This window comes from Pseudarthrobacter sp. RHLT3-21 (assembly GCF_059383495.1).
This window is the reverse complement of record NZ_JBWZCI010000006.1, coordinates 56,827-113,025: the sequence shown is the minus strand read 5'-3', so window position 1 is coordinate 113,025 and position 56,199 is coordinate 56,827. Positions and strand designations below refer to the sequence as shown.

Below are 56,199 nucleotides of genomic sequence, written 5' to 3'. Positions count from 1 at the left end.
CGTTCGGATCCGCCTCGGCGAGATCCACCTCCAGGACGCCGTCCTTCTCGCCGCGCAACAGCGCAAGCACGCGGTGCGAGGGCATCCCGGTGGGCGCCTGGGCGAACTCAAAGTAGTCGGCGAACTTCTGCCCGTCGGCCTCCTTGCCCTTCTTGACCCGCGACACCATCCGCCCCTGCGTCCACAGCCGCTCGCGCAGGGTTGCTGCGAGGTCCGGATCCTGCGCAACCCGCTCGACCAGGATGGAACGGGCGCCGGCGAGCGCCGCGGCCGCGTCCTCAATGGAGTGTTCGGCGTTCAGGTACTTGGCAGCCTCGCGTTCCGGATCCAGGTCGGGCCGCTTCAGCAGCGAGTCGGCGAGCGGCTCCAGCCCGGCTTCCCGGGCGATCTGGGCCTTGGTGCGGCGCTTGGACTTGAACGGAAGGTAGATGTCCTCCAGCCGGGACTTGGTGTCCGCGGCCAGGATCGCAGCCTGCAGTTCGGGGGTCAGCTGTCCCTGCGCGGCAATCGCTTCGAGGACGGCACGACGGCGGTCCTCGAGTTCGCGGAGGTAGCGCAGGCGCTCGTCGAGCTCGCGCAGCTGCGTGTCATCCAGCGTCCCGGTGGCTTCCTTGCGGTACCGGGCGATGAACGGAACGGTTGACCCGCCGTCGAGCAGGTCCACTGCGGCCTTGACCTGCCAGGTCTTCACGCCAAGCTCGGCGGCGATCTGGGCGTGGATGGCGCTGTCCGGAGTTGGGGCAGACGTGGGGGCAGACGGGACGTGCGGGAGTTGGGTCACCTGAACATTTTGCCCTACGGGCCTGATGGTCTCCAGCGACGCACTGCCGGGCAGCCGGCCGGGGTATTCCGCTCCGGGCCGCGAAGTGCTGTAGTTGATATGCCGTCACAGGTAATCACTTCGAGGAAGAGGCCACCATGCGGGAACTGCTCATCGTCTTTCAGGAAGGGTTCGACGAGGCCAACATCACCGTCATGGTCAACGGCAAGGAGGTCCGCCGAGACATGGGGGTGTCCACCAACCCTCTGCTGGGCGAAGCCTACGAAGCGTCCGTAGAGCTGCCCGCGAAAGGGGCTCAGGTGGGTGTGGAAGTCACCAACCGGGGCCTGAAAGCCATTGCCAAAGTCAGCGGAAAGCCCAAAAGCCTGCTCGTCTCGATTCAGGACGACAAGCTGGTGATGCGCGAAGGGACGGGCCGGGAGGCATACCTGTAGTTATTTCCCTGGCAATAATCCATTCGCTGGAGTATTCTGGGGTTACCGCTCAGCGCTTGTGAACCTGGGCGGGCCAACTTTTGAAAATGAGCCAAAACAGCCGTCGGATGGCTAATTGGCGCGAGCTGCCGGGACAGCACACCGAGCAGCCAACGACGGCGGCACCCAAGCCGGGTGCCGCCGTCGTCGTTAATCTCTGGCCAAGCCGAGCGTTGACGGCTAAGCGGAATACGCGGGGTAATCCGTGTAGCCTACGGAGCCGTCCGCGTAGAACGTGGACGCGTCCGGTTCGTTCAGTGGAAGGCTTTCCTTCCAGCGCCGCGCGAGGTCCGGGTTGGCAATGGCCGGGCGTCCCACCACCACAGCGTCTGCATGGCCGTCGGCCACCAGCGCGGTTGCTTCCTCCAGCGTGGTGATGGTGCCGAAGCCGGAGTTCACCAGGAACGTGCCGTTGAAGCGTGCCCGGAGATCCTGGACCAGTTCACTGGTGGGCTCGTGGTGCAGGATGCTGACATAGGCGAGGTTCAGCGGCGCTATGCTGTCCACCAACACCTCGTAGGTGGCGCGGACATCGGCCGCATCCGTCTCGGCGATGCCCTGGACGCTGTGTTCCGGCGAGATGCGGATACCCACGCGGTTCGAACCCACCGCGGCCACCACGGCGTTGACCGTTTCGATCACAAAGCGGGCCCGCTTTTCCGGCGAACCGCCGTAGCTGTCGTCGCGGACATTGGAGTTCGGGGCCAGGAATTCGTGGAGAAGGTAGCCGTTGGCCGAGTGCAGCTCCACGCCGTCGAATCCCGCTTCAATGGCGTTGATCGAGCCGGTGACGATTTCCTGCATCACTACGGGCAGCTCACCGATGGTCAGTGCGTGCGGGACGGGGTACGCCTGCTTGCCGGACGGGGTGCGGACCTCACCCTCGATGGCGACGGCACTCGGACCCACGATGGTGTGGCCACCCGTGATGTCCGCATGGGAAACCCGTCCGCCGTGCATGATCTGGGCGAATATCCGGCCGCCTTCAGCGTGCACCGCGTCGGTGACCTTTTTCCAGGCGGCAATCTGCTCCGCGGTGACGAGACCGGGCTGCCCCGGGTAAGAGCGTCCGGCGGGGCTCGGGTAGGTCCCTTCGCTGACGATGAGTCCCAGGGATGCGCGCTGTCGGTAGTGCTCCACGACCAAGGGACCCGGGACACCGTCCTCGCCTGAGCGGAGACGGGTAAGGGGTGCCATCACGAGGCGGTTGGGCAGTTCAAGCTCGCCAAGAGTTAAGGGGGAAAACAGCATGCGCAGTTCCTTTCGAGGTGAATTGGTACTGCTGTGCCCAACTGCGCGGCGCGTGCAAGTATTCCGATGGAGGCGCGGATCACTCTCGGCTGGGGTGGCTTGGCGCGTCTGCGGGCGCTGTTGCCGGCCGTCTCATCCGCGTCATCCGACGCTTCCTATCGGGGCGATGGGACGCCCGGGCATCCTTGCCCCTGCGGGTTCTGGTTGCAGTCGTCGGCGTAGTTCCGGGTGATGGACCGCCAGACGCTGATGGTCCGCGGTGGTGCGCTGAACTGGCCTTGGCCGGGTATTGGCAGCGGCGGTCCGTTGTTCACGGAATACGTGCCTTGGAAAGACGTAGTGAGGACGACCTGGAAGTCGCCCGTGTCCGCGTAGACGTGGCTCGTTCGGGTCTTTTCGCCCCAACGGTCCTGTGGCAGCGGCCCACCCATGGAAGGCTGGGGACCGATAACGGCACCGTCGCCGTAATTCCAGGTGTACTGAACCGGCGTAGCGACAACATGCACGTTCTGCCCGAGCATCGTCACGTCAAACTGTTGCTCTATCGGGTCGGCGTAGAAGTTCGTTTCCGCGCCGCGGAGTGTATTGGGACTGGGCTGGGCTACGACGGCTCCTGCGTTGATAGGGAGGCTCTCGAACTGCTGCTGGATCTGGGCGGCAATTTGCTCCAGGACGTCGACAGGTTTTTCGTCGTAGATGCAGGTCGGTCCCGCGAAAAAACTCCAAACACGGGGAGTAAACTCTGCGAGCGATCTGTACCAGTTGACGCTCCGCCCATCGTCGCCTGCTGCGCAGGCGATATCCGGTCCCGCGCAATTTGAGCCATCCAGAGTCGGATCCGTCCGGCAAACATGCTTGTACATGTACACGTAAGGATCGTCGTCTACCCCCATGGGTGTTTCAGTCCACGCTCCTGAGCCCGGATGCTGATACCAACCACCAACATTCGCTCCTGCCCCTCCCCAGTCACCTTTGACAGAAGTCTCAGCGCGAGCAGGGGAAACCGTCGGAACGATTAGCAGGATGACGAAGAGCATCAAGAACCCGCAGCGGGCAATTGTTTTCATTATTCATTGACCAGGTGCTCAACAGTTTTGGCAGTCCAGACACCATTCTCATATCCGGCGATCATGATGTCGCCGATCGCAGGCTTGCTCTCCGTTGTCTCGTCCAGGGACTTGTCGGCGCGGTAGTAGGAAAGCGGCTCTTGCCGCACCTGAATCAAGACTTGATATTCACCCGGCGCAACCTCGAGAAACTTCGTTTGCGCACCCTCAACGACCATGCGCCCGCCTGCGATCCACTGGCCGCCCGAGTGCCAGCCCTCGACGACTTCTTTCACTCGAGCGCAACTAACGCATGTTGGGCTTGAAATACTCTCCAGGGGCTTCATATCGCCGGTCTCGTAGGCGTAAGTCAGAGTGGCATACCAGTGTCGAGCGAACGCTTCGAGCCCGTCCTTACTTCTGACCGACGCCTCGGCAGGAAGTACGGGCACTGGGACATTCTGGGCACGGCCCGTCGCGTCAGCCGGCTTATAGACGGCAGACGCCGTCGGGGTGGCGCTGGGGCTGGCCGTCGAACTCGCGGACGGCGAAGCGGAGGATGTGCCACCGCTGTTGGGGTCGCTACCCGAGTTACAGCCAGTCAAGAGCAAAGCAGAGGCGGCAACAGCAGCAACAAAGTGCAAGCGCGAACGCCTGGCCGCAAAAGTTATGTGCGATGTCATGGGCAGCTAATCCCCCGATAGTTTCAAGACGCTTCGCTCCGAACAATGACCTTAAGGGTAGCCCAGGACACATTTGAGCGATGAAAGTTATCCACAGCCACCCGCCATCGGTTCTACCACCGCCAGGGGCCAATAAAAAGTCACAAGGACAAACACCCTTCCAGCCCCGGGCGCACGGAATTCCCAGGCCCAACCCCTAGAATTCTTCTACCGATCGTAGAAGAATAGGCTGCATGATGTTTACCCACGCAGATGGCCACCCCGTTCTGGAGCTCGACGACGAGCAGTCCTGGAAACTCCTGGAAGCTACCCGGCACGGCCGGCTGGTGGTCTCCGTTGCCGGCGAACCGGACATTTTTCCCGTCAACTACCTCGCCTCAGACCGGAAGATCTACCTCCGCACCGCGCCGGGCAACAAGCTGGCCCAACTCACCATCAACTCCAGGGTGCTGCTTGAAACGGACGGCATCCTCTCGGATGAAGCCTGGTCCGTAGTGCTCCGTGGAACGGCGCGCGTCCTGACCAACTCAACGGAACTCGCCGCCGTCGAAGAGCTGGGCCTGAATTCCTGGGTGCCGACGCTGAAGGATTTCTACGTGGAGATCGTGCCAACGTCGGTCAGCGGCCGCCATTTCGAGCTGGGCGACCAGCCGGAGCGCGAAATCTAGGAGCGCCTGGACCGGAATCATGGCGGACAGGCTCACTCCCGAGCAGCGCAGCTGGAACATGTCCCGCATCAGGGGCAAGAACACCAAGCCGGAACTGCTCGTGCGCCGCCTCCTCCATGCCAAGGGCTACCGCTACCGCCTGCACGGCAGGGCGGGCAACAGCCGCCTGCCAGGCCGCCCGGACCTGGTCTTCGCAGGCCGGCGAAAGGTCATCTTCATCAACGGCTGCTTCTGGCACTTCCACGACTGCCGGGTAGGCCAGCACGCCCCCAAAACGAACGCCACCTTTTGGGAGGCCAAGCGCACCCGCACCAAAAACCGCGACGCCGACCAGCGCCAACAGTTGATAGCCGCCGGCTGGGAGGTGCTCACCGTGTGGGAGTGCGAATTGAAGGACGGCTCGGCCCTCGAAGCCCACCTGGTGAAGTTCCTCGACGCCTCACAGACAGGCGCTCGGTAACCGGGCAGCAGGCAACACGCGGCAGGCAAGAAACGCCCGGCAGACTTGAGTCAATCTTGAGCGTTTGCCCCCTCGTGAATTGATCGGCGCCCGCAAAGATGAACTCCTATGAAAAACCCGCAGTCTCCTCAGGAATCCCGCAATCCTTGTCCCGAACGGCTGCATCTCCAGGGAACAGAATTACTCTGAAAGTGGACAAAAACACAAGTAACCGCCCCCTACCGGGGCGGCAGCCGCGAGCGGAAGGGACGGAAATGGCTCCATCCGATGACGCGGGGCGCCCCCTGGTAGATCCCTCCGTTCTTGACCGGCTGCGCGTGGAACTCGACGAGGATGAAGGCTACTGCAACGTCTTCGTGGGAAATTTCATCGACTGCCTGCCGTTGCGGATCGGCAGGCTGCGGCTCGCTCTGACCACCGGAGACCTGGACGGTGCCGTGGATGCGATCCTGAGCCTCAAAACTTCGAGCCAGATGGTGGGGGCAGAACGGCTGGCGGGGCTGGCCATGGACCTTGAACGTTCCATCCGGGAAGAGTCCCCGCGTGCAGAACCATCCGTGGCACTGCCGCAGTTGGCCGTCAGATACCTCAGGCCGATCAACCAGTGCAGCCGCCAAACCCTGCACAGGCTCGAGGCTCAGCGCCCGCCTGGTGCCAACCGGTAACCCACGCCGCGGACAGTCTGCAGCCAGCGGGGTTGCTGCGGTGAATCGCCGAGTTTCTTCCGGAGGTTGCCCATATGCACCTCCACCGAACGTTCATCCGCTTCGCTGATGTAACTTCCGACGTCGTAATCCTCGTCCCGGAGCCGACGCACCAAATCCGATTTGGTCCGAACAGTCCGTCCCGCCTCGAGCAGGGCATACAGGAGTTCGAACTCGGTCCGGGTCAGGTTGAGCTCCTGGCCGTCCACACTGACCGAGCGTGAGGCGTAACTCAGATCCAATCCATTGTGGCTGTACTGACCGTTTCCGCTGGCACTAACGGCGTCGGCAGGGCGATCAGGAACGGGAGCGGTCTCCCCCGCGTCCGGAACCGACCGGGGCCGGCGCATCATCGCAGCGATCCGCGCGCGGAGTTCGCGGGGGCGGAAGGGCTTGGTGAGGTAGTCGTCAGCCCCGGACTCGAGACCGATTAACGTATCAAGTTCTTCAGCCCGCGCCGTGAGCATCACGATGTAGGCATCCGAGAACTCGCGGATCTGGCGGGAGACCTCGAAACCGTCGATGTCCGGCAACCCCAAATCGAGCGTTATGACGTCAGGATTCAAGGTTCTGGCCGCCTTAACGCCCTCCGCCCCGCTGCCGGCAACGGTGACGTCAAAACCTGCCTGGGTCAGGACCGTTCGGACCAACTCCCGGATATCCCGATCATCCTCGATGACCAGGCCCACTCGCGCTTCACTCATACCAGCCCCCTCAGCCAGCTTGACAACGTCAGAAGTATAGCCCGCTGCCGATATCCTGCTGGTATGCATTCCCCTATCCTCCCACCTCAGGCCGACGTTCATGAGTGAACCCGTAACGTGGGCCACGGGTCGCGTCAGGTTTTTTCGGCGACCCTTCCACGAATACCGGCTGACGGACCGGGTCGTCCTCAGCCAGACACCCCTGTTCGTCACCACGCTCCTTACGGCGTTCCTGATGTGGGCGTTTTTTCCGGGGACCATGGACAACCCGCTCTTCGTGGCCTTCCTCGTTTCCCAGCTGGCCATCATGGCCCTGTGCTACCTGGCGCCCTGGGACCGCCTGCCCTACACCAGCTTCCTCATCATCCCGCTCCTGGACTTTGTCTCCATCGCCCTGGGCAGGGAGGGCGGGCAGGAGAGCCTGACCGGCATCAGCCTGTTGGCGGTTTTCCCCGTCACCTGGCTGTGCGCCTCAGGCTATTATCCGCGGGCCTCCCTGTGGTTGTCGTTCTTCGGGCCCTTGGCCATCATCTGGGTTCCGCTGCTGATTCGCGGGGATGTATCGGGCCCCAGCTTGGCCAAATCCCTGCTCGTCCCCGTCATGATGCTCGGAATCGGCGTGTCGGTCAGCGTCCTGACCCTGAGCATGATGCGGCAGCAGCGGATCCTGGAAGAGAAGGACGTGCAGCTTCAAGCCAGCCTGCGCAGCACAAAGCGGCAGGAGGCCTTGCTCAACTCCGTTCTGGACACCGTGCATCTGGGCGTCCTCGCCGTCGACGCAGACGGCCACGACATCCTGATGAACCGGAAACAGCGCGCCAACCACGAACTGGCCACGCCGAAGGACATCGACGATCCGAACGAGTCCCAGCTGCTGGTCTTCGGCGCAGACCGTACCACCCCTGTCCCGGTGGCAGACCGCCCGGTGCGCAGGGCCGTCCTGGGCGAGACCTTCACGGACTACCTGGTCTGGCTGGGCGAGGGCAAAGAGCAGCGGGCCATCACCACCAGCGCCCGGGCCATGACGGACCCGGACGGGAAGTTCGCGGGCTCGGTGATCGTCTTCAGTGACGTGACAGACTTAGTGGACGCCCTGGCCGCCAAGGATGATTTCGTCTCCAGCGTGTCCCACGAATTCAGGACTCCCCTGACCTCCATTCTGGGCTACGTGGAACTCCTCCTGGAGGACGATCCCGGGGACGACCAACTGGAACCGCTGAACATCATCAAGCGCAATTCAGAACGCCTGCTCACCTTGGTATCGGACCTCCTCGCCAGCCGGAACGGGCAACTGATCGTGACGCCGCACGCCGTCGACGTCGCTGAACTGGTACGCGCCAGCGTGTCCGCCGCGATGCCCAGGGCTGAGGCCTCCCGCGTTGCGTTGAAAGCGGAAACACCAGCAAAGCTGGAGGCCCACGTGGACGGCGCCCGCATCTCCCAGGTGCTGGACAATCTGGTCTCCAACGCGATCAAATACTCGCCCGACGGCGGCAATGTGGTGGTGTCGTTGGAGAACGACGACGGCCTCCTCGCCTGCCGCGTCAGCGATACCGGCATGGGCATGAACGCCGACGACCAGGCCCAGGTGTTCGCCAAGTTCTTCCGGACCAGCAACGTTCGCCGGACTGCCATTCCCGGCGTGGGCCTGGGCCTGCCCATCAGCAAGGCCATCGTGGAGGCTCACGGCGGAACCATCCAGGTGGAGAGCAAACTGGGTCAGGGCACCACGTTCACGTTCCGGGTGCCGGTCTAGGTTCCCGCGCGGGCAGCTGGGCCCACGCCCGCCGGGTTCCCTGGCCGAGCTTGCGAGGTTAGGGGGCGGGCGGGGACCACTTCACCCCAGGACTGCCGTGCCAGGTCCGCCACCGCTGCCAGGATGTCCGACGGCGGCATCGACAGATCCAGCGGAAACTCCACAATGTCGATGTCAGTGTTCAGGATCCGCCGCAGTTTCATCTCGCCCGCCCCTGCATAGACCAGCCAGGCGGTGGGCACACCCAGGGCGGTGCAGTGCGCCAGCATCTGGTAGTGGTCGGCGGTCAGGGATGCGCCCAGGTCGGCGGCGGCCTTGTACTTGGCGTTGTAGACCACCACCGGCCGGCCGGCCAGGAGGTGTACGGCGTCCGGGCGCACGGAGAGCCGGTCGGCATCATGGACGGCTTCGCTGAGGAGCGCGTTATACTGCAGCCGCATCTCCCCTGGATACGCCGCCATGGCCTCGCGGAGCGCAGTGCCCACAAAATCCTCAAACACCTGGCCCATGTCCACCACAAACGACGCCGTCTGCTGCTTCCCCTCCCCCGCCTCCGCGGAGGCATTCTTCAGGATCAGCTCCGCAAGGCGCAGCACTGACTGGTAGCGGACGTTCATCCGGCTCGGCGTCCACGGTGGCAGCGGCGCACCGGCGGGAAGGCGGGTGACGGCGTCGAGCTTTCCCTTCAACTGCCGCAGACGGCTCAGCACTTCGGGGCGGACCCGCGGCACCTGGCCCATCCGCTCCAGCGCGGCGCGCAGGATCCGGTTCTCGGCGATGTCCTCGGTGAACTCGTCGTAGGACACTTCCAGCGGCACCAGCATGCCGGGGCGCCGGGAGATCTGGTCGGAAATCCGGATGCGGCCCTTGACCGTGCGGAGGGACTCATCAACGGTCAGGTAACCCTGCAGCACCCCTCGTCCCAAGGCACGCTCTGCCAGTTGGGCGAGGGATTCGGCCAGGGCGCTCCAGAGTTCGCGGTCCTCGGTGGCGGCCACGGAATCCGGCCGGAAGCCCTGATTTCCGGCGTACCCGAGGAGGAAGAGGAGACGGCTCAACCCCAGCCGGTCCTTGGGGCGCACATCCAGCTGCAGGGTGGACGTGCGGACGGACCCCACCTTGCCCACAGGCTCGATCCGGTACAAACCCATGCCCATCGGGGAGGCTTTGGCCAGTCCGCTGGCGTTCATAAAGGCCGCGCTGGCCGCATCGAGGCGTTCCACGGTGCCTTTGGACAGCTCGTCGAGGACCAGGTGGCGCACTGCGGGGCCGCCACCACGCTGCAGGGCGCCGCCCAACGCTGCGCCACCTGACGCCGCGCCACCTGATGCTGCGCGACCCTCCACGGCCCCTCCTGACGCGGCGCCGCCGTGCACCGGAGTGTGGGTTGGCTTAGCTGGTAACAAGGCGTCCCAGCAGCTGCTCCAGCCCGAACCGCTCCTCCAGCTGGGCCCGGGTCAGCTGGCCGTGGTAATGCTCCTCAAGAAGCGGCATCAGTTCGTATTTCCAGATCCGGCGCAGCCCGGTCGGCGTCTGCGCGGCCGTCTTCATAAAGTATGAAGGGCCGATCATCAGGTCCCGGTCCCACTCGTCAATGGCGGCGTTGAGCGCATCAAGCAGCAGCGCCGGCGTGGTGTCCAGGTCCCGCGCCTGCAGGAACCGCAGCAGCGACCCCTTCACCGGCTCCGTCTGCGGGTGCAGCTCGATGAACGCGAACCGGCGGCGGATGGCGGCATCCATCATGGCGATGGACCGGTCCGCGGTGTTCATGGTGCCGATGATGTACAGGTTGTCGGGCAGCGTAAACGGCTCGTTGGGGCTGTACTGCAGGTAGATCCGGTCGTCACGGTATTCCAGCAGGAAGTACAGCTCGCCGAACACCTTGGCCAGGTTGGCGCGGTTCATCTCATCAATGATGAGGAAATAGGGCTTCTTCTCGTTTCCGGGCTTGGCGGCTTCCTCGGCCAGCCGGCGCAGCGGTCCCGCCACGAGTTTGAAGGACACCTGGCCCTCGTCAGTCTTGTCCGGCCGGTAGCCCTCGAAAAAGTCTTCATACGCGTACGACGGGTGGAACTGCACCAGCTTCACCCGCTCGTCCGTGCTGTCCTGGGCCAGCTCCGCCGCGAGGTGCTTGGCCAGGTACGTCTTGCCCGTCCCGGGCGGCCCGTACAGGACCAGCTGGCGGTTCTCCTCCAGCAGTTCCGCGATCTCCTGCAGCGGCTCCAGGTCCATGTGCAGCGAATCCGCGAAGTCGCGGCTCAGCGGGCGGAAGCCCTCCTGCACGGGGGGCACGACGGCGGCAGGTGCGGCGGCGTCGTCGTCCTCCGGTTCCGCTTCGGCCGGCACGAGCGCCTGCAGCGCCTGCACCACTCTGGTGACGTCAACAACGATCCCGGAGGTGGCGAGCTGCCGCTGGACGTGACGGGGCAGGTCGGCGGTGGCGTGGCCGTCGTCGTCCAGCCAGCGCACCTTGCGCCGGAGGCGGCGGTTGTCGTCGTTGTGCTCGGGCTCGCCCAGCACCACGCCCAGCCGCACGGTTCCGGCGTGCTGGTACAGGACCAGGTCGCCGGGCTTCATGACGGTGAGGAAGGCGAATACCGCCGTTTTGGTGTCCTCCCGCTCCACGTAGCCCAGGTGCTTGTAATCCTCATCCACCGCGTGCTGCACCAGCCCCGCGGTCACGCCGGGGTCCAGGTGGCGGAGATGTTCGACGTCGAGCGTCACCTTCTCCTCGTCCTGCCACGCGGTGAGAAGCTCGGCGTTGTCGCTGTGGGTACGCAGCAGCCAGGCGCGGCGCCCGGGGTCCCCCACTTTGCGCCACTGGCTGACCAGCTGGCGGGCGTACCAGTCGATGCGCTGGCCGGCCTGTTCGTCCAGGTGCAGGCGGATGCGATGGATGTCCGCGGTGATGTCTTCGTCGCTGTCGCCCTTGGCCCCACCCACCAGGGAGGCGAAGGCGTCCCGGATTTCCTGCCGTTCCACGTCCGCCACAACGGGTTCGAAGTAGCTGGGCCAAGCAAGGTATTCGATGCTGCGGCGGATGGCGGGTTGGTCCCCCGGGGTGCCCGCGGCAAGCTCGTGGAAATTGAGCGGGTCCTTCAACGCCTTGGCGATGGCGGCCGGAATCTGCTGGTCCACATGCTGCACAAACCGGCAGAGCCATTTGAGGTGGTCCCAGATGGTCCAGTTGAATTCGGCGGTGCGGTCCCTGATCACGCCGTGGTCCGTCATGCCCTTGTAGAGTTCCTCGGGCAGCTCCAGCGGCGGCTCCGGGGGTGTCTCCAGCCACGACGCGGCCTCGGCCACACGGGCGCGCTTAACCTTCAGCGACTTGACCTCGTGGGCCAACGGCAGCGACTGCAGGAAGAGCAGCTCCACGGCCAGCTGCTTGGCCTCCCTGGAGGCGTCCTGGAGGTTCTGCCGGAGGTTGGTCATCATGGGCGCCTTGGCATCCGCGGCTCCCCGCTCCAGGCGTTCCAGCAGCTCGGCCGCGGCCTCCGCTGTCCAGGTCAGGGTGATTCCGTCCAGGGCCGACTGCTTGCCCTGCAAGCCCGGTCCCAGCACAAACCAGGCCGCGTCCTCGATCTCCTTTGAGACACCGAGGGCGCGGTGCATGGCAGTCTTGGGATTTGGGGTCATGGGTTCAAATTTACAGGCTCAAGCTGGGTGCCTGCTCCGAAGTCCCTGGTTGGGTGCAGTTCGGCGGGGGTTGCTATTTGACTGCTCCGGCCCCGGATCCGGGCCGCTTGCGCCCCAGAATGAAGTAGCCCATCGGGCCGATGAAATTGATCAGGGCAGCCACGCGCCAGGCCGCTTTTGGCCCGTTAATCTGGTCAGCCGGACGCTTGGAAATGTCCCGCTGGGCGGCAAGCATCAGCGACACCTGCGCGATTCCGATGGCCACAAATCCCACCCGTGCCGCCGGTGGCATTTCTTTCCAGGTCTTTTTGGTCTTCTTGGCCATGTCAACGCTCCTTAGTGGATATTCACAGTTTCCGGTGTTCGCCGTGCCTGCGCAACGGGTGCGCAGGCACGAACGGACACGGTTCAAATCGATTACGGCTCAGAACGTAAACGGCGCGAGCCGCTCCTTCTGCTCCGGCGTCAGGCGCAGGACGCGGCCGGAGGCCTCGTCCACAAACGCCAGGTGGCTGCTGGCCCGGACGCATTCCACCCGGGTGACCGGGTCCTGGACCACGTAGTGTATGTCGAAACTGGCGCCCTTCACCGCGCCGATCCACACCTGGACCACTGCCGGGACGTTGCGGTATTCCAACGTCCTGACGTAGCGGATTTTGTGGTCCACCACCAGCGCCAGGGTCCCCTCCGGAACGTCGTTGAAGAGTGACACTTCCGGCTCGATGCCGGGCAGGCCGGTACCCCGGGGAGGCCCGAACGCTGAAATCCGGGCTTCCTCGAGCATCCGGACAATCTGGACATTGTTGATGTGCCCGTAGGCGTCCATGTCCCCCCAGCGCATCGGGACCAGGACCTCGATGCGCCGGGGATCGGAGTTGCTTTGACCGGGGGCGACCGGGCTCCCGGCCGGCGTGCCGGGGATCCCGGCTCCGGTTTCCAGCGCGCTCAGCTGTGGACCGCCGTCGAATCGTCCACAACGCTTTCTTCAACGTCGGAGCCGGCGAACTGCGACATGTACAGCCGGTAGTAGGCACCTTCAGCCGCCAGCAGCGCCTTGTGGTAGCCCTGCTCCACAATCTTGCCGTTTTCCATCACCAGGATGGTGTCGGCGTCGCGGATGGTGGAGAGCCGGTGGGCGATCACAAAGCTGGTGCGCTCCGTCCGCAGCGCTGCCATGGCCTTCTGGACCAGCAGCTCGGTGCGCGTATCCACGGAGCTGGTGGCCTCATCCAGGATGAGCAGCGACGGGTTGGCCACAAATGCCCGGGCGATGGTGATCAGCTGCTTCTCACCGGCGCTGACGTTGTTTCCTTCCTCATCGATCACAGTGTCGTAGCCATCCGGCAGGGCGCGCACAAAGCGGTCCACGAAGGTGGCCTTGGCGGCTGCCATGACCTGTTCCTCGGTGGCGTCCAGATTGCCGTAGCGGATGTTGTCGTAAATGGACCCGCCAAACAGCCACGCATCCTGGAGTACCATGCCCACCTTCGACCGGAGCTCGGAACGGCTCAGGTGCGTGACATCCACGCCGTCCAAGGTGATGGACCCTGAATTGAGCTCGTAGAAGCGCATCACCAGGTTCACCAGGGTGGTTTTGCCGGCCCCCGTGGGACCAACAATCGCCACGGTGTGCCCGGGCTCTGCCGTGAAGGACAGGTTTTCGATCAGCGGCTTGTCCTCGGTGTAGCTGAACGTGACGTCCTTGAACTCCACATGCCCGTCGGTTTTGGCCGGCAGGTGCTCGGTGGCCGTCTCGGAGTCCTGCTCATCGGCGTCGAGGAATTCAAAAACCCGCTCCGAGGACGCCACACCGGACTGCAGCATGTTGGCCATGCCGGCCATCTGGCCCAGCGGCTGGGTGAACTCGCGCGAGTACTGGATGAACGCCGTGGCGTCGCCCAGGGACATCGAGCCTGACGCCACCCGGAGGCCACCCACAACGGCGATGCCCACATAGCTGAGGTAGGAAACGAACTGCATAACCGGGAAGATCATGCCGGAGACGAACTGGGCTCCGAAGCTGGCCTTGTAGAGGGCCTCGTTCCGCTCTTCGAAGCGTTCCAACATGTCAGCGTCACGGCCGAAGACCCGCACAAGGTCGTGCCCGGAGAAGGACTCCTCGATCTGGCCGTTCAGCTCGCCCGTGTTCTTCCACTGGGCTGCAAAGAGCTTCTGGCTGCGCGAGCCGATCAGGCCGGCAGCCACACCGGACAGCGGCAGTGCCACGAGGGCGATCAGAGCGAGCTGCCAGGAGACGATGAACATCATGATGACGATGCCGATCACAGTCAGCAGCGAGCTGATCAGCTGCGCAAAGGCCTGCTGCAGCGCCTGCTGGACGTTGTCGACGTCGTTCGTCACCCGGGAGAGGACGTCGCCGCGCTGGCGGGTGTCGAAGTAGTTCAGCGGGAGCCGGTTCAGCTTCTTTTCGGTGTCGTCCCGGAGCCTGCGGATCACCTTCATAACGATGCGGTTCAGCACGTAGCCCTGCAGCCAGAGGAAGATGTTGGCCACAAAGTACATCACCAGCACGATGGCGATCAGGACTGAGAGTTTCTGGAAGTTGATCCCGGTGCCGGGAACCAGCTCCATCCGGGAGACCATGTCCGCGAAGTTGTCCTGCCCCTGCTGGCGCAGGCCTTCCACGAACTCGTCCTTGCTGGCGCCGGCGGGCAGTTGCTTGCCAACCACGCCGCCGAAGATGACGTCCATTGCCTGGCCCAGGATCTTGGGGGCGATGACATTCAGGACCACCGAGACCACCACCAGGGCCACCACGGCGTAGATTCCCACAGCTTCAGGCTTCAGGAGCCCCAGCAGACGCTTCGCCGAGGGCCAGAAGTGCTCGGCCTTTTTGGCGGGCATGCCGCCGAACATGTCGCCGTCGGCCTCCGAGGGCTTGTACTCCTCCTCGAAGAACTCGTCGTCCTCCAGGAGGTCTTCGGGGGTGGTGGAATCCGGGTGCGTTCCGGTGGTCGAGCTTGTTACGGTGGTCGAGCCTGTTACGGTGGTCGAGCCTGTCGAGACCTTCTTGGCGGCGCTCATGCCATTTCCTCCACGCTCAGCTGGGATTCAACAATTTCCTGGTAGGTGGGTGAGGTTTCCAGGAGTTCCTCATGCGTTCCGCGGTCCACGATCCGGCCGTTGTCCAGGACCAGGATCTGGTCTGCATCGGTGATGGTGGAGATCCGCTGGGCCACGATGATCACGGTGGCGTCGGCAGTGGTCTGTTTCAGAGCTGCGCGGAGCCTGGCGTCGGTTGCCACGTCCAGCGCCGAGAACGAATCGTCAAAGAGGTACACCTTGGGTTTGGTGATCAACGCGCGGGCGATGCAGAGCCGCTGCCGCTGCCCGCCGGAGACGTTGGTGCCGCCCTGGGCGATGCGCACGTTCAGTCCGTTCTTCTTCTCGCGGACAAAGTCTCCGCCTTGGGCGATCTGCAGCGCGTCCCAGATCTCCTGGTCCGTGGCTTCGGTCTTGCCGAAGCGCAGGTTGTGCTCGATGGTGCCCGAGAAGAGGTACGGCCGCTGCGGGACCAGGGCCACGCGCTTGGTGATCTCGGCCCGGTCCAGGTTGCTGACGGAAACGCCGTCCAGGAGGACTTCACCCTCAGCGATGTCATAGAGGCGGGGCAGCAGGGATAGCAGCGAGGTCTTCCCCGCACCGGTGGAACCGATGATGGCAACGGTCTCGCCCGGCTTCGCGGTGAAGCTGATGTTACTCAGCACCGGCGACTCGGCACCGGGGTAGGCAAAGGTGACGTTCCGGTACTCCACTACCCCGGCCAGAGTGGCGGGAGTTTCGGGACGTTCGGGATCGTGGATGGAGGGTTCGACGTCGAGCACCTCACCGATGCGGTCCGCGCAGACGGAGGCGCGCGGGATCATCATGGCCATAAACGTGCCCATCATGACGGCCATGAGGATCTGCAACAGGTACTGCAGGAATGCGGTCAGGGAGCCCACCTGCATGTCGCCCGAGTCCACGCGCTGGCCGCCGAACCACAGCACGGCGGCGGTGGACAGGTGCAGGATCATGCCGATGGCCGGGAACATCAGGACAAACAGCGCACCGATCTTCAGCGAAACATCCGTCAGGTCCTTGTTGGCGACGCCGAAACGCTCGGTTTCATAGGGCTCTCGGACAAAGGCCCGGACCACCCGGATGCCGATGATCTGCTCGCGAAGGACAGCGTTGATGCGGTCGATCTTCTTCTGCATGGAACGGAAGAGGGGCATCAGCCGGACCACCAGGTATCCCACCACCACGATCAGCACGGGCACGGAGACCCAGACCAGCCAGGACAGGCTGATGTCCTCACGCAGCGCCATGATGATGCCGCCGATGCACATGATGGGGGTGGCCACCATGAAGTTCAGGCCCATCAGCACCAGCATCTGGACCTGCTGGACGTCGTTCGTGCCGCGGGTGATGAGGGTGGGGGCGCCGAACGTGTTCACGTCCTTGGCGGAGAAACTGGTGACCTTGCGGAACACGCCTCGGCGCAGGTCGCGGCCCACGGCCATGGCAGTTTTTGAGCCGTAGTAGACGCCGGCGATGGCGGTGCCTACCTGAACAATGGCCACCAGCAGCATCACGGACCCGGTCCGCCAAATGAAATCCGTGTCCCCGCGGGAAACGCCTTCATCGATGATCTGGGCGTTGAGGCTGGGCAGGTAAAGCGCCGCGATGGTGGACGCGAGCTGGAACACAACGACGGCCACGATGTATGGCATATACGGCTTGGAGTAGCGCCGTATGAGGGTGAGGAGCATGCCCGTGAATCCTTAGGAAGAGAGCGCGAAATGATGAGGATAAGTAGTAACAGACGGGGCTGACATTTCTCAGCCTACCTACTCTACGAAATCCGTTGCCCGGGCGAAACATCTACGGCAAATATCATCCGATCGGCGTACTCAACCACACGTTCCACGGCCACCCACCTGCGCGAACGGACACTTGCGGCCCTGGATCCAGGGCCCCAAGTGTCCGTTCGCGCGCCTGTCAGCGGGTCGCGCGTCTGTCAGCCCGTTCGCGCTTAGGTCAGCGGTTGGCGGAGGCGAGTTCCGGCGTCGTGCTTTCAGCGTCGGTTCTTTCCTTGGCGCTTTCCTCTGCGCCTGTCCCCGCCCCTGGCTCGGCGTCCGGCTGGATGTCAACGGTGCGCCGCAGCGGGCGTTCCTTGATGAACAGGACCGAGACCAGGGCTATCACCGCAACGCCGGCGGAGATCAGGAAGACCTCGGCGGTGGCGTCGCCGTATGCAGCGCGCATGATCTCCCGGACCGGTGCGGGCATATCAACGAGGTCCATGCTGGCTCCCGCCGACCCGCCGTCCACCGGGATGCCAGCCGCAGCCAGGCCCTGCGTGGCGAGTTCGCTGACCCGGCTGCTGAGGACGGCGCCGAGCACGGACACACCGATCGCGCCGCCCACCGAGCGGAAGAATGCCACGGACGCGCTGGCCGAACCGATGTCGGACGCCCGGACCGTGTTCTGTACCGCCAAGACCAGGTTCTGCATCAGCATGCCGAGGCCCACGCCCAGGATTGCTGTGAAGATACCGGCCTGCCACAGTTCGGTGGTGTGGTCCATGGTGCCGGACAAGCCGAGGCCGCCGATCAGCAGGATGGACCCGCCGATCAGGTAGCCCTTCCACTTGCCGGTGCGGCTGATGAGCAGACCGGAAACGACCGAGCCGGTCAGGTTGCCGGCGATCATCGGAAGCGTCAGGAGTCCGGCTTCGGTAGGCGTGGCGCCGCGGGCCACCTGGAAGTACTGGCCCAGGAAGGTGGTTGAACCGAACATCGCGATGCCCACGGCCACTGAAGCGATGATGGCCAGAGCGGTGGTGCGTTCGGAGATGATCTTCAGCGGGATGATGGGCTGCTCCACCTTGGACTCCACCAGCACCAGCAGGGCCAGCAGCACAACGCCGCCACCAACCATGGCGGCCGACTGCCAGGAAACCCAGTCGTAGTAGGCGGGGTTGCCGGCGAAGGAAACCCAGATCAGGAGCAGGCTGACGCCGGAGGTCAGCAGGATGGAACCAAGCCAGTCGATCTTGACGTGGCGCTTGATGTGCTCGATTTTCAGGGTGATCTGGAGCAGGATAAGCGCGACGACGGCGAGCGGCACGCAGACGAAGAAGGTCCAGCGCCAGCCCAGCGGGCTGTCCACGATAAATCCGCCCAGCAGCGGGCCGCCGGCAGTGCCTACCGCCATCACGGCGCCCATGTAGCCGGAGTATTTGCCGCGGTCCCGGGGCGGGATCATGGTGCCGATGATGGACTGCGCCAACGCGGTGAGTCCGCCCATGGCCACGCCCTGGATAACGCGTGCGGTGAGCAGCAGCGGGATGGTCTCGGAGAGTCCGGCCATGACGGAGCCGGCCACGAAGATGACGATGCTCAGCTGGACCAGGATCTTCTTGTTGAAGAGGTCGGACAGCTTGCCCCAGATGGGGGTGGTGACGGCGTTGGCCAGCAGGGCGGCCGTGATCACCCAGGCGAAGTCGGTCTGGGTGCCGTGCAGATCGGACATGATGGTGGGCAGCGCGTTGGCCACGATGGTGCTGCTGAGGATTGCGGTGAAGAACGCCGCGAGGAGCCCGGTCAGGGCTTCCATGATCTGGCGGTGGGTCATCGCCAATGGTGGTGCGGCGGGTTGGCTCGACATATCAGTGCTCCTGGAGGGTCTGGGTTGCGGCGGATGTTGCCGCGGTTGAAAGTGCCGGGACAGCATGTGCCCGGGCTGAATGCTTGAGGGACTCCGAGAGTCTCGTCAGGATCCGTGCCGTGTCTTCGGCATCCTCCTGGCTCCAATCGCTGAGGTAATCCTGCAGCGTGGCCGTGCGATGCTCCTCGATCTTCCGGAGCTTGTCCACGCCCGCCGGCGACAGGGCAACCAACTGGGCACGGCCGTCGTCGGGATCCTGCCGCCGGATGACGTAACCCTGCTCTTCAAGGTCCGCGATATGGCGGCTGAGGACGGGGGCGCTGACGCCGAGCCGTTCCGCAAGGTGGGTGGCGCGGGATTCCCCCTCCCCGACGAACCTGAGCACGCCTTGCAGCGCAACCCCGGTGTCCTGTCCGCGGAAGCTCGCCGCGGCCACACATCGGACCACCCTTTGGAGGTCGAAGATGCGGTAGACAAGGTCCGCTGCGGTGTCCGGGGCGACTGCCATGATTGAGCTCTCCTCTTTTGTGTGCCTTAGGCAACTATATCTTAAATGGTTGCTTTGGGAAACTAAAGAAGATGGCAGGAGTCAACGTCCCCTTAAACGCCAAGCGCGAACTGGCAGCTAACGCCCTCAAATTCGCTTGGGGAGGGTATTAGCTGCCAGTTCGCGCGTGGTTGGTGCTTGGGTGTTCAGCCGTCCAGGTGGGTGGGGCCGAACATCTTGAGCAGGGTTTCGACGACGACGACGTTGGGTCCGTCCGCCGCGAAGCCCGCCTTGAGCGCGTCCCCGACGTCCTCGGGGGCCACTCGCGTGGCCGGCACCCCGAATGCTTCGGCGAGCTTGACGAAGTCGGGGCGCGCGAGCTCGGTGGCCGTGGCCTTGCCGAAGGCGCCAACCATGTATTCGCGCAGGATGCCGTAGCCGCCGTCGTCCACGATCAGCCAGGTGACCGGGATGTTGTGCTGCTTGGCAGTGGCGAGTTCGGAAATGGAGTACATGGATGAACCGTCACCGGACACGGCGAGTACGCGGCCGGGCTTGCCCAGCGTTTCCAGCCCAACGGCTCCGCCGATGGCTGCCGGGAAGCCGTAGCCCAGGCCGCCTGCACCCTGGGCGGAATGGAACTGGCCCTGCCGCGCATCCCAGCAGCTCCAGCCCCAGTACGCCGAGATGGTCATGTCCCAGAAGGTCTGCATGTCCGCGGGGACGGCTTCGCGGATGTCGGACATGAATTTCAGCTCTTTGCCCAGGTCCTGGGATTCCAGCCTTGCCTTGACCGTGGCGAGGGATTCCTTCACCAGGTCCTCGGGGGTGGTCCCACGCCAGCTGCGGGTGGTGTCGACGGGCGCTGCCAGGGCCTCGTCGAGGGCGGCGAGCGCCTGGCCGGCGTCGGCGCGGATGCCCAGGCCGGGGCTGTTCGATTCGAGGACGCGCGGTTCGGCGTCGATCTGGATGATGCGGCCGCGCGGCGCGAACGTGAAGTAGTTGGACGTGACTTCACCGAGGGACGAACCGATGACAATCAGGACATCGGCATCTTCCAGGAGGTCCGTCATGTGGCGGTCCTCGATCCAGGACTGCAGCGAAAGCTCATGGGTCCACGGGAAGGCGCCGTTGCCGCCAGGCGTGCAGATGACCGGTGCCCGCAGCTTTTCGGCGATCGAAAGCAGGGATTTTTCGGCCCGGCCGCGCCGGGTACCGCCACCGGCGATGATGGCGGGACGTGACGCCGTCGACAGCCATTTCACCGCTTCCCGGACCAGCTCCACGCGGGGCGGGTTGTCCGCTGCTTCGGCGAGCGCGTCCTCCACCGGGGGGACCATGATGGGATCCAGCAGCACGTTCTGCGGGATTTCCAGCCAGACCGGGCCCTGCGGCGAGGAGATGGCTTCAGTCCAGGCATCCTGGATGGCCGACGGAATGCCCGAGGCGTGCTGGATCAGGCGCTGGCTCTTGGTGACGTTCGCGGCCGAGGCCTTCTGGTCATCGAGCTGGTGCAGCATGCCCTTGCGGCGGGCGCCGAGTCCTTCGAGCGGGATCTGGCTGGCCACCACCACCATGGGCACACCCGTGGCGTAGGCCTCCTGCAGGCCGGCGAGGGACGTCAGCGCGCCGGGTCCGGTGGACAGGAACAGCACGCCCACTTCACCGGTGGCGCGGGAATACCCGTCCGCGGCGAAGGCGCTGTTGTTCTCCACGCGGGAGGACACAAAGTGCAGGTTGCCGCGGCCCATGGCGTCAAACAGGCCGAGCGCGTGCTGGCCCGGGATGCCGAAGACGGTCTTGGCGCCGAGCGCTTCAAGGGTTTCGACGACGAGGTCCCCGCCGTTGCGCTGGCTGGTCCGTCCGCTGTCCCCTGCGGGCGCAGCTGCCGTACCCGGATCGAAATCAATCATGGTGGCTACTCCTTGGTTCCGGCGGCGAAACCGGCAGGTTGGCGGGCTTCTTGGCCGAGGGCTTGGGCGGCGTAGCCGTTGGCTGCCCCGAACCGGTCACCTTCAACAGCATTGTCCGCCATCAGGGTGATCAGTTCATAGGCCACATGGCTGGCAGCCACGCCGGTGATTTCGGCGTGGTCGTAGGCGGGAGCAATCTCTACGACGTCGGCGCCCACCAGGTTCAGGCCGCGGAAGCCGCGGATGATCTCCAGGAGTTCGCGGCTGGTGATGCCGCCGGCCTCCGGGGTTCCGGTACCGGGCGCATGCGCGGGGTCCAGGACGTCGATGTCCACGGAAATGTAGAGCGGGCGGTTGCCGATCCGGTCGCGGACCTTGGCCACCGTCTCCAGGACGCCCTGGTAGTAGACGTCAGCGGAGGTGACGATGCCGAACCCGAAGCGGTGATCGTCGTCGAGGTCCTTCTTGCCGTAGAGCGGACCGCGGGTGCCGATGTGGCTGATCGCTTCCGTGTCCAGGATGCCTTCTTCAACGGCCCGGCGGAACGGGGTGCCGTGGGTGTACTCAGCGCCGAAGTAGGTGTCCCAGGTGTCGAGGTGGGCGTCAAAGTGCAGCATGGCAATGGGTCCACCGGCCCGCTCGGCAGCCGCGCGGAGCAACGGCAGGGCGATGGTGTGGTCCCCGCCGAGCGTCACCAGCTTGCTGCCGGCCGCGGTGAGGTCCAGGGCATTCTGCTGGATGGTTTCGATGGCTTCGTTGATGTTGAACGGGTTGACCGCCATGTCGCCGGCGTCGGCCACCTGCACGTTTTCGAACGGGCTGACGTCCCAGGCCGGGTTGTAGGGCCGGAGCAGCCGGCTGGCCTCGCGGACGTGGTTGGCGCCGAACCGTGCACCCGGGCGGTACGAAACCCCCGAGTCGAAGGGCACTCCCACCACAGTCACGTCAGCCTTGGCCACCTGGTCCAGGCGCGGCAGGCGGGCGTAGGTTGCGGCGCCGGCATAGCGCGGGATACGGGATGAATCGATGGGGCCAAGGTTGCCGTTGGCTTCGATGCGCAGCTCTTCCATGGGGAAGCTCTCCTTCGAGGATTGATCGGCTGGTGTGACACCCATCATAGCCTGAAGTTTTCTTATGCGCATCAGTTGTTTACAAGCAGCCGAAGAGACCACGCACGCGGCGCAAGTAAGTCCGCGTGCCGCTCTTGACCGGCAAAAATGTTAGAGACTAACATTTTCGTTATGCGAAAGGCTGCTGCCACCAGGGCGCTCCTGCAGGACCATGCCATGGCATTATTCGTTCAACAAGGTTTCGACGAGACAACCGTCGCGCAGATCGCCAGGGCGGCCGGCGTCTCGCAGATGACCTTCTTCCGGTATTTTCCGACGAAAGACGCCGCGGTCTTTGATGACCCCTACGATCCGGTGATCGCGGACCTCGTTGCCGCCCAGGACGCCGGGCTGTCCGCGCTGGAGCGTGTCCGGCTGGGCCTGATGGCCGCGTGGAGCTCGGTGCCCGACCCCGCGGACGGTGCGACCAGAGAGAGGATCAGACTGATAGCAGGCCATACGCGGCTTGCAGCCGGCATCTGGGAGAACAACCGCAGGACCGAGGACCTGATCGTTGAAGCCCTGACGGGGACCGGCGTAGGCCGCGTTGAAGCGCGGGTTGCCGCAGGAGCCTGCCTGGGCGGATTGACGGCCGCACTGCTGGATTGGGCATCGGCACCGGACGGGCACGAACTGCGGGACCGGATGAATACGGCCTTGGACCTGATGGGCGATTCAGGCAGGACAGTGCGGCGTACCCAATGAAAACGTCAGCGGCCATTAAGGCGGAGCGGGTATCGAAAGCCCTGGCCGGACTCCCCGTCCTGGACGACGTGTCCCTGGACGTGGGGCCGTCGGAAATCCACGCCCTGGTAGGGCTGAACGGAGCAGGAAAAACGACGTTGATGCGGGTTCTGCTGGGCATGCTCAAACCGGACCTGGGCTCGGCTCACCTGACGGGGCTCCCGGTATCCGGTGCAGGAGCGCAGGTATGGTCAAGGGTCGGGCAGATGCTGGAGACCCCCTTCGCATACCCGGAGCTGACCGCGCGCGAGAACGTCTACTGCTCCGCCCGGTTGCACGGGATGGACCGGGACGCCGCCAGGTCCGCCGCGGGACGGGCATTATCTGATCTGGGCCTGGAGCAATATGCCACCCGGCGCGCCGGGACGCTGTCACTGGGAAACCGGCAGCGCGTAGGCCTGGCCGCCGCCCTGGTCCATGGACCGGACGTGCTCGTCCTTGACGAACCGACCAACGCACTGGACCCCCGCGGTGCCATCATTCTCCGCCGGTTACTCCAGGAGGCGTGCCGGGACAGGGGCGCGGCCATCCTGGTCTCCAGCCACCACCTTGATGAGGTCGCACGGATGGCAGACAGGATCAGCGTGCTTCACCGGGGAAGGATCATCGGTTCGCTGCAGCCCGGGACCACGGACCTTGAACGCCAGTTCTTTGACCTTGTGCTGCAGTCCGACATGCGCGAACAGGAGCAAGGGCAATGATGAGCACTTCGGGGCAGGCACGGGAATTCGAGGTCCTGAAATTCCGCCGGGCGCCCGTGGTGCGGACGGTGTCCGTCCTGATCGGTGTCGCCCTGCCGGTCCTCGCAGCGGCCTTTATGGTCGCCGCGACCTCCGACGGGTCCAGCCAGATCGGCCTCAAAGCCGCGGCCATGCTGACAAGTGCAGGCTGGGCCGGGTATTTGGCGATGGTGGGAATGCTTCTGTCCGTCGGTGCACTGATGGGGATCGGTTTCGTGGTGTGTTGGTGCTTCGGTCGCGAGTTCACCGAAAAAACCCAAGCCTGCCTGTTTGCCTTGCCGGTAAGCCGGCGACAACTTGCCTACGCGAAGTTTACGGTGATCCTGCTCTGGGCCCTGCTGCTCTGCCTGGTCAGCGTAGCGGTCGCCCTTCTTGCCGGTGCCGTCATCGGTCTGGGCGCGCCCGGCCCGGAGGACCTGGTGGCCGCAGGCAAGGCATGGTGCGGCGGTGCCCTGGCAGCCCTGCTGGCTTGTCCGCTCGCCGTCGTGGCCAGCGTTGCCCGCGGCTATCTTCCCGGCGTGGGCGGACTGGTTCTGCTTGTGGTCGTCACCCAGGTGGTGACGGCATTCGGAGCCGGGGCGTGGTTTCCCTATGCAGCACCCGGGCTATGGATGGGCATGGGCGGCGCGGCGGCCGCCGAAACAGTTAACCCACTACAGCTCTTCCTTTGCATCCCGGTCTCCGTAATCGGCATCGTCATGACCGGTCACTGGTGGAAGAACATGCAAATCGGCACTGGTTGAGAAAGGCCGCAGCCAGATGCGTACCGTTCGGACCGTCCTGGTGGGCTTCAATCAGATTGACATGGTCAGCGCCCCGGAAACCCGCCTACCGGCTGGCGGCGGGGACCAGAACCCAGAGAACCTCGACGGCCTCGTCGGTGGGATTGACCCACGTATGCGGTTCGCGGCCCGGGAACGTCACGGTGTCGCCGGTGTTGAGCTCGTATTCCTCGTTGGTCAGGATCAGCCGGATACTTCCCTTGATCACGTGGAGCACATCCACGTCGCAGTCCACGGCGTAGAGCTCGGTCTCGCCGCGGCCATGCGGCTCGATGACGGCCTGGATGATCTGGATGCGCCGTTCGGAACGGGCCGTCAGCAGCCGCTCCACGATACCTTCGCCACCCAGGGAGATCCGGGGCCCGTCGTTCCGCTTGGTCAGGTGCGTCTCCGGGGCCACAAACAAATCGCCGATGGAGATGGACAGGACCTGGCACAGGGTCACCAGGGACGCGACCGACGGCGATGTAAGGTCACGTTCCACGCGGCTGAGAAAACCCTTGGTCAGGCCCGTGGCGTCGGCAACCTGCTCGATGGTCAGCCGCTGGGACTGCCGGGCGGCACGGATTCGGGAACCGATGGCAACGGGAACATTGCTCGGCTCAACTGGCAGTGCCTTCATGTGCGGACCTTTCATGGCCGGGCCGTGCGGCCCCATCTCTGGAGCAATACTAGTGGTCAGCGGCAGACGTGACACGGCGAGCGCCGCGGCGAACAACAGATAGTGCGGCCGACCTTGACTGTTGCGTCGGTCACGGCATAGCCTTTTTAGGCAACAAGTGTTGTCCCTGAGGCAATATTTGAGGAACTCTTCCTCCCAATTCCACAAGAGCAGCGGAAAACCGGCCTCCCCAGCAGCGCCGCCGGGATACCAGCCAAGCTGCAGATCAGCTCCAAGGAGCCCCAAATGGACGCTAACTTCGTCAACATCGCCATCGTGGTGGTGTACCTCATTGCCATGCTGGCCTTCGGCTGGTGGGGCAAGTCCCGCACCAAGAACAACAGCGACTTCCTGGTGGCCGGCCGCCGCCTCGGCCCCTTGCTCTACACCGGCACCATGGCCGCCGTCGTCCTGGGCGGTGCCTCCACTGTCGGCGGCGTCGGCCTGGGCTACAAGTTCGGCATTTCCGGCATGTGGCTCGTGGTGGCCATCGGCGCGGGTGTGCTCCTCCTGAGCCTGCTATTCGCCGGCACCATCCAGCGGCTGAAGATCTACACGGTCTCCCAGATGCTCAGCCTGCGCTACGGCCAGCGCGCCACCCAAACTTCCGGCATCGTGATGCTGGCCTACACCCTGATGCTCTGCGCCACCTCCACGGGCGCTTACGCCACCATCTTTGTGGTCCTCTTCGGCTGGGAGCGTTGGCTGGCCATCGCCGTCGGCGGCGCCATCGTCCTGGTCTACTCCACCATCGGCGGCATGTGGTCCATCACCCTGGCAGACCAGGTGCAGTTCATCATCAAGACGGTCGGCATCTTCTTCCTGATGCTCCCGTTCGTCCTCAACGCCGCCGGCGGGTTCGACGGGATCCGTGCCCGCGTTGACGCCAGCTTCTTCCAGCTCGATGGCATCGGGCTGCAGACCATCATCACGTACTTCGTGGTGTACACCCTGGGCCTGCTGATCGGCCAGGACATCTGGCAGCGCGTTTTCACCGCCAAGACCCCCACCGTGGCCCGCTGGGGCGGCGCAACGGCCGGCGTCTACTGCATCCTGTACGGCGTCGCCGGTGCCCTGATCGGCCTGGCCGCCCGCGTGGCCCTGCCCGACATCGACGTCGCCAACCTCGGCAAGGACGTTGTCTACGCCGAAGTCGCCACCCAGATCCTGCCGATCGGCATCGGCGGCCTGGTCATGGCCGCCGCAGTCGCAGCCATGATGTCCACCGCCTCCGGCGCCCTGATCGCAGCCGCCACCGTGGCCCGTGCCGACGTGGTGCCGTTCGTGGCCAGCTGGTTCGGCAAGACGATCAACACCGACGACACCGAAAACCCCGAGCACGACGTCAGGGCCAACCGTTACTGGGTCCTGGGCCTGGGCATCGTGGCGGTGCTGATCTCCATGGCGGCGCAGGACGTCGTGGTGGCACTGACCATCGCCTACGACATCCTGGTGGGCGGCCTGCTGGTGGCCATCCTCGGCGGCCTGGTCTGGAAACGCGGCACCGGCATCGCAGCCGCCTGGTCCATGGCCGTCGGCTCGGTGCTGACCCTTGCACTGCTTATCGGATACGCCACGGGAATCATTCCCAGCGAAGACGGCGTCTACGCCAACGATCCCATCTACTGGGGCCTGGGCGCGTCACTGGTTTCCTACATCGTGATCTCGCTGCTCACGCCTCCCACGGACCCCGAGGTCCGCGCGGCCTGGGACAAGCGGGTCGCGGGAGCGGTCACCGAAGAACTGCCCATGGAGGCCCACCCGGTCGCCAGCCACCGGACCCACTAGGGATCTCGACAGGCTCGATCACCGGAGATAGCGGCTCGAGCACCGGAGACAATGACTCGTTCACCGCAGAGTACGACGGCGGCACTCCCCATCGCTTCCCCGGCGAACCGGAGTGCCGCCGTCGTTCGTTCTATTCCGTTCCGCGGAACTCGTCCTCATCGAGTGGAACCACGCGCTCCTCGGCGTCGACTGCTACCGGGGGTGTGGGAACCACCGCTTTTTCGGCGTCCAGGAATTCGTCTTCGGCGTCCCAGTCGTCCACGCTGGTGGGGACGTCCTCGGCGTAGTCGTAGGCGGGATCCGATTCAACAGAATCCAGGTGCGGCATGTCCGGGTGCTGTCCGGTGGTGCTCATGATTCGACCTCCGTTTGTTCGCCTGGCGTGCATTGTGGGTGGGCGCGGGCGGACGCCACTCCTTCATCACAGCACCGCCGGGTGAGCCCGGTCAAGACCCGCAGCAACCCGTCCGGGCACACCCGGCGGACATGCTGATTTTGAGGGAAACCTAAACTCCGCAGTGAGGGCAGCCAGCCGAAAATCCGCGTAATTCCGCGGTAAGCTGGGCGGTGCAATGGGGCCGAACCTTCCCCATCCAGCACAGGAGCCTTGCGTGTCTCAGCACCCCAATCCCCACCCAGCCCCGCCCGCGGAACCCAACCCGTCCGCGCCGCAGCCCACCCCGGCCGACCTCCGCCGGTGGCGCCAGTACCTGGCGGACGAACGGGCAGAGGCCGCCGTCTACCGCGATCTCGCCCAGAACCGCGACGGCGAAGAGCGCGCCATCCTGCTGGCACTCGCCGAAGCCGAAGGACGGCATGAGGCCCACTGGCTGCAGCTCCTCGGCGATCACGCCCAGAAGTCCCGGCCGGCGTCCCTCCGCAGCCATTTCCTGGGCTTCCTGGCCCGCCACTTCGGCTCTGTTTTTGTCCTGGCCCTCGCCCAGCGCGCTGAAGGCCGCTCCCCTTACGCCCTGGATCCCAACGCCACGGACGCCATGGCAGCGGATGAACAGATCCATGAGGAAGTGGTCCGCGGCCTGGCAACCCGTGGCCGCAACCGGCTCGCCGGGACCTTCCGTGCCGCCGTTTTTGGTGCCAACGATGGCCTGGTCAGCAACCTCTCGCTCGTGGTGGGCATGGCCGCTTCCGGAGTGGCGAGCGGTGTGGTGCTGCTCAGCGGTGTGGCCGGGCTCCTCGCCGGTGCCATGTCCATGGCCGCGGGCGAGTTTGTCTCCGTGCGGTCCCAGCGCGAGCTCCTGGCCGCCACCCGCCCCACCCAGATCACCCTCGCCGCCGCCCCGAAACTGGACATCGAACACAACGAACTGATGCTCGTCTACCTGGCGCGCGGGATGTCCCACGAAGCGGCCGAACACCGCGTGGCCGAACGCATGGGGCTGCTGAGCTGCGACTGCGATCCAAGCCTGTCCCTCCAGCCCGAGCTGCCGGAGACCGAAGACCAGCATGAGGCCGTGGGCACCGCGTGGGGGGCGGCGCTGTCCAGCTTCTGCTTCTTCGCGTCCGGCGCCGTGGTCCCCATCCTGCCGTTCCTGTTCGGCCTGACCGGGGTCACCGCGCTGGTGGTGGCCGCGGTTCTGGTGGGGCTGGCGCTGCTGGCCACCGGCGGAATCGTGGGCCTGCTGTCCGGGACATCGCCTCTGACGCGCGGGCTGCGCCAGCTGGGCATCGGGCTGGGCGCCGCCGCCGTGACCTACGTGCTGGGGTTCGCCTTCGGCACCGTGGTGGGCTAGCCGCCCAGCACCGCGAGCGCCTCGTCCACGCTGTCCACGAGGAAGATCCGGTCCTCCATGGCCCGTCCGGCAGCCAGCCGCTGGAGCACGGGCCACGCAGGATACTCCTGCTCCCAGTGCTGCCTGCCAATAAGCACCATCGGCGTCACGGCTTCGGGAGCGCTGTAGTAGTTCTCGCAGGCGTCCTGGAAGATTTCCTGCACGGTGCCGGCCGCTCCCGGCAGGAAAATGATGCCGCCGTCGCACAGTTCCAGCAGGATCGCCTCACGGATGGCGTTGGCGAAGTACTTGGCGATGTGGGTGGCAAAGTAGTTGGGCGGTTCATGCCCGTAGAACCAAGTGGGGATGCCCAGCGACGGGGTTCCGCCCGGATAGCGTTCGACGACGGCGGCCGCCTCGCGTGCCCACGCGGACACCGAAGGGCGGAAGCCGGGGACGGATCCAAGCCCGGCGAGGGCTGCCGTGAACTCCGCGTGCGGAACGTGGCTGAGATATGCACCGAGGTTGGCCGCTTCCATGGCACCAGGGCCGCCGCCGGTTGCCACCATCCGCCCGCTCAGCGCCAGACGCCTGCCCAGCTCGGCTGCCTGGACGAACTCCGGGGTCCCACGCTGGGCGGCATGTCCGCCCATCACGCCCACGGTGGTGCGGCCGGCGTGGAGGTCCGAGTGCGTGAACTCGTCCAGGGCGTCGCCGATGGCGTGGTCATGCAGCGCCGAGGCCAGGGTAGCGTCGAGCCGGTTGCGCTGTCCCGGGCTGATGCTCCACTGATACACCAGGGCGTCCGGCAGCTCCTCATAAGGCGAAGTGCCCAGGCCGGCGTACAGTTCCTGCGGCGTGTAGAGCCGGGCCCGGTAAGGATCGAACGGCACACCCTGCAACTTGGGGAAGATCAGCGCGCCGCGGCGGCGAAGCCCGCCTTCGATGCCCTGATCGAAGGTACACCCCAGGAAAATGGCTCCTTCCACGTCCAGGGTTTCCAGCGCCGCGTTCCGGCCACGCAGATCCAGCGACTGGGCATGCCAGCCGTGCATGGCCACCGCGCCTGCAGCGACCAGCCGGTCGAAGGCGTCCAGGCTCTCAACCTCTAAGGTCCGCGGGCTGGGGACCAGGCCGCCGGAGGGGTTCACGCCGCGGACCTAGCCTGCCACACCGGCCGCGCCGGTTACGTGCGCTTCCAGCCGGGCCAGCGTCCTTTCGATGCTGACGGGGTGGCGGCGCAGATATCCGGCCAGCCGGAGGAAGACCTTGCCGCGGACCGCCCTGGCATCCCATTGTTCGGTGACACGGGTGCCGGCAGTACCGTCGGCGCCGGTGGCCGGTTCCAGGATGTAACGCCACAGGTGGCCGTAGAAATGGCGCCAGGCGATGCGCCGGCCCTCCTCGAACTCGGAAACCGTGTTCAGGATCTTGTAATCCACGGCCATGTTCATTTCCATGCCGAACCGGGCTCCGAGGCTCAGCCGTTCCGGGCCGCGCGGCTGGGCACCCTTGACGGTGCCGGAGCCGTCAATCAGGCTGTGCAGCGCCGGTGTGGCCAGTACTTCAAAGATCACTTCGGGCGGGGCTGCGATGAAACGTTCGCGGGACACGAGGTATCGGCTATTCATCACCCCAGCCTAGGACCACGCGCACCAAGGGCAGCGAGCCGGCCAGAGCAGCGGCGGTGGCCCGGTTCCGTACCGGACGCATTGTGCAACAGCATGGCCGTAGCCTTGACCGCCAAAATTCGGCTGATATTATCAACTAAGGCAGTATGTCCTATCAAGCGAACATGGTAGGACATGGATGCCCTCCCGAGCCTCGGGCGGGCACCAGCTTCCGGCATGGAACGAGGAATATTTAGTGGCGAATCAACTTGGTCTCATCATCGACCGTTCCTCGCCCGTGCCCCTGTACCACCAGGTGGTACAGGGCATCGAGGCCGCCATCCACAGCGGAATCCTGGAACCCGGCAGCAAGCTGGAGAACGAAATCGATCTCGCGGCCCAGCTGAACCTGTCCCGGCCCACTATGCGCAAAGCCATGGATGAACTGGTCCGCTCGGGCCTGCTGGTCCGCAAGCGCGGCGTGGGCACCCAGGTGGTCTCCAGCCAGGTCCGCCGCCCCCTGGAGCTCTCCAGCCTGTTCGATGACCTCTCCAATAACGGCAAGAAGCCCACCACCCAGGTGTTGACCTTCTCCCACGTGGAGGCCGACGCAGCGACGCTCGCCACCCTCGAACTGCCTGCCGGCTCCAAGGTCTACCACTTCACCCGCCTGCGGAAAGTGGGCGGCAAGCCCCTTGCCCTGATGGAGAACTGGGTCCGGGACGACATCGCCAGCATGGACGAAGCCATGCTCGCCGCTGAGGGCCTCTACGCCATTCTCCGCCGCGGCGGCGTCAACTTCCGCCTGGCCTCGCAAAGAATCGGCGCGATGATCGCCAACGACTACCAGGCGCGCCTGCTGGAGGCCGAGGTCAGTTCCGCCCTGGTCACCATGGAGCGCACCGCAACAGACGACGCCGGCCGACGGGTGGAAACCGGACACCACGTCTACCGGGCGGACTCGTACAGCTTTGAAATGACACTCGTACAGCGATAGCGCAAGGAATACATCAATGACTAACTGGGTCTACCCCCTGGGCAGCGCCGCCGACGGCGGTTGGGACATCTCGCTCGGAACCTCCGATTCAACCCTGGCCGTGGACGGCTGGGCCCATACGGGCCTGAAGGTGGCCACGCTCGCCGCGGGCGCCGCCGTCGGGCTTCCCGCAGCAGGCGAAGAGCGGATAGTGGTTCCACTCAACGGCTCCTTCACTGTCTCCGTGGACGGTGAAGATTATGTCCTGAAAGGGCGGGCGTCCGTGTTCCACGGCCCCAGCGATGTCCTGTATTCGGGCACCGGCAAGTCCGTCACCATCAGCTCGACCGACGGCGGGCGGGTGGCGGTCGCCACCGCACCGGCAAAGGCCTCGTACCCCACGCGCCTCGTGACCGCCGCCGAGACGCCTGTGGAGCTGCGCGGGGCCGGCAATTGCTCCCGCCAGGTCCATAACTTCGGCACGCCGGCGGCCCTCGAGGCTGACCGTTTCATCGTGTGTGAAGTCCTCACCCCCGCCGGAAACTGGTCCTCCTACCCTCCGCACAAGCACGATGAGGAAAAGGACGGCGAAACGAACCTCGAGGAGATCTATTACTTCGAGACGCAGGTTGCTGCGGGCTCCGGGGCACCCGCCGACGCCGACGCCATCGGCTACCAGCGCGTGTACGCCTCGGATGAGCGTCCCATCGACGTGGCAGCCGAGGTCCGCACGGGCGACGTTGTGCTGGTCCCCTACGGTTGGCACGGCCCCGCCATGGCGGCCCCGGGCTACGACCTGTACTACCTCAACGTGATGGCCGGCCCCGGACCGGTCCGTGAATGGCTCATCAGCGACGACCCGCACCACGGCTGGGTCCGCCAAAGCTGGGACGGCCAGGACATCGATCCCCGGCTGCCGTTCACCGCGTAGAGATCAAGAAAAATGCCCCTCCGGAACGGATTCCGGAGGGGCATTTTGCATGGCAGCCGTACGCTCGCCTAGCCAGCTTTGGCCGCGGCCAGCACCACCCTGACCGGGACGCCGGTGGCGAGTGATTCCTGGGCGGCATCAGCCACGCGGGAAGCGGCCACGGCGTCCTCCGGGGTGCAGGGATTCTCCCGCCGGCCCAGGATCAGCTCCACAAACGCGGCCATTTCAGATCGGTACGCCTGGTCGAAGCGCTCGGCAAAGGTCCGGTGGGGTTCCCCGGCCGGGAAGGCGATTCCGGCTTCGGCCGACGCCATGGCCGTTTGCTCATCGAGCCCAACCATCAGCGAACGGCTGGAGCCCTGGATTTCCAGGCGGACGTCGTGGCCGGCACCGTTGTAGCGGGTGGCTGACACGGTGCCGACTGTGCCGTCGTCGAACGTGACCAGCGCCAACGCCGTGTCCACGTCGCCCACTGCGCCGATGGCCGGATCGCCGTTGTTGGAGCCCTTTGCGTAGACCTCCACGATCTCGCGGCCGGTCAGCCAGCGCAGGATGTCGAAGTCGTGGACGGAGCAGTCGCGGAACAGTCCGCCGGAGCTGGCGAGGAACTCCACGGGCGGTGGTGCCATATCGCAGGTGACGGCGCGCAGGGAGTGGATCCAACCCAGCTCGCCCGCCTGGTAGGCACGCTTGGCCTCAAGGTAGCCGTGGTCAAAGCGGCGCTGGTGGCCGATCTGCACCACGCCGTTGTTGTCGCGGATATAGTCCAGCACCGGCAGGGCGTCCGCCACGTTCATGGCCACGGGCTTTTCGCAGAAGACCGGGATTCCGGCGTCCACGCCCGCCTTGATCAGTTCGGGGTGGGTTCCGGTTCCCGTGGCGATGACCAGGCCGTCCACGCCGGAGGCGATGAGTTCCTCCACCGAGGGCAGGAAGCCGGCACCGAGGCCGGCAGCGATCCCCCTGGCGTGGTCCTCGGCGACGTCGGTCAGCAGGAGGCTGACGTTGATACCCTCCGGGTTAAGAACTCCGTTGAGCGCGGCGATGTTCTGGGCGTGCATGACGCCGATGCGCCCCACTCCGACCAGACCGAGAATGACATCCTTCATAGTGTTCCTTCCGTTGAAAAAGTTGTAGTGCCCGGCACCGTGAACGCCGCTCGGAAGGCCGCAAGGGCTACCTCGTCGTCACCGCTGGCCCAGGCTTCCATGCCCACGATTCCCTCATAGCCTGCGTCCGCGAGGGCCCTGGCCACGGCCGGGTAGTGGATTTCCCCGGTGCCCGGTTCGCAACGGCCCGGTACGTCCGCCACCTGGACTTCGCCGATGTGCGGCAGGGCGGTCCGCACGAGCTCGATGAGGTTCCCCTCCCCCAGTTGTGCGTGGTACAGGTCCAGCATGAGCTTCACGTTGGGGTGCCCGGCTGCTTCCACGAGCGCCAGGGTGTCCTTGGCCCGGGCGAGCGGGATGCCGGGGTGGTCCAGGATCGTGTTGAGGTTCTCCAGGCAGAACGTCACGCCGTATTTCTCCCCCAGCTTGCCGAGGCGCTCCAGCGTCCGCGCCCCGGTGCTCCACATGCGGCCGGTGGACCGGTAGAGGGGGCGGGCCGCCTGGCCATCGATGAGCTCCGCGGAGTGCACCACCATGCGGCTGACGCCGAGCTCCAGGGCCGTGGGAATCAGCGACTCGGCCGTCCGCACCACGTCGTCGGCCGTGTCGGGGTCCACGAGGCTTCCGGAGGCGTACCCGGTCATGGAGGAGAACACCGCGCCGGTGGCCTTGAGCGCGGCCAGGTCCTTGCCCCTGGAGTCCCACATCTCGACGTCGAATCCGGCGTCGTGGATCCGCTGCACCCGTTCCACAAACGGCAGGTCCGTGAAGACCATTTCCGCGCAGACGGCCAGCCGCATCAGACGCCTGCCCGGGCGTCGTCACGGAACGCCGATACCGGGGCAGCAGCCACAGCCACCGGACCGCCCTGTTTGACCGATTCGATGCACGCCAGCGCCATGGCCAGCGCGCGGCGGGCGTCTGCGGCCCCGGGAGTGAGGGTGAAAGCGCCCGACGGCGGCGGTGTGCCGTCCCGCTGCGCACGAACCGTGGCGGCGAAATCGGCGAGTTCGTCCGTGTAGGCCTGCCGGAACAGTTCAACATTGAGCCGCGGGGTATCCGCGGACAGTCCCTCCACGGTGTAACGCCGGGCCGCCGTCTCCGTGGCACGGCCGGCCTGGACCATGCCCTTGGAACCGAAGACCTCCCCGCGGATGTCGTAGCCATAGAGGGCACTGAAGTTTGCTTCCGCCACGGCGATTGCTCCGTTGCTGTAGCGGATGGTCACCACCGCGGTGTCCAGGAAACCCTGATCGCGCAGCTCCGGTTCCACGAGGGCGTCGGCCACGGCATAGACCTCCACCGGCTCGGCGCCTTCGTTGAACCAGTTGAGGGTATCGAAATCGTGGATGAGGGTCTCCAGGAAGATGGTCCAGGCCGGGACCCTGGCCGCGTTCGGGATGCTGCCGGTCCCGGGGTCGCGTGTCAGCGAGCGCAGGAGCTGCGGCTGGCCGGCGATGCCCGCGGCGAGGTCCCTCTTGGCGGCCTGGAAGTCTCCCGCGTAGCGGCGGTTGAAGCCAATCTGGAAATGCACCCCGGCGGCATCCACTGCGGCCAGCGCGGCGTCGAGCTCGTCCAAGCCCTGGCCCGCGGGCTTCTCGCAGAAGACGTGCTTCCCCGCGGCGGCAGCCTGGGTGATCAGGGCGGAGTGGAAGCGGGCCGGGCTCGCGATGACCACGGCGTTGATCTCCGGATCGGCCAGGATGTCCGCGGCGTCGGCCGTGACCTTTCCGGTGCCCAGCGTGCGTGCCAGCGCCTCCGCGGACTCCACATTGGGGTCGGCAATGGCAGCGAGGACCGCGCCGGGGACGCGGCGGGCGATGCTCTCAGCATGGAACGCCCCCATCCAGCCCGAGCCGATGAGCCCCAGTTTCACGGGTGCGGATAGTCCGGCGGAGTGCTGTTCGATGTAGGCCATGGGCCCGTCCTTTCGATGGTCAAAACAAAAAATGAATCAGAACTGTGCGGTTTCCTCGTCCGTCAACGAGTCTTCGCCTGGGAACACCACTCCCAGCTGGCGACGGATCTCATCGGCCACGTCCAAGGTGCGGATGGAGGCTGCCAGGGTCCGCTGGCCGGCCTGCGTCTGCCCGGCGGCCACGGCACGGGCCACGGCCGCGGCCTCGTAGTGCAGTCCCTCGAAGTGGCCGCCGGCCGGTTCCTCATGGCGCAGCCGGGTCCCGTCCGGGAAGCGGACCTCGAAGCCACCGGGCATGTTGAAGGGACCGTCGATAGTCAGAGTGGCTTCGGAACCGACGATAGTGGCGGAGGTGGGCGTGAAGTTGTGCACGTGTGTGTTCACCACAGCCTGCGCGCCGCCGGCGAACTGCATGATGGCGGACAGCTGGGCGTTGACTCCGGATTCGTGGGGCTGGCCGATCGCATGCAGCTCTTCCGGCAGACCCAGGACCTCGGTGACCAGGGCCAGCGGGTACGTGCCGAGGTCCAGCAGCGGGCCGCCGGCCAGCGCAGGGTCGAAGATCCTGTGGCTGCGTTCGAAGTGTTCGCCGTATTCGGCAAAAACCGTGGTGACGGTGCCCAGGGTCCCGGCATCGAGGATCTGCCGGATCACATCGAACTTGGGCAGGAAGAAACTCCACATGGCCTCGGCGGCGAACACCCCGGCGGCCTCGGCCCGCGTGGCGATGTTCCGGGCCTGTGCCGCGTTGAGGCCGATCGGCTTCTCGACCAAAACGTGTTTGCCGGCGTCGAGGGCAAGCACCGCGGCCTGGTGGTGGAAGTTGTGTGGCGTGCAGACGTAGACGATGTCGATGTCCGGGGCGGCGGCCAGCTCCTCGTAGCTGCCGTAGGCCGCGGGCACGTCGAAAGCGTCCGCGAATGCCTTGGACCGGCTGAGCGAACGGGACCCGACAGCGGCGATCACCTGGTCCGTGTGCGCCTGGACGGATTCGGTGAAGCGTTCGGCAATCCAGCCCGGTCCCATGATCCCCCAGCGCAGCACCGGGGCATCCCGCGGACCGGGCACGCGGGAGACCGGTAGGGCGGAGATGCTCACGAGTAGCTCACTTTCGTGTAGGCGCCGTCGCTGTGCAGGGACTGGATCATGGCCTGGGCCACCAGCGAGGCATTGAGGCCGTCCTGCGCGCCAGCCAGGGGCGGCTGTTCTTCCTCGGCCAGGGCTGAGATCCAGGCCTGCAGCTGCAGCCGGTACGCGTCGGCAAAGCGCGGGCGCCAGTCCGCGGGGATTCCCGTCCGGCCGATGCCGTCCTGCCGGATGCCCAGCAGCGCGGAATCCTTCAGGCCGGTGGTGCCAAGTTCCGAGACAACCTCGCAGCTGGTGGTGTAGCCGTACTGGGCGTTCAGGAACAGCTCCAGCGTGGTCACCGTCCCGTCGGCGGTGCGGAGCATCATGAAGGCCGGGTCCTGCAGCCCGCTTTCGGCATGGCGTGAGCTCCGCCCGGCCTGCCATGACACCTCCATGATGTGCGAGTCCAGCAACCAAGGAATGATGTCCAGCTCATGGATGGCCGAATTCGTGATGGCCGATTCCGAGGTGGTGCCGGGGCCCGCAGCGGCGTTGCGGCTGGTGCAGTGGACCATCAGGGGCTCACCTTGGACCCGGTCCTGCACGGACTGGCGCAGGGCCACGTAGCCGGGGTCGAAGCGCCGCATAAAGCCCAGTGAGAGCAGGGATGCTCCGGTGGCGGCCACAATATCGGCGTCCGCCGCTACCACCTCGAGGCTTTCCAGGAGTGTGGGTGCCAGCGGCTTTTCGCACAACACCGGGGTCATCGCCTCGAAGCATTCCAGCACCAGCCCGGCGTGGGTGGAGTCGTGGGAGGCAACCACGACGGCGTCCACCTCGCTGGAGTTGATCAGCTCGGAGGGATCGGTGGTGATGCGGGCGCCCGGAGGTGCAGCGGCCGCGGCACGGCCGGCGTCGAGGTCTGCCACAAAGGTGACTTCGGCACCGCCGATGGTGGTGGAGAGGTTCCTGATGTGGTCGGCGCCCATGATTCCGGCGCCGATGACGCCTACCCGGATCGGCATGTTGGTCCTGTCCTGTCCATCGTGATTCTGTACGTCGTCTAATGGCTGCCCCATGGCAAGGCAGGGCCCGCCGGCAGTCCGCCGGAGGGCCCCTTCCGCCGGTGCTGCTAGGCGTGTCTTGGGGCGCCGGCCTGCACGGCGTCGGCAACGTCCGCCACTTCGGCTTTGACTTCCTTGAGGGCTTCGCTGTGGCCGCCAAGCTGTTCGAGCTCGTGCGCCAGTTCGGCGAGTTCGGCGCCGCCGGCCATCTGGGCGGTGAGCTCGTCGAGGGTGATGTCCTTCTTGTCGTAGTAGCCGATCGACTTGCCGCGCTTGAGCAGCAAGAACCGGTCCCCGACGGGGAAGGCGTGGTGCGGGTTGTGGGTGATGAAGATGACCCCGAGGCCGCGGTCGCGGGCTTGGAGGATGTACCGCAGCACCACGCCGGACTGCTTGACGCCGAGTGCCGCCGTCGGCTCGTCCAGGATCAGCACCTTGGCACCGAAGTACACGGCGCGGGCGATCGCGACACACTGGCGTTCACCGCCGGAGAGCTGGCCGATGGGCTGCTCCACATCGCGCAGGTCGATGCCCATCTCGGCGAGTTCCTTGAGCGTGATGGCTTTCATCTTCTCGACGTCCAGGCTCTTGAACGGGCCAAAGCCGCTGGTCAGCTCGGAACCGAGGAAGAAGTTCCGCCAGATCGGCATCAGCGGGACCACGGCGAGGTCCTGGTAGACCGTGGCGATGCCGGCGTCGAGGGCGTCACGGGGGGACGTGAATTTCCGTTCCTCGCCCATGATGTTCAGGACCCCGGCGTCGTGCTGGTGCAGGCCGGCGATGATCTTGATCAGCGTGGACTTACCGGCGCCGTTGTCACCCAGAACACAGGTGACACGGCCGTTGTCCACGGCCATGGTGACATCGCTCAGCGCAATGATGTTGCCGTAATGCTTGCCTACTCCCTCAAGGGACAGCAGGTGCACGGGGGTGTGGGTGAGGGGATCTTTTTCGTTCTGGAGCAGCGTTTGCTGGTCGATTTCCTTGGCATTCATTTCTCCGGCCCCTTACTTGAGTTCCGCGCGGCGCTTGACGATGAGGTTGACGATGGTGGCCAGCAGCAGCATCAGGCCCAGGAAGAACTTGAACCAGTCCGGGTTCCACTGGGCGTAGACGATGCCCTTGTTGGCCATGCCGAAGATGAAGGCGCCGATCGCGCCGCCCACCGCGGAGCCGTAACCGCCGGTGAGGAGGCAGCCACCGATGACCGCAGCGATGATGTAGAGGAACTCGTTGCCCACGCCTTCACCGGACTGCACGGCGTCGAAAGCGAAGAGGTTGTGCATTCCTAGGATCCAGCCGCAGAAGCCCACAGCCATGAACAGGCCGATCTTGGTCTTGGTGACCGGTACGCCGACGGCACGGGCAGCGTTCGCGTCCCCGCCCACGGCGAAGATCCAGTTGCCAACCTTGGTGCGGAGCAGGACCCAGGACGCAATTGCAACGAGGATGATCCAGAAGAACACCGTGATCTTGACCTCGACGCCGCCGATGCTGATGGACGAAGCGAACACCGTATGGGCGGAATCGAAACCGTCGAGCTTGGAGATGGACGGAGAGGATACGCTGCCGCCGATGAGGCGGGTCAGGGCCAGGTTGAGGCCCGTGAGCATGAGAAACGTCGCGAGCGTGACGATGAAGCTGGGCAGTTTGGTCTTGACGAGGATCCAGCCGTTGATGAAACCGATACCAAGCGAAACAACGAGCGCCAGCACGACGCCGACCCACGCGTTCAGGGAGAAGTTCCAGCTGAAGAGGGAGGCGGTCAGCGCAGAGCTGATCACGGCCACACCGGTGGAGAGGTCAAACTCGCCGCCGATCATGAGCAGCGACACCCCCACCGCCATGATCCCGATCGTCGAGGAACCATATAGCACTGTCGCGAGCGCGTTCGGCTGCAGGAAAGTGCTGGAGACGAGCGCGAAGAAGACGAAAAGGACCACCGCTCCTACGAGCGCGCCCACCTCGGGGCGGCCCAGGAGGTTCTGGAATGGGCTTCGTTGCCCTATTCTTTCGTCAGCACGTGGGCCGGGGGCCGAAGCCGGTGCCGGCGGCAGGGTTGCTGTTTTTGCCATAGGAAGAACTCCTTGTTGGTCAGGCCGCGCGGCGGTCACCCGCCACGCGGCCAGAATCCTGGATCTAGCGGACGCCCTGCTGGGCGAACTTGAGGACGTCGGAAGCGTTGGACTTGTCCACGATGGTGGGACCGGTCAGAACAGGCTGGCCGCCGCCAAGCTTGAAGCCGCCGCGCTTGGCCTGCCAGAGAGAGTCAACGGACATGTAGCCCTGGAGCCAGGGCTGCTGGTCCACAGTGAAGAGCACGGAGCCATCGACGATCTTCTGGGCAAGGTCAGCGTTCAGGTCGAAGCTGGCAACCTTAGCGGAGCTGCTGGCATCCGGGACCGACTTGAGGAGCGTCAGGGTGATCGGCGCACCCAGACCGATGATGACGTCAGCGTCCTTGGCTGCCTGGAGCTTGGCGGTCGCGGTGGACTGGACCGAAGTCATGTCCTTGCCATCGACGTAAAGGATTTCTGTTCCGGGTACTTTCGCCTTGACACCCGCACACCGTGCCTCCAGGCCGACGTGGCCCTGCTGCTGGATCACGCAGACCGGGTGCTTGAAGCCCTGCGCCGCGAGCCTGGTGCCCACGGCCTCGCCGGCCAGCTTCTCGTTCGAGCCGAAGTGCGTGAACGCTCCGAGCTGTGTCGAGACGCCCTCGCCGGCGTTGAGGCTCACCACGGGGATGCCGGCGTCGGTGGCCTTCTTGAGGACGTCCTTGAGGGCCTCCGGGGTGGCGAGGGTGACAGCAATGCCGTCAACCTTCTGGTCGATGGCCTGCTGGACGAGCTGGGCCTGACGCCCGGCTTCGGGGTCACTTGTGTAGAGGAGGTCAACATTGTCCTTCGCGGACGCTTCCTCAGCGCCCTTGCGGACGATATCCCAGAATGTATCGCCTGCTGCGGCGTGGGTGATGAGGGCCACCTTCATACGCGGAGTGCTTACGGCTTGCCCTCCGCCGGCCGCGTTGCCGCTGTCAGCGGGCTTGCCGCCGGTGCTTGAGCAGGCGCTGAGGGCCATCATCGGCACAACTGCCGCAACGAGAGCCGCCTTGCGCCAAGAAAAATTAGCCACGTTAATCTCCTTTGATCTCAGGTTCCGGGCTGCCACTCTGCAACCGCCGGAACACTGTCTACCTCGATCATGGTGATTCAACTCACGAATGTCAATAGTTTGTCCTGACATTAGGATGTTTTGACGTAGGGAGTCTGCTGCGGCCGCCCTAACATGCCGGCCGCGCCGTGGTCCCGCGAATAACCAGGGCGGGCTCAATCAGCTTGCGTTGCGGGCCAACCGCGGAGTCGTGAATGCGTGCAAGCAGCGCCTTGGCCACATCCACACCCACCAGATCACTTCGGTTGTCCACCGAGGTCAGCTCCAGATACCGCGACTTTGCCAGGGCTGAATTGTCGTATCCGATCACGGAGATATCCGCCGGGACCGTAAGCCCTCGCGCCTTAATGGCGCCCAAGGAACCCAAGGCCATGGTGTCGTTGGCGGCGAAGATGGCGGTGGTGTCCGGATAGTGGTCCAGCAGCCAGCATGTCGAGGCGTAGCCATCCTCCTCGGATGTTCCGCCCGACTCCCCCACAATCCGTGGTTCGGCGCCGGACTCGCTGAGCCGGGCGTGGAAACCCGCGCGCCGGTGCGCAGCGGCACCGCCGGATCCGGAAAGGTGACCGATCCGGGTGTGGCCCAGCCCCAGCAAATGGCTGGCGGCCATTCCGCCGCCACCGTCGTCGTCGTTGGTAATCAGGTCCGCGCCGGCCGGCACGCCATCGCGCCACCCGGCCACTACGGTCGGGACGCCCGCCCCGGCCAGCATTGTCGCGCTTGGCTCCGCCGCTATCACCAGCCCGTCAACGTGCATGGCAAGCAAGCCGTTGGCAGCTTCCTGGATGCGGTTCTCGCCGGGGCGGGAATCAGCCAGCATGACCTGATAGCCATGTTCCGTCAGCGCAGATTCCATCCCCCGCAGCAGATCAACGAACCACAGGTTCCGGTAGTCGTCGATCACCAGCCCGATGCTCTTCGTCCTGCTGCTGGCGAGCGTGGTGGCGGCGCGGCTGGGGCGGTACCCGAGGTCCGAGATGGCCGCCTGGACGGCTTCGCGACGCTTGTCGCTCACCCTCGCGGGGTTCTGCAGGACGAGTGAAACCAACGAGGGCGAGACCCCCGCCTGCTTCGCTACGTCATAGATCGTCGGGCGTCGTGCCTTGGGGCTGTGCAACGTCATCGGAGGTGCCTTTCGTGTCTGCCCTTGAGGATATCCGTAGAGTGATTGACAGGACATACATACATGGATACGCTCAGTGCCAGCGCACTAAATTGTAGCGCTACAAAATGCCGTTGGACCTTCCCGCCGCGGCTGAATTTCAAAGGAGAAATCAATGGCTGAAAGCCTAGGCGTCGCCGTCATCGGTGCAGGCATGGCCGGCAAGGCCCACGCTGCTGCGTACCGCACCGCGTCTGCCCTCTACAGCCCGGTACTTCCCCCGGTGCGCCTGGTCTCGATCGGCGACGTCAACGCCGAATTCGGCTCGTTGGCCGCCCGCCGTTTCGGATACGAGCGCAACGACACGTCATGGCAGGCAATCGCCGAAGCCGATGACATCGACGTCGTGAGCGTGGTCATCGCCAACTCGCTCCACCGCGAAGTCGTGGAGGGCCTGCTCGCTGCCGGCAAGCACGTTTTGTGCGAAAAGCCGTTGAGCGACTCCCTGGCAGACGCCCGCGCCATGGCCGAGGTAGCCCGCGCTGCTGAGGCTGGCGGAACGATCGCCCGCATTGGCTTCACCTTCCGCCGAACCCCCGGCATCGCCTACATCCGGGACCTCATCCGCAACGGCGTCCTCGGCAATGTCCTGCACTTCAGCGGCCGCTACTGGACCGACTACGGCTTCAGCCCCTCCGCTCCCATGAGCTGGCGCTACAAGGGCGGCCCCGGCTCCGGTGCGCTCGCCGACGTCGGAAGCCACCTGACGTACATCTCCGAGTTCCTCTGTGGCGACATTAAGTCGATCACAAGCGGCAGCCTCAGCACCATGATCGACAAGCGGCCCCTGCCGCTCGCGGCCGTGATGGGCCACGACCACGCTGCAGTCAGCGACACCTTCGAAGCCGTCGAGAACGACGACTACGCAGCATTCAACGCAGAGTTTGGAACCGGCGCCGGCAGCTTTGAAGTCTCCCGGGTTGCAGCCGGACACGCCAACAGCCTCAACTTCGAGGTGTTCTGCGAGAACGGTGCCGCCAAGTTTGACCAGCGCCGCCCCGCCGAAATCCAGCTGTTCCTCAACGACGGTTCCGGCAACGAGAACGGCTACCGCCAGGTCATCCTCGGCCCGGGACACCCCTACATCGCCGGCGGCCTCGCCATGGACGCCCCCGAAGTCGGCTTTGGCCAGAACGACGCCTTCGGCTACCAGGCCCGCGCGTTCCTCGAAGAGGTCGCCGGCCTCAGCGAGGAAGAGTCGCTCCCCCGCTGCGCCACGTTCGACGAAGGTGTGCGCAACATGGAACTGCTCGGCGCAGTCACCGAATCCGCCCTGAACAACGGAAAGAAGATCACGCTATGAGGCTCGGTGTCTACAACGCGGTCCTGCACGACCGGCCGCTTCCCGAAGCACTGAAGGTCATTGCGGATCTGGGCCTCACCGGCATCGAGATCAACACCGGCGGCTTTCTGCCCGCCGTGCACGTCCCCACCATGGACCAGATCCTGGAAAGCGACGCCGCCCGCGATGACTACCTGGCGGTCTTCGAGGGCACCGGTGTTTCCATCGCAGGCCTTAACTGCAACGGCAACCCGCTGCACCCCAACCGTGAGATCGGCGAGAAGCACGCCGAGGACATCCGCCGCTCCATCCGACTGGCGCACCGCCTCGGCCAGGACCGGGTAGTCACCATGTCCGGCCTGCCCGGCGGAGAGCCCGGCGCCTCCACCGTCAACTGGGTGGTCAACGCCTGGAATTCGGCCGCACTTGACGTGTTGGACTACCAATGGGGCGTGGCTGCGGAATTCTGGAAGGAAACCGACCGCCTGGCCGCTGACCACGGCGTCAAGGTGGCCCTCGAACTGCACCCGCAGAACCTCATCTTCAACACCGCCGACGTCCACAAGCTGATCGAGCTGACCAACGCAACGCATGTAGGCGTCGAACTGGATGCCTCCCACCTGTTCTGGCAGCAGATGGATCCGGTCGCCGTTGTGCGCGAACTCGGGCCGCTCGTGTTCCAGGCAGCAGCGAAAGATATCCGCGTAAACACCGAAAACGCTGCGCTCTACGGCGTGCTGGACAACAGCTTCCGCCGGCTCGCGCCGGAAGAAAACCGCACCAACCTCGGCGGCGACGAGTGGGCCAACGAGTGGCCCAAGAACTCTGCCTGGGACTTTGTGGCCCTGGGCCGCGGGCACAACACCGCCTATTGGACGGAGTTCCTCCGGGCCCTGCACGAAGTAGACCCGGAGATGCTGGTCAACATCGAGCACGAGGACGTTTCACTGGGCCGGATCGAGGGCCTGCAGGTAGCGGCCAAGGTGCTGCGGGACGCTGACGCCGCACTCAGGGCGTCGCTGAATCTGACGGCGTAGTCAGCCAACCGGTCAGCAATAGGCCTGTGACAGACGGCAAGGGGGCGGCGCGCACGCGTCCGCCCCCTTGCCGTCCCCGGATGGCCGGCCATCCCCAACAGAGGAGGAACAAAACATGCGTATTGGCATTGTCGGATACGGGGCAGGCGGCAGGTACTTCCATGCTCCGTTCATTGAAGCGGCCGAGGGAGCCGAACTGGTCGGCATTGTGGCCCGTTCGGATGCGAAAAGGGCGCAGGCGGAAGCGGACTTCCCGGGACTGCCCGTTTATGGGAGCCTTGCCGAGCTGCTCGACGCCGGCGTGGACGCGGTGACCATCACCGCCACACACCCGCCATGACCTGGTGATGGAAGCCATCGAAGCCGGCGTGCACGTTGTGGCCGACAAGCCCTTCGCCCCGAACGCGGAGGCTGCGCGTGTACTCGCCGAGGCCGCCACGCGGGCCGGCGTTGTCCTCAACGTCTACCACAACCGGCGCCGCGACGCGGATATCCTCACGCTCGCCAACGTGCTCGCCTCTCAGGGGAACTGGGTGAGACGTGGCGGGTGCACTCGACCATGGACCAGGACAACGCTGTCAGCCTTGAACTTGGTGCCAGCGGTGGACTCCTGCGGGACCTGGGCAGCCACCTGGTTGACCAGATGCTGTGGCTGCTGGGACCGGCGAGCCACGTGCACGCGACCCTGGACTGGACGGACCGTTTCGGCGAACGGACGGACTGCGGCTTTGTTGTCACCATGACCCACGTGTCCGGAACGGTCTCCACGGTGTCCGCCAGCAAACTCAACCATTCCACCACCCGGGAGCTGCGGGCCTACGGCAGCAGGGGCAGCTACATCGCCTCCGGCGCCGACGTTCAGGCGGACGCCCTGATGTCGGGGCGCCGTCCGATTGTGGAAGCGGCAACGTGGGGCATCGACGCGGCCGAAAACTGGGGCACCCTGTCAACGAGGGACGGCCGCGAGGCCATTGCCTCGGCACAGGGGAACTATGCCGGCTTCTATACCGAGTTCGCCCGCGCCGTCCGCGGCGACGCGCCTGAACCCGTTCCGGCGACGGAAGGAATCCGGACGCTGAAGGTGCTTGATGCGGCACGCCGCAGTGCGCTGGAGAACACGGTGATCGCGCTCTAGCACCCTCTCTCACTTCCTGCACGTTTTCCCCGAACCCTCTCTCACCGGGTGAGAGAGGGTTCGGGATTTTCCTGCAGGAAGTGAGAGAGCGTCCACGACCCCGCACACGGGGACAGGAGAACGCCCGACGCCGGCCGGCGTCGGGCGTTTTTGCGTCACCTTAGACGGACACGCCTGAGCGCTGCTTGAACAGGTGCTCCAGCTCCTCCAGGGATTTATCCTTGGTCTCCGGAACGACGCGTTTGACCCAGACAATGGCACACAGCTGCAGTGCCACGAAGATGAAGAACGTCGCCGAAACGCCGATCCACGAGACCATCTGCGGGAAGAAGAACCCAATCAGGAAGTTAATCATCCACAGCACAAAGACGCAGATGCCCATCGCGATGCCGCGGACGTGCATGGGGAAGATCTCGGACATGGTCAGCCACGTGACGGTGCCGATGCAGCCCTGCATTGAAGCCAGGAACGTCACCATGAACAGCAGCACAAGGTAGCCGCGCAACGTGCTCTCCGGTAGGAGCATGGAGACGAGCGCGATGGCCGTCAGGGACGTGGCGGTGCCGCACAGTCCCACGATCAGCATGGGCTTGCGGGGCACCCGCGTCATAAGATACATGCCGACGATCACGGCCGCCACGGACGTGACGCCATTGAGGACGTTGGCAATCAGGGCGCCTTGGTCGCCGAATCCGGACGAGGACAGGATGGACGTCCCGTAGTACATGATGGCGTTGACGCCGCTGATCTGGTTGATGATGGCCATGCCCAGGCCCACCACGAAGATCCTGCGGATCCACGGAACGGTGAGGTCCTTGAACGTGCCCAGCCTGGCCTGGTAGTCCTCCCGGGCTGCCTGCCGGACCTCGTCGAACTCCGCTGAGACGTCGCCGGCTGCGCGTGTGGACCGCAGTACCTCAAGGACGGCCCCGAAGCGACCGGCCGACGCCAGCCAGCGCGGGCTCTCCGGCAGGACCAGCATCCCGAACCACAGGACGACGGCCGGGAGCGTGGCGATGACCAGCATCCAGCGCCACACGTGCGTTTCTTCGGGGAAGGCGTTGCCGAGCACCGCATTAAAGGTGAAGGCCAGGAACTGGCCGGTGACGATCATCAGCTCGTTTTGCGTGACGATGCGGCCGCGTTGGGCCGCCGGCGACATTTCCGCGAGGTACACGGGGACAATCACGGAGGCGCCGCCCACGGCCAGGCCCAGGAAGGTCCGGGCCGCGATGAGCAGTTCCGTGCTCGGCGAGATGGTGCAGGCGATGGTGGCCATGACGAAGATCAGGGCCAGTCCCATGATGGTTTTGCGCCTGCCGAAGCGGTCCGAGAGCCGGCCTGCGCTGATGGCGCCGAAGGCCGCACCGAAAAGGAGCGTGGACGTGACCAGCCCTTCAGTGAGCGGCGTCAGTCCCAGGTCCCGCTGCATAAACGGCAGGGCGCCGTTGATGACGCCGGTGTCGTAGCCGAACAGGAGTCCGCCGAACGTGGAGAAGAGCGCCACCTTCCGCATGAACTTCTTCGGATTGGCCGGCTTGGACGGGTTGTTCGGCTTGGTGCTGCCGGGGGCGTCGGATTGGACTGTGCCGGGATTCGTCATGGTTCCTTTGTTTTGGTCCGTCTTCGCCGCCACTACTTGGCCTGGGCGACGTAGTTGCGCATCGTCTCCAGCTGGTAGCGGGACACGTCCTCGGCGTTGTCGTCTTCGGCGAAGACACTGGACACCATAACGGTGTTGTCCTTGTCCAGGAAGCCGATTTCCTTGAGCCCGGCGAAGAACTCGTCCCAGTTCACGTCGCCGTCGCCGATCTTCAGGTGCTGGTGCACACGCACGGCGTTTCCGGGCGGATTGGTGATGTAGCGCAGGCCGTGGGAGGCGTGGTGGTCCATGGTGTCCGAGACGTGGACCAGGCGCAGCCTGTCCCCGGCTGCCCGCATGATCTCTAGGGGCTTGTTGCCCATGTGGAACGAGTGCGAGGCCACGTAGACCATGCCGATGTTGGGCGAGTTGACGCCGCGGATGACGCGGATGGCGGCCAGGCCGTCTTCGACGAAGTCGTCCGGATGCGGGTCGATCAGGACATCCAGGCCCTCCCGCTCGATGATCGGCAGCAGCTCTTCCATGGAGCGGTAAAAGGCGCGCTCGGACTCTTCGGCCTTTTCGGGGCGACCGCTGAATTCGGTATTCATGGTGCTGACGCCAAGGTCCACGGCAATTTGGATGGCGCGCTTCCAGTAGCGGACCGCTGCTTCGCGGGCATCCTCATCCGGACCCGACCAGCGCAGCACGGGAAGCACCGACGCGATTTCGACGCCGGCATCCTTGCAGGCCTTATTCATCTGGGCCACGAGCTCATCGTCGGCTTTGGGGTGGTTGTAGAACGGGATCATGTCCGCATGCGGAGTCAGCTGCAGGTACTTGTAACCGAGATCGGCGGCCACGCGCGGAAATTCCAGCAGGCTGTGGCTGTGGTGGAACGGGGTGGGGTCCAGGGCGATTTTCATGGTCACTCCTTTGTGAATAAGTCAGTTGTCGACCCGAGTTTTTGTCCAGATAAAGCGCCGAAAAGGGCCTCAAAGTCGCTTTATCTGGACAAAAACTACGAGAGCGGGCGAGTCTTAGCTGTAGAGGTCCGGCTTGGTGTTCAGCCGGACCGTCACCTTTTCGCCCGACTTCTGGGCCTCGACGCCGGCCTCGCAGCAGGCTGCCGTGGCGTAGCCGTCCCAGGCGGTGGGTCCGCCGATTTCGCCGCGGAGCGCAGCGTCCACCCAGGACTGGATTTCGACGTCGTACGCCGCGCCGAAACGCTCTTCGAAGCCGGGGGTGACGTTGCCGCCCCAGCGGCCGGCGCTACGGGTGTACGGGCCCTTGTCGCCGCCGATGTTCACGATGCCGTCTTCAAAGGAGGCCTGGGTGGCCACCTCGTAGCCGAACTTGGCGTTGACGTAGATCTCGACGTCGGCCAGGACGCCGGACTCGGTTTCGAGCAGTACGTGCTGCGGATCGTGCTGGCCGGCCGGAGCGTTCTTCGTGGCCTTGCCCAGGCGGACCTGCACGGAGGTGATTTCCTCGCCGGTGAAGAAGCGGATGGCATCGAACTCGTGCACCACGGAGTCGTTGATGAGCATCTCGTTGGTGAAGCCGGCAGGGGTGGTCGGGTTGCGGTGCTGGTGGTGCAGCATCAGCAGCTCACCGAGGTCACGGTCGCGGATGATGGAGCCAAGGGCTGCGTATTCGGCGTCGAACCGGCGCATAAAGCCCACCTGGATGCGCTTGTGTCCCAGCGCCGTTTCGGCCTGGACAACTTTCCACGCACTTTCGGCGTCAGGGGTGAGCGGCTTTTCGCAGAGGATCGGCAAACCCTTCTCGAGCGCCTTGTACAGGATTTCCTCGTGGAGGAAGCCCGGCGTGGCGATCAGCACAGCGTTGACGTCGCCGTTGCTGAGCGCCTCTTCGGCGTCGGCCAGGGCCACTGCGCCCGGGATGCCTTCGATGGCTGCCTGGGCGCGGGCGAGGTCGACGTCGACGACGGCGGCCACTTCGGCGCCGTGGATGCGGGTGCTTAGCCGCTTGATGTGGTCGGCGCCCATGCGGCCCGCGCCGATAACGGCAACGCGGAGAGTATCAGTCATTGTTCTGTCCTTTAGGTATCAGGGGTACTAGCTGACCCTGGTGCGGGAGCCGCACGAGAGCAGGTAGTTGCGGGTGCGCTTGGCAATGGGCATCGGGACGTCGAAGGCCACTGGGTACATGTCCTGTTCCACGATGCCGAAGATCGGACGGTTGAGTCCTTCGACCGCCTCGACGACCGCACGCAGGTCCGGAAGACCGTTGGGCGGTTCGGTCATAACGCCGGCCAGGTTGGCAGCGGCCCACGTCATGTTTTCCTCGTTGACCTTCTTCAGGACCTCCGGGTTGATCTGCTTCAGGTGAAGGTAGCCGATGCGGTCCGGGTAGTTCTTGATCAGTTCCAGGCTGGAGGCCCCGCAGTATTCGGCGTGGCCGGTGTCCAGGCACAGGTTCAGGTACTTCGGATCGGTGGCGCCCAGGAGGGTTTCGATGTCCCGCTGCGCACCGACGTGCGAGTCAGCATGGGAGTGGAACTGCTGGTGCAGGCCGAACTCTTCCAGCAGGACCTTGCCCATGCGGTTGTGGCCGGCGAAGAGATCAGCCCACTGTTCGTCGCTCAGTTCGCCGTTTTCCACGGCCTCGCCCGTGACGTCGTCGCGCCACATGGCGGGGATGACCACGATGTGTTCGCCGCCCATGGCAGCCGTCAGTTCGGCAACCTTGCGGGCCGGTTCCCAGGCTTCGTCGTACTGCTTGGCGCCACGGTGGAAAGCCGTGAAGACCGTCCCTGCCGTGACCTTAAGGTCGCGGGCCTTGAGTTCCTCGGCGAGCCGGGTGGGGTCGTTCGGCAGGTACCCGTACGGACCCAGTTCGATCCACTTGTAGCCGGATTCGGCCACTTCGTCGAGGAACCGTTCCCACGGGGTCTGCTTGGGGTCGTCAGCGAACCAGACGCCCCAGGAGTCCGGCGCGGTGCCGATGATGAGTTTGTTCTCTTTGTCTGTCATGACAGCGTTGTCTTTCTGTGTTGTCGGGCCGGTAGGGTCGGGCGTGGATCAGTCCCGCCGTCCGCGCCCTTCGGAAGCATCGTCGGCCCGTCCAGGGACGGCGTCCTCTCCTACGGCCAGCTCGTCAGGGAGTCCCTCCGCGATTCCATCGTGCCGGACTTGGTGGCTGTCGTCGGCGTGGGAGGGGAAGTTGTAGGAGGCGCCGGAGGCGTGGGTGGGCTCGGGCCAGCGGGAGGTGACGACTTTGCCGCGGGTGTAGAAGGAGACGCCTTCGGGGCCGTAGATGTGCTTGTCGCCGAAGAGTGAGGCTTTCCAGCCGCCGAAGGAGTGGTAGGCGACCGGGACGGGCAGGGGCACGTTGATGCCGATCATGCCCACGGTCACGGAGCGCTGGAATTTGCGGGCGTTGGCGCCGGAGGAGGTGAAGATGGCGGTGCCGTTGCCGTAGGGGTTGGCGTTGATCAGGGCGATGCCTGCGTCCAGGTCCTCCACCCGGACCACGACGAGGACCGGTCCGAAGATTTCCTCCGTGTAGGCGGTCATTTCGGTCTTGACGTGGTCCAGGACGGTGGGGCCGACCCAGAAGCCTTCCTCGTGGCCGGGGACCACCAGGTCGCGGCCGTCCACCACCATCGCCGCTCCCGCGGCTTCGGCTTCGGTGACGATCCGGACGATGCGTTCCTTGGAGGCCGGGGTGATGACCGGGCCCATTTCGGCGTCGGGTTCGGTGCCGTTCTTGACCTTGACGGCGAGGGCGCGCTCTTGGACCTTTTTGACCAGCAGGTCCGCGGCGTCACCGACGGCGACAGCAACGGAGATGGCCATGCATCGTTCGCCGGCCGAGCCGAAGGCGGCCGCAGCGAGGTGGTCTGCCGCATTGTCCAGGTCCGCGTCGGGCATGATGATCGCGTGGTTCTTCGCACCACCGAGGGCCTGGACCCGCTTGCCGTGCTTGGTAGCGGTTTCGTGGACGTACTGGGCGATCGGCGTGGAGCCAACGAAGGAGATGCCGTCCACGTCCGGGTGGGTCAGGAGCCCCTCCACGGTTTCCTTGTCGCCGTGCAGGACCTGGAAAACGCCGTCGGGCAGGCCGGCCTGCTTCCACAGCTTGGCCAGCAGCATCGAGGCGGACGGGTCGCGCTCGGAGGGCTTGAGGATGAAGGCGTTGCCGGTGGCGATGGCCATCGGGGCCATCCACAGCGGCACCATCACGGGGAAGTTGAACGGGGTGATCCCGGCGACGACGCCGAGCGGTTCGCGGAAGGAGAAGACGTCGATGCCGGTGGAGACCTGGTCGGAGTAGTCGCCCTTGAGCAGGGTCGGGATGCCGCAGGCGAACTCGATGACCTCCAGGCCGCGGCCGATCTCGCCCTTGGCGTCGGAGAGGACCTTGCCGTGTTCGGCGGTGATCAGCTCGGCGAGCTCGCCAACATGGGACGCGACGAGCTCGCGGAACTTGAACAGGACGGCGGTGCGCTTGGCCAGGGAGATGTCACCCCAGCTGTCGGCGGCGGCACGGGCAGCGGCAACAGTGGCATCGAGGTCCGCCCGGTTGGCCAACCGCAGCTCGCCGGAGACGGCGCCCGTGGCCGGGTTGTAGACCGGCTGGGTGCGGGTGCCGACGCCTGCGGTTTCCGCGCCGTTGATGAAGTGGTTGATGGTGGTTATCTCAGTTGTGACAGTCATGGCGACTCTTCCTTGAGTTGTAAAGCTTGCGGGTGTCGAGGAGGGTGTCAGCCCAACAGCTTGCGCTGGCGGCTCTTGTGGTCGGTGTAGGTCTTGAAGGCCTGCTGCGTGGAGTCGAGGTCTGAGACTTGGGAGACGGGAACGTCCCACCATGATTCGGAGCTCGGAGCGTCCAGCAGTGGATCGGATTCAACGTGGATCAAAATGGGCCCACTGCGTTCAGGCGCGGCCTTGGCGTCCCGGACGGCCTGCTCGAGTTCGGCGATGACCTTCTCCCCCGGTTCGATCCGGATCACCTTCACGCCGAGGCTTTCGGCGTTCAGGGCCAGGTCCACCGGAAGGGTTTCGCCTTCGTCGAAGCTGTGCTGTTCCTCGTTCAGGACGCGGTACTGGGTGCCGAAACGCTGCGAACCGAGGGATTCGGACAGCGATCCGATGGAGGCGTAGCCGTGGTTCTGGATCAGCACGACGATCAGCTTGATGCGTTCGGCGACGGCGGTGACCATCTCGGTGTGCATCATCAGGTAGGAGCCGTCCCCCACCATGACCACAACGTCCCGGGCCGTGCCGCCGGCGGCGGCTTCAGCCAAGGCGGCGCGCTTGACGCCCAGCCCGCCGGGGATTTCGTAGCCCATGCAGGAGTACGCGTATTCCACGTGGTAGCCGAAGGGGTCCCGGACGCGCCACATCTTGTGCAGGTCACCGGGCAGGGAGCCCGCAGCGCAGATGACGACGTCCGCCGCGTCCATGGCCCGGCTGGTCGCGCCGATAATCTCGTTCTGGGCCGGCAGCGGCGTGAACCGGGTGTCGAACGCTTCATCGACCGTGGCGTCCCAGCGCTTCTTCTCCGCGGCGATCGTCGCTTCGAGGTCCGCACCGACGCGGTACCCGCCCAGAGCCTGGTTCAGCTTGACCAGTGCCTTGCGGGCGTCCGCGACGATCGGCAGCGAGGTGCCGTGCTTGTACGCGTCGATGGCGGCGACGTTGATGTTGATGAACTTTACGTCGGGGTTCTGGAACGCGGTCCGCGAGGCGGTGGTGAAGTCCTCATAGCGGGTACCGATGCCGATGATCAGGTCCGCCTCGGCAGCGATGGCGTTGGCCGCCGTCGTGCCCGTGGAGCCGATGGCACCGAGGGAGAACTTGTGGTCCCACGGCAGGACGCCGACGCCGGCCTGGGTGTTGCCCACCGGGATGCCCGTCATCTCAGCAAATGCAGCGAGTTCCTCGTTGGCGTAGGCGTACAGCACGCCGCCGCCGGCGATGATCAGCGGGCGTTTCGCGGCACGGATGGCCTCGGCGGCGCGACGGATGTCCTCGTCGTCGGCCTCGGGGCGGCGGATCCGCCACTCACGCTCGGCCAGGAACTCCTCAGGCACGTCGAAGGCCTCGGCCTGGACATCCTGCGGCAGCGAGATAGTGACGGCACCGGTTTCGGCCGGATCCGTCAGGACCCGCAGGCCGTGGTGGAACGCCGAGAACAACTGCTCCGGGCGGGTCACCCGGTCGAAGAACTTGGACAGCGGCCGGAACGCGTCGTTGACCGTGATGTCATAGGCGTAGGGCTGCTCCAGCTGCTGCAGGACCGGGTCCGCGGCGCGCGTGGCAAAGGTGTCACTGGGCAGCAGCAGCACCGGCAAGCGGTTGGTCGTGGCCAGCGCCGCCCCGGTGAGCAGGTTCGAAGATCCCGGACCGATCGAGGTGCTGATCGCAAACGTCTGCCGGCGCCGGGTGTGCCGGGCATAACCGACAGCCTGGTGCACCTGTGCCTGCTCGTTGCGGCCCTGGTAGTACGGCATGATCGTGGGGTCCGCGGCCTGGTACTGCTTCAACGCCTGGCCAACGCCGGCAACGTTGCCATGCCCGAAGATGCCGAACGTCCCCGGAATCAGCCGCTCCCGGTAGTCCTCGGTGCCGATGCGGTCCACCGTGTACTGCCGGGAAAGGTACTCAACGACGGCCTGGGCGACTGTCATTCTGCGTGTTGCTGTTCCCATGGGGCTTACTCCGATACTTTCGCTGATGACTGCAGCGCGGGCGTCTTGAGCAGCGAGGCGGCGGTGGCGACGGCGCCGGCCACATCGCCGTCCTGCGGGTACAGCAGCGTCCGGCCTACGGTGAGGCCCTGGACGCCGGGCAGGGCCAGTGCGGCCTGCCAGCTGGCGAAAACCTCATCCTGGGTGCCTTCCGGGTCCCCGCCGAGGAGCACGGTGGGCAACGTGGTTGCCGCCATGACGCGTTCCATCTCGGCCACCACGGGCAACTTCATCCAGGTGTAGGCACTCGTGGAGCCCAGGCTCTGGGCGATCGCGATGGACTTGATGACGGCGTCCGGGGTGAGGTCGTTGCGGACCTTGCCGTTGGCGTCCCGGACAGACAGGAACGGTTCCACCATGGCGATCAGCTTGCGTGCGGCGAGCGAGTCGACGGCCCGCGCCGTGGCTTCCAGCGCGGAGGCGGTGTCCGGGTCGCCCAGGCAGATGCGGGTCAGCATCTTGCCGCCGTCTGCGCCCAGGGCTTCCAGGGCTGCGGCCGTGTGGCCGGTGAAACGGTCATCGATTTCATTGACGAGCCCCGCCAGGCCACCGCGGTTCATCGAGCCGAAGACAAGCTTGCCTTCCAGTGCCCCCAACAGGAGCAGGTCATCCATGATGTCCGGGGACGCCAGGACACCGTCCACGGCGGGATGTGCCAAGGCAATCTGCAAGCGGTCCAACAAATCGCGGCGGTCCGCCATGGCCACTGGATCATTTCCCACGGAGAGGGCTCCGCGGGCCGGGTGGTCGGCGGCAACGATGAAGTTCTGCACGCCATACTTCAACCCCGGATGGCGGCGGCGGGTGGCTGCCGCGCGGGCAACGGCATCGGGGTCTTGGAGCCGGAGGGCGCTGAGGTGCTGGTAGCGGCGGGGATCGTTGGCGCTCAAGACGCTGCTCCTTCGGAAACTGTGGTGTGGGACGGGCGTGAAGCGGCGGCACCGGCCAGGGCAGGTACCAAACGGCCGCGTTCGGCCAGCAGCGAGGTGACTTCCTCCGGCGTCGGCATGGCGTCGGCGCAGGAAAGACGGGAGGCCACAATGGCGCCGGCTGCGTTGGCGTAATCCAGGACCTGGGCCAGCGGCCAGCCGGACAGCAGTCCGTGGCAGAAGGCTCCACCAAATGAGTCGCCGGCACCGAGGCCGTTGACGGTTTGCACCGGGACCGGCGCGGAGACTACGCGTTCGGTGCGGGTCTTTGCCATCACGCCTTCCGGCCCAAGCTTGACGACGGCGATCTCGACGCCGGCGGCCAGCAGCCGGTCGGCCTGCTCGTCAGGGGTTCCTTCGCCTACGGCGACGGCACATTCCTTGTCGTTGCCGATAGCCACGGTGACGTGCGGCAGGATCTTTGCAACCTCGGCCCGGGCTTCCTCTTCGGAGGCCCAGAACATGGGCCGGTAGTCCAGGTCCAGGATGGTGTACTGGCCTTCCTTGAGACCGGTCCGCGGACGGGCAGCGTGGGCGGCCAGGTGGGCCTCGCGGCTGGGCTCCTGGCACAGGCCAGTCACCGTCGACCAGAAGATTCCGGCCTCGCGGATGGCTTCGAGGTCCAGCTCCGCGGCCTTGATCTGCAGGTCAGGCGCCGTGGGGAAACGCCCATAGAAGTAGAGCGGAAAATCATCCGGCGGCATAATGGCGCAGAACGTCACCGCGGTGGGCCATTCCTTCACCGGCGTAACGAATGTATCGTCCACGTTGAACTTGCGCAGTTCACGGTGGAGGTATTTCCCGAAGGCGTCGTCGCCGGTGCGCGTGATCACGCCAGCATTGCGGCCATGCCGCGCCGCGGCCACGGCCACATTGGACGGGGAACCTCCGAGGTACTTTCCGAAGGACGTGACGTCCTCCAGATCCACCCCGATGTCGTTCGGGTAGATATCAACACTGATGCGCCCGATCGTGAGCAGTTCGTGGGTCACGGTAATCGCGGACCTTTCTGGTTTGAGCTCCATACCCCTGTACAGCAAGAGCTAGAGCTCCGGTTCCTGGCCGGGCCCCCGTGAGCGGGGCCACAACAACTACCTTGCCCTAGAATCATTGTCCTGTCAAAGGTTTGTACTGACATATTTACAACCTGCATAAGGGCTGACTTGGCGCCCTTAGGATTACTTCCGGGGGACCGCGAGTTCGCCCGTGACATACTGTGCCCGCCCGAAGCCGAACGACCAGTCATCGGCGGAATTCTCCACATATCCGATAAATACGTCCTCGCCGGCAATATCAAGTTCGGCCAGCCGGTCAGCGATCGCGGCGAAGAGGGATTGCTTGGCCGCCTGGCTCCGGCCGCCTTGCGTAAAGATCTGGATCATCACCACATCAGGGGTGCGATCGAAGCCGAGCCCCGCATCCTGGGCGACGATCTGGCCCTGCGGATGCTCCGCAAGGACGTGGAAATAGTCCCGCTCGGGGATGGCATACTCCGCGAGGATGGCATCGTGGATACCCCGACTCAGGCGCTGCAGCTGTTCGGAACTGCGCCCTTGATTAACATCGATTCGTACCAGTGGCATTTTCATCTCCCTAAAGCTTGTCCTGACATACTAACAAACTTTAGGGATGGACGGCAAGGAAATCCCCAGAAACCCCTTCCGCACAGGCCGGGTCAGCGGTATGGTTAAACAACCAGATAGTTGA

At 65.2% G+C, this 56,199-nt stretch carries 51 protein-coding genes and 2 pseudogenes (1 of these 53 only partly in view); 16 read left to right on the top strand and 37 right to left on the bottom strand.

Annotated elements, in window-relative coordinates:
* A protein-coding gene (locus tag AC50YA_RS08955) for a Tex-like N-terminal domain-containing protein (protein ID WP_494981931.1) crosses the window boundary here: on the bottom strand, positions 1-781 show its start. 1,832 nt of this gene lie to the left of the window's left edge; only the first 781 of its 2,613 coding nucleotides appear in the window; its start codon is at positions 779-781; the stop codon falls past the left edge of the window.
* 137 nt (positions 782-918) lie between these two features.
* Between AC50YA_RS08955 and AC50YA_RS08950 the strand changes: the two genes are divergently transcribed.
* Positions 919-1,215 (top strand): hypothetical protein, encoded by a 297-nt coding sequence (locus AC50YA_RS08950; RefSeq protein WP_463940526.1) that lies wholly within the window; start codon positions 919-921, stop codon positions 1,213-1,215.
* Positions 1,216-1,434: 219 nt separating this feature from the next.
* On the opposite strand, the gene AC50YA_RS08945 is transcribed toward AC50YA_RS08950, so the two are convergent.
* The 3 genes from AC50YA_RS08945 to AC50YA_RS08935 all read right to left on the bottom strand — a co-directional run bounded on the left by AC50YA_RS08945 (position 1,435) and on the right by AC50YA_RS08935 (position 4,234).
* Positions 1,435-2,505, bottom strand: coding sequence for an alkene reductase (locus AC50YA_RS08945; RefSeq protein ID WP_494981930.1), 1,071 nt, complete (start codon positions 2,503-2,505; stop codon positions 1,435-1,437).
* Positions 2,506-2,660: 155 nt separating this feature from the next.
* The gene (locus AC50YA_RS08940; protein ID WP_494981929.1) at positions 2,661-3,398 is read right to left on the bottom strand and encodes a PKD domain-containing protein; all 738 of its coding nucleotides are present in this window, start codon (positions 3,396-3,398) and stop codon (positions 2,661-2,663) included.
* A gap of 173 nt (positions 3,399-3,571) precedes the next feature.
* Complete coding sequence (locus AC50YA_RS08935) at positions 3,572-4,234, bottom strand: DUF6318 family protein (protein ID WP_494981928.1); 663 nt, start codon at positions 4,232-4,234, stop codon at positions 3,572-3,574.
* A gap of 233 nt (positions 4,235-4,467) precedes the next feature.
* Between AC50YA_RS08935 and AC50YA_RS08930 the strand changes: the two genes are divergently transcribed.
* The 3 genes from AC50YA_RS08930 to AC50YA_RS08920 all read left to right on the top strand — a co-directional run bounded on the left by AC50YA_RS08930 (position 4,468) and on the right by AC50YA_RS08920 (position 6,027).
* The gene (locus AC50YA_RS08930) at positions 4,468-4,902 is read left to right on the top strand and encodes a pyridoxamine 5'-phosphate oxidase family protein (RefSeq protein WP_494981927.1); all 435 of its coding nucleotides are present in this window, start codon (positions 4,468-4,470) and stop codon (positions 4,900-4,902) included.
* A 19-nt stretch (positions 4,903-4,921) separates the two neighbouring features.
* Positions 4,922-5,362, top strand: coding sequence for a very short patch repair endonuclease (locus tag AC50YA_RS08925; RefSeq protein ID WP_494981926.1), 441 nt, complete (start codon positions 4,922-4,924; stop codon positions 5,360-5,362).
* 254 nt (positions 5,363-5,616) lie between these two features.
* Positions 5,617-6,027, top strand: coding sequence for an Hpt domain-containing protein (locus AC50YA_RS08920; protein ID WP_494981925.1), 411 nt, complete (start codon positions 5,617-5,619; stop codon positions 6,025-6,027).
* Here the strand turns inward: AC50YA_RS08920 and AC50YA_RS08915 are convergent.
* On the bottom strand, positions 6,000-6,770 hold the full coding sequence (locus tag AC50YA_RS08915) for a response regulator transcription factor (RefSeq protein ID WP_494981924.1): 771 nt from the start codon (positions 6,768-6,770) through the stop codon (positions 6,000-6,002). The two genes, AC50YA_RS08920 and AC50YA_RS08915, sit on opposite strands and share 28 nt — an antisense overlap.
* Positions 6,771-6,870: 100 nt before the next feature.
* On the opposite strand from AC50YA_RS08915, the gene AC50YA_RS08910 reads away from it, so the two are divergent.
* Complete coding sequence (locus AC50YA_RS08910; RefSeq protein WP_494981923.1) at positions 6,871-8,526, top strand: sensor histidine kinase; 1,656 nt, start codon at positions 6,871-6,873, stop codon at positions 8,524-8,526.
* Here AC50YA_RS08910 and AC50YA_RS08905 read toward each other — a convergent pair.
* The 10 genes from AC50YA_RS08905 to speB form a co-directional block, all read right to left on the bottom strand.
* Positions 8,523-9,824, bottom strand: coding sequence for a 5-methylcytosine restriction system specificity protein McrC (locus AC50YA_RS08905; protein WP_494982037.1), 1,302 nt, complete (start codon positions 9,822-9,824; stop codon positions 8,523-8,525). The two genes, AC50YA_RS08910 and AC50YA_RS08905, sit on opposite strands and share 4 nt — an antisense overlap.
* A gap of 94 nt (positions 9,825-9,918) precedes the next feature.
* Positions 9,919-12,165: an McrB family protein gene (locus AC50YA_RS08900; RefSeq protein ID WP_494981922.1), complete on the bottom strand. Its 2,247-nt coding sequence runs from the start codon at positions 12,163-12,165 to the stop codon at positions 9,919-9,921.
* Positions 12,166-12,238: 73 nt separating this feature from the next.
* Positions 12,239-12,490, bottom strand: coding sequence for a PLDc N-terminal domain-containing protein (locus AC50YA_RS08895; protein WP_494981921.1), 252 nt, complete (start codon positions 12,488-12,490; stop codon positions 12,239-12,241).
* Between the two features lie 99 nt (positions 12,491-12,589).
* Positions 12,590-13,006: an acyl-CoA thioesterase gene (locus tag AC50YA_RS08890; protein ID WP_494981920.1), complete on the bottom strand. Its 417-nt coding sequence runs from the start codon at positions 13,004-13,006 to the stop codon at positions 12,590-12,592.
* Positions 13,007-13,110: 104 nt separating this feature from the next.
* A complete protein-coding gene (locus tag AC50YA_RS08885) occupies positions 13,111-15,042 on the bottom strand; it encodes an ABC transporter ATP-binding protein (RefSeq protein ID WP_494982036.1) in 1,932 nt (643 codons plus the stop codon).
* Between the two features lie 164 nt (positions 15,043-15,206).
* Positions 15,207-16,940, bottom strand: a complete 1,734-nt coding sequence (locus tag AC50YA_RS08880; protein WP_494981919.1) for an ABC transporter ATP-binding protein — start codon at positions 16,938-16,940, stop codon at positions 15,207-15,209.
* A gap of 268 nt (positions 16,941-17,208) precedes the next feature.
* The gene (locus tag AC50YA_RS08875) at positions 17,209-18,840 is read right to left on the bottom strand and encodes an MDR family MFS transporter (RefSeq protein WP_494981918.1); all 1,632 of its coding nucleotides are present in this window, start codon (positions 18,838-18,840) and stop codon (positions 17,209-17,211) included.
* A gap of 1 nt (position 18,841) precedes the next feature.
* Complete coding sequence (locus AC50YA_RS08870; RefSeq protein ID WP_494981917.1) at positions 18,842-19,348, bottom strand: MarR family winged helix-turn-helix transcriptional regulator; 507 nt, start codon at positions 19,346-19,348, stop codon at positions 18,842-18,844.
* A 185-nt stretch (positions 19,349-19,533) separates the two neighbouring features.
* The gene (locus AC50YA_RS08865; RefSeq protein ID WP_494981916.1) at positions 19,534-21,240 is read right to left on the bottom strand and encodes a thiamine pyrophosphate-binding protein; all 1,707 of its coding nucleotides are present in this window, start codon (positions 21,238-21,240) and stop codon (positions 19,534-19,536) included.
* 5 nt (positions 21,241-21,245) lie between these two features.
* Positions 21,246-22,310, bottom strand: a complete 1,065-nt coding sequence (gene speB, locus AC50YA_RS08860; RefSeq protein ID WP_494981915.1) for an agmatinase — start codon at positions 22,308-22,310, stop codon at positions 21,246-21,248.
* A 171-nt stretch (positions 22,311-22,481) separates the two neighbouring features.
* Between speB and AC50YA_RS08855 the strand changes: the two genes are divergently transcribed.
* The 3 genes from AC50YA_RS08855 to AC50YA_RS08845 are packed head-to-tail and all read left to right on the top strand — an operon-like array spanning position 22,482 to position 24,576.
* On the top strand, positions 22,482-23,054 hold the full coding sequence (locus AC50YA_RS08855; RefSeq protein ID WP_494981914.1) for a TetR family transcriptional regulator: 573 nt from the start codon (positions 22,482-22,484) through the stop codon (positions 23,052-23,054).
* Positions 23,051-23,794 carry an ABC transporter ATP-binding protein gene (locus AC50YA_RS08850; RefSeq protein ID WP_494981913.1) on the top strand — a complete coding sequence of 248 codons (744 nt, stop codon included), beginning with the start codon at positions 23,051-23,053 and terminating at the stop codon, positions 23,792-23,794. Before AC50YA_RS08855 ends, AC50YA_RS08850 begins: the two co-directional genes overlap by 4 nt.
* On the top strand, positions 23,791-24,576 hold the full coding sequence (locus AC50YA_RS08845) for an ABC transporter permease (protein ID WP_494981912.1): 786 nt from the start codon (positions 23,791-23,793) through the stop codon (positions 24,574-24,576). Before AC50YA_RS08850 ends, AC50YA_RS08845 begins: the two co-directional genes overlap by 4 nt.
* A gap of 85 nt (positions 24,577-24,661) precedes the next feature.
* Here AC50YA_RS08845 and AC50YA_RS08840 read toward each other — a convergent pair whose 3' ends face one another.
* Positions 24,662-25,237, bottom strand: coding sequence for a helix-turn-helix domain-containing protein (locus tag AC50YA_RS08840; protein ID WP_160677970.1), 576 nt, complete (start codon positions 25,235-25,237; stop codon positions 24,662-24,664).
* Positions 25,238-25,522: 285 nt separating this feature from the next.
* On the opposite strand from AC50YA_RS08840, the gene AC50YA_RS08835 reads away from it, so the two are divergent.
* Positions 25,523-27,064, top strand: a complete 1,542-nt coding sequence (locus tag AC50YA_RS08835; protein WP_494981911.1) for a sodium:solute symporter family protein — start codon at positions 25,523-25,525, stop codon at positions 27,062-27,064.
* A 130-nt stretch (positions 27,065-27,194) separates the two neighbouring features.
* Here the strand turns inward: AC50YA_RS08835 and AC50YA_RS08830 are convergent, their stop codons facing one another.
* Positions 27,195-27,419, bottom strand: a complete 225-nt coding sequence (locus AC50YA_RS08830; RefSeq protein WP_494981910.1) for a hypothetical protein — start codon at positions 27,417-27,419, stop codon at positions 27,195-27,197.
* A gap of 217 nt (positions 27,420-27,636) precedes the next feature.
* Here AC50YA_RS08830 and AC50YA_RS08825 point away from each other — a divergent pair, with 217 nt between their 5' ends.
* Positions 27,637-28,815, top strand: coding sequence for a VIT1/CCC1 transporter family protein (locus AC50YA_RS08825; RefSeq protein WP_494981909.1), 1,179 nt, complete (start codon positions 27,637-27,639; stop codon positions 28,813-28,815).
* On the opposite strand, the gene AC50YA_RS08820 is transcribed toward AC50YA_RS08825, so the two are convergent.
* Together AC50YA_RS08820 and AC50YA_RS08815 are read right to left on the bottom strand one after the other, a co-directional pair.
* Positions 28,812-29,945: an LOG family protein gene (locus AC50YA_RS08820; protein WP_494981908.1), complete on the bottom strand. Its 1,134-nt coding sequence runs from the start codon at positions 29,943-29,945 to the stop codon at positions 28,812-28,814. The genes AC50YA_RS08825 and AC50YA_RS08820 overlap by 4 nt on opposite strands.
* A gap of 9 nt (positions 29,946-29,954) precedes the next feature.
* A complete protein-coding gene (locus AC50YA_RS08815; protein ID WP_494981907.1) occupies positions 29,955-30,425 on the bottom strand; it encodes an SRPBCC family protein in 471 nt (156 codons plus the stop codon).
* A gap of 235 nt (positions 30,426-30,660) precedes the next feature.
* Between AC50YA_RS08815 and AC50YA_RS08810 the strand changes: the two genes are divergently transcribed.
* On the top strand, positions 30,661-31,401 hold the full coding sequence (locus AC50YA_RS08810; protein ID WP_494981906.1) for a GntR family transcriptional regulator: 741 nt from the start codon (positions 30,661-30,663) through the stop codon (positions 31,399-31,401).
* Positions 31,402-31,417: 16 nt separating this feature from the next.
* Positions 31,418-32,311, top strand: coding sequence for a 5-deoxy-glucuronate isomerase (gene iolB, locus AC50YA_RS08805; RefSeq protein ID WP_494981905.1), 894 nt, complete (start codon positions 31,418-31,420; stop codon positions 32,309-32,311).
* Positions 32,312-32,379: 68 nt separating this feature from the next.
* Here the strand turns inward: iolB and AC50YA_RS08800 are convergent, their stop codons facing one another.
* From AC50YA_RS08800 to AC50YA_RS08760, 9 genes are all read right to left on the bottom strand, one after another.
* Entirely contained in the window at positions 32,380-33,420 is a 1,041-nt protein-coding gene (locus AC50YA_RS08800) for a Gfo/Idh/MocA family oxidoreductase (RefSeq protein ID WP_494981904.1), read from the bottom strand.
* Positions 33,417-34,220 carry a TIM barrel protein gene (locus tag AC50YA_RS08795; protein WP_494981903.1) on the bottom strand — a complete coding sequence of 268 codons (804 nt, stop codon included), beginning with the start codon at positions 34,218-34,220 and terminating at the stop codon, positions 33,417-33,419. Before AC50YA_RS08795 ends, AC50YA_RS08800 begins: the two co-directional genes overlap by 4 nt.
* Positions 34,220-35,338, bottom strand: coding sequence for a Gfo/Idh/MocA family oxidoreductase (locus tag AC50YA_RS08790; RefSeq protein WP_494981902.1), 1,119 nt, complete (start codon positions 35,336-35,338; stop codon positions 34,220-34,222). The genes AC50YA_RS08795 and AC50YA_RS08790 overlap by 1 nt, the downstream gene beginning before the upstream one ends.
* A 36-nt stretch (positions 35,339-35,374) precedes the next feature.
* Positions 35,375-36,436, bottom strand: coding sequence for a Gfo/Idh/MocA family protein (locus AC50YA_RS08785; protein WP_494981901.1), 1,062 nt, complete (start codon positions 36,434-36,436; stop codon positions 35,375-35,377).
* On the bottom strand, positions 36,433-37,431 hold the full coding sequence (locus tag AC50YA_RS08780; protein WP_494981900.1) for a Gfo/Idh/MocA family oxidoreductase: 999 nt from the start codon (positions 37,429-37,431) through the stop codon (positions 36,433-36,435). The genes AC50YA_RS08785 and AC50YA_RS08780 overlap by 4 nt, the downstream gene beginning before the upstream one ends.
* A gap of 107 nt (positions 37,432-37,538) precedes the next feature.
* Complete coding sequence (locus AC50YA_RS08775; protein WP_104062796.1) at positions 37,539-38,465, bottom strand: ATP-binding cassette domain-containing protein; 927 nt, start codon at positions 38,463-38,465, stop codon at positions 37,539-37,541.
* Positions 38,466-38,477: 12 nt separating this feature from the next.
* Complete coding sequence (locus AC50YA_RS08770) at positions 38,478-39,545, bottom strand: ABC transporter permease (protein WP_494981899.1); 1,068 nt, start codon at positions 39,543-39,545, stop codon at positions 38,478-38,480.
* A gap of 64 nt (positions 39,546-39,609) precedes the next feature.
* Positions 39,610-40,605: a substrate-binding domain-containing protein gene (locus tag AC50YA_RS08765; protein ID WP_201762333.1), complete on the bottom strand. Its 996-nt coding sequence runs from the start codon at positions 40,603-40,605 to the stop codon at positions 39,610-39,612.
* 148 nt (positions 40,606-40,753) lie between these two features.
* Positions 40,754-41,767 (bottom strand): LacI family DNA-binding transcriptional regulator, encoded by a 1,014-nt coding sequence (locus AC50YA_RS08760; RefSeq protein WP_494981898.1) that lies wholly within the window; start codon positions 41,765-41,767, stop codon positions 40,754-40,756.
* Between the two features lie 154 nt (positions 41,768-41,921).
* On the opposite strand from AC50YA_RS08760, the gene AC50YA_RS08755 reads away from it, so the two are divergent.
* The 4 genes and pseudogenes from AC50YA_RS08755 (at position 41,922) to AC50YA_RS08740 (ending at position 45,260) form a co-directional block, all read left to right on the top strand.
* Entirely contained in the window at positions 41,922-43,109 is a 1,188-nt protein-coding gene (locus tag AC50YA_RS08755) for a Gfo/Idh/MocA family protein (protein ID WP_494981897.1), read from the top strand.
* A complete protein-coding gene (locus AC50YA_RS08750) occupies positions 43,106-44,125 on the top strand; it encodes a sugar phosphate isomerase/epimerase family protein (protein ID WP_494981896.1) in 1,020 nt (339 codons plus the stop codon). The genes AC50YA_RS08755 and AC50YA_RS08750 overlap by 4 nt, the downstream gene beginning before the upstream one ends.
* Positions 44,126-44,240: 115 nt before the next feature.
* Positions 44,241-44,535: pseudogene (locus AC50YA_RS08745) on the top strand (Gfo/Idh/MocA family protein); the annotation flags it as partial.
* Between the two features lie 119 nt (positions 44,536-44,654).
* Positions 44,655-45,260 carry a Gfo/Idh/MocA family oxidoreductase gene (locus tag AC50YA_RS08740; protein WP_494982035.1) on the top strand — a complete coding sequence of 202 codons (606 nt, stop codon included), beginning with the start codon at positions 44,655-44,657 and terminating at the stop codon, positions 45,258-45,260.
* A gap of 160 nt (positions 45,261-45,420) precedes the next feature.
* On the opposite strand, the gene AC50YA_RS08735 is transcribed toward AC50YA_RS08740, so the two are convergent.
* From AC50YA_RS08735 to AC50YA_RS08695, 9 genes and pseudogenes are all read right to left on the bottom strand, one after another.
* The gene (locus tag AC50YA_RS08735; protein ID WP_494981895.1) at positions 45,421-46,863 is read right to left on the bottom strand and encodes a sugar porter family MFS transporter; all 1,443 of its coding nucleotides are present in this window, start codon (positions 46,861-46,863) and stop codon (positions 45,421-45,423) included.
* A gap of 32 nt (positions 46,864-46,895) precedes the next feature.
* Positions 46,896-47,768, bottom strand: coding sequence for a sugar phosphate isomerase/epimerase family protein (locus AC50YA_RS08730; protein ID WP_494981894.1), 873 nt, complete (start codon positions 47,766-47,768; stop codon positions 46,896-46,898).
* Positions 47,769-47,882: 114 nt separating this feature from the next.
* Positions 47,883-48,896, bottom strand: a complete 1,014-nt coding sequence (locus AC50YA_RS08725) for a Gfo/Idh/MocA family protein (RefSeq protein ID WP_494981893.1) — start codon at positions 48,894-48,896, stop codon at positions 47,883-47,885.
* A gap of 27 nt (positions 48,897-48,923) precedes the next feature.
* Positions 48,924-49,841: a sugar phosphate isomerase/epimerase family protein gene (locus AC50YA_RS08720; RefSeq protein ID WP_494981892.1), complete on the bottom strand. Its 918-nt coding sequence runs from the start codon at positions 49,839-49,841 to the stop codon at positions 48,924-48,926.
* 177 nt (positions 49,842-50,018) lie between these two features.
* Positions 50,019-51,527: pseudogene (locus AC50YA_RS08715) on the bottom strand (CoA-acylating methylmalonate-semialdehyde dehydrogenase); the annotation flags it as partial.
* A gap of 47 nt (positions 51,528-51,574) precedes the next feature.
* Complete coding sequence (gene iolD / locus AC50YA_RS08710; protein ID WP_494981891.1) at positions 51,575-53,524, bottom strand: 3D-(3,5/4)-trihydroxycyclohexane-1,2-dione acylhydrolase (decyclizing); 1,950 nt, start codon at positions 53,522-53,524, stop codon at positions 51,575-51,577.
* 5 nt (positions 53,525-53,529) lie between these two features.
* Positions 53,530-54,453, bottom strand: a complete 924-nt coding sequence (locus tag AC50YA_RS08705; protein WP_494981890.1) for a Cgl0159 family (beta/alpha)8-fold protein — start codon at positions 54,451-54,453, stop codon at positions 53,530-53,532.
* Positions 54,450-55,484 carry a 5-dehydro-2-deoxygluconokinase gene (gene iolC / locus AC50YA_RS08700; protein WP_494981889.1) on the bottom strand — a complete coding sequence of 345 codons (1,035 nt, stop codon included), beginning with the start codon at positions 55,482-55,484 and terminating at the stop codon, positions 54,450-54,452. The genes AC50YA_RS08705 and iolC overlap by 4 nt, the downstream gene beginning before the upstream one ends.
* Positions 55,485-55,670: 186 nt before the next feature.
* A complete protein-coding gene (locus AC50YA_RS08695) occupies positions 55,671-56,075 on the bottom strand; it encodes a tautomerase family protein (RefSeq protein ID WP_494981888.1) in 405 nt (134 codons plus the stop codon).
* Positions 56,076-56,199: the final 124 nt, after the last annotated feature.

What these genes read in the sequence shown, in the direction of transcription:
- AC50YA_RS08950 (WP_463940526.1), top strand. Translation starts at nt 919, where the DNA reads ATGCGGGAACTGCTCATCGTCTTTCAGGAAGGGTTCGACGAGGCCAAC.
- AC50YA_RS08945 (WP_494981930.1), bottom strand. Translation starts at nt 2,505, where the DNA reads ATGCTGTTTTCCCCCTTAACTCTTGGCGAGCTTGAACTGCCCAACCGC.
- AC50YA_RS08940 (WP_494981929.1), bottom strand. Translation starts at nt 3,398, where the DNA reads ATGGGGGTAGACGACGATCCTTACGTGTACATGTACAAGCATGTTTGC.
- AC50YA_RS08935 (WP_494981928.1), bottom strand. Translation starts at nt 4,234, where the DNA reads ATGACATCGCACATAACTTTTGCGGCCAGGCGTTCGCGCTTGCACTTT.
- AC50YA_RS08930 (WP_494981927.1), top strand. Translation starts at nt 4,468, where the DNA reads ATGATGTTTACCCACGCAGATGGCCACCCCGTTCTGGAGCTCGACGAC.
- AC50YA_RS08925 (WP_494981926.1), top strand. Translation starts at nt 4,922, where the DNA reads ATGGCGGACAGGCTCACTCCCGAGCAGCGCAGCTGGAACATGTCCCGC.
- AC50YA_RS08920 (WP_494981925.1), top strand. Translation starts at nt 5,617, where the DNA reads ATGGCTCCATCCGATGACGCGGGGCGCCCCCTGGTAGATCCCTCCGTT.
- AC50YA_RS08915 (WP_494981924.1), bottom strand. Translation starts at nt 6,770, where the DNA reads ATGAGTGAAGCGCGAGTGGGCCTGGTCATCGAGGATGATCGGGATATC.
- AC50YA_RS08910 (WP_494981923.1), top strand. Translation starts at nt 6,871, where the DNA reads ATGAGTGAACCCGTAACGTGGGCCACGGGTCGCGTCAGGTTTTTTCGG.
- AC50YA_RS08900 (WP_494981922.1), bottom strand. Translation starts at nt 12,165, where the DNA reads ATGACCCCAAATCCCAAGACTGCCATGCACCGCGCCCTCGGTGTCTCA.
- AC50YA_RS08895 (WP_494981921.1), bottom strand. Translation starts at nt 12,490, where the DNA reads ATGGCCAAGAAGACCAAAAAGACCTGGAAAGAAATGCCACCGGCGGCA.
- AC50YA_RS08890 (WP_494981920.1), bottom strand. Translation starts at nt 13,006, where the DNA reads ATGCGCTGGGGGGACATGGACGCCTACGGGCACATCAACAATGTCCAG.
- AC50YA_RS08885 (WP_494982036.1), bottom strand. Translation starts at nt 15,042, where the DNA reads ATGTTCGGCGGCATGCCCGCCAAAAAGGCCGAGCACTTCTGGCCCTCG.
- AC50YA_RS08880 (WP_494981919.1), bottom strand. Translation starts at nt 16,940, where the DNA reads ATGCTCCTCACCCTCATACGGCGCTACTCCAAGCCGTATATGCCATAC.
- AC50YA_RS08875 (WP_494981918.1), bottom strand. Translation starts at nt 18,840, where the DNA reads ATGTCGAGCCAACCCGCCGCACCACCATTGGCGATGACCCACCGCCAG.
- AC50YA_RS08870 (WP_494981917.1), bottom strand. Translation starts at nt 19,348, where the DNA reads ATGGCAGTCGCCCCGGACACCGCAGCGGACCTTGTCTACCGCATCTTC.
- AC50YA_RS08865 (WP_494981916.1), bottom strand. Translation starts at nt 21,240, where the DNA reads ATGATTGATTTCGATCCGGGTACGGCAGCTGCGCCCGCAGGGGACAGC.
- speB (WP_494981915.1), bottom strand. Translation starts at nt 22,310, where the DNA reads ATGGAAGAGCTGCGCATCGAAGCCAACGGCAACCTTGGCCCCATCGAT.
- AC50YA_RS08855 (WP_494981914.1), top strand. Translation starts at nt 22,482, where the DNA reads ATGCGAAAGGCTGCTGCCACCAGGGCGCTCCTGCAGGACCATGCCATG.
- AC50YA_RS08850 (WP_494981913.1), top strand. Translation starts at nt 23,051, where the DNA reads ATGAAAACGTCAGCGGCCATTAAGGCGGAGCGGGTATCGAAAGCCCTG.
- AC50YA_RS08845 (WP_494981912.1), top strand. Translation starts at nt 23,791, where the DNA reads ATGATGAGCACTTCGGGGCAGGCACGGGAATTCGAGGTCCTGAAATTC.
- AC50YA_RS08840 (WP_160677970.1), bottom strand. Translation starts at nt 25,237, where the DNA reads ATGAAGGCACTGCCAGTTGAGCCGAGCAATGTTCCCGTTGCCATCGGT.
- AC50YA_RS08835 (WP_494981911.1), top strand. Translation starts at nt 25,523, where the DNA reads ATGGACGCTAACTTCGTCAACATCGCCATCGTGGTGGTGTACCTCATT.
- AC50YA_RS08830 (WP_494981910.1), bottom strand. Translation starts at nt 27,419, where the DNA reads ATGAGCACCACCGGACAGCACCCGGACATGCCGCACCTGGATTCTGTT.
- AC50YA_RS08825 (WP_494981909.1), top strand. Translation starts at nt 27,637, where the DNA reads ATGGGGCCGAACCTTCCCCATCCAGCACAGGAGCCTTGCGTGTCTCAG.
- AC50YA_RS08815 (WP_494981907.1), bottom strand. Translation starts at nt 30,425, where the DNA reads ATGAATAGCCGATACCTCGTGTCCCGCGAACGTTTCATCGCAGCCCCG.
- iolB (WP_494981905.1), top strand. Translation starts at nt 31,418, where the DNA reads ATGACTAACTGGGTCTACCCCCTGGGCAGCGCCGCCGACGGCGGTTGG.
- AC50YA_RS08800 (WP_494981904.1), bottom strand. Translation starts at nt 33,420, where the DNA reads ATGAAGGATGTCATTCTCGGTCTGGTCGGAGTGGGGCGCATCGGCGTC.
- AC50YA_RS08795 (WP_494981903.1), bottom strand. Translation starts at nt 34,220, where the DNA reads ATGCGGCTGGCCGTCTGCGCGGAAATGGTCTTCACGGACCTGCCGTTT.
- AC50YA_RS08790 (WP_494981902.1), bottom strand. Translation starts at nt 35,338, where the DNA reads ATGGCCTACATCGAACAGCACTCCGCCGGACTATCCGCACCCGTGAAA.
- AC50YA_RS08780 (WP_494981900.1), bottom strand. Translation starts at nt 37,431, where the DNA reads ATGCCGATCCGGGTAGGCGTCATCGGCGCCGGAATCATGGGCGCCGAC.
- AC50YA_RS08775 (WP_104062796.1), bottom strand. Translation starts at nt 38,465, where the DNA reads ATGAATGCCAAGGAAATCGACCAGCAAACGCTGCTCCAGAACGAAAAA.
- AC50YA_RS08770 (WP_494981899.1), bottom strand. Translation starts at nt 39,545, where the DNA reads ATGGCAAAAACAGCAACCCTGCCGCCGGCACCGGCTTCGGCCCCCGGC.
- AC50YA_RS08760 (WP_494981898.1), bottom strand. Translation starts at nt 41,767, where the DNA reads ATGACGTTGCACAGCCCCAAGGCACGACGCCCGACGATCTATGACGTA.
- AC50YA_RS08755 (WP_494981897.1), top strand. Translation starts at nt 41,922, where the DNA reads ATGGCTGAAAGCCTAGGCGTCGCCGTCATCGGTGCAGGCATGGCCGGC.
- AC50YA_RS08750 (WP_494981896.1), top strand. Translation starts at nt 43,106, where the DNA reads ATGAGGCTCGGTGTCTACAACGCGGTCCTGCACGACCGGCCGCTTCCC.
- AC50YA_RS08735 (WP_494981895.1), bottom strand. Translation starts at nt 46,863, where the DNA reads ATGACGAATCCCGGCACAGTCCAATCCGACGCCCCCGGCAGCACCAAG.
- AC50YA_RS08730 (WP_494981894.1), bottom strand. Translation starts at nt 47,768, where the DNA reads ATGAAAATCGCCCTGGACCCCACCCCGTTCCACCACAGCCACAGCCTG.
- AC50YA_RS08725 (WP_494981893.1), bottom strand. Translation starts at nt 48,896, where the DNA reads ATGACTGATACTCTCCGCGTTGCCGTTATCGGCGCGGGCCGCATGGGC.
- AC50YA_RS08720 (WP_494981892.1), bottom strand. Translation starts at nt 49,841, where the DNA reads ATGACAGACAAAGAGAACAAACTCATCATCGGCACCGCGCCGGACTCC.
- iolD (WP_494981891.1), bottom strand. Translation starts at nt 53,524, where the DNA reads ATGGGAACAGCAACACGCAGAATGACAGTCGCCCAGGCCGTCGTTGAG.
- AC50YA_RS08695 (WP_494981888.1), bottom strand. Translation starts at nt 56,075, where the DNA reads ATGCCACTGGTACGAATCGATGTTAATCAAGGGCGCAGTTCCGAACAG.